At 60.1% G+C, this 56,468-nt stretch carries 55 protein-coding genes and 1 tRNA gene (2 of these 56 only partly in view); 35 read left to right on the top strand and 21 right to left on the bottom strand.

From position 1 onward, the window contains the following. The 8 genes from dmpE to BLV11_RS09395 all read left to right on the top strand — a co-directional run. Positions 1-406, top strand: the 3' portion of a protein-coding gene (gene dmpE / locus BLV11_RS09430) for a 2-oxopent-4-enoate hydratase (RefSeq protein WP_091812912.1). 380 nt of this gene lie to the left of the window's left edge; the window shows 406 of its 786 coding nt (coding positions 381-786); the start codon falls outside the window, past its left edge; the stop codon is at positions 404-406. A 37-nt stretch (positions 407-443) separates the two neighbouring features. Beyond that, positions 444-1,379 carry an acetaldehyde dehydrogenase (acetylating) gene (locus BLV11_RS09425; protein WP_091812910.1) on the top strand — a complete coding sequence of 312 codons (936 nt, stop codon included), beginning with the start codon at positions 444-446 and terminating at the stop codon, positions 1,377-1,379. Between the two features lie 13 nt (positions 1,380-1,392). Beyond that, positions 1,393-2,430, top strand: coding sequence for a 4-hydroxy-2-oxovalerate aldolase (gene dmpG, locus BLV11_RS09420; RefSeq protein ID WP_091812907.1), 1,038 nt, complete (start codon positions 1,393-1,395; stop codon positions 2,428-2,430). Next, entirely contained in the window at positions 2,427-3,221 is a 795-nt protein-coding gene (gene dmpH, locus BLV11_RS09415) for a 2-oxo-3-hexenedioate decarboxylase (RefSeq protein ID WP_091812905.1), read from the top strand. Before dmpG ends, dmpH begins: the two co-directional genes overlap by 4 nt. 9 nt (positions 3,222-3,230) lie before the next feature. Then, positions 3,231-3,422, top strand: a complete 192-nt coding sequence (locus BLV11_RS09410) for a 2-hydroxymuconate tautomerase (RefSeq protein ID WP_091812903.1) — start codon at positions 3,231-3,233, stop codon at positions 3,420-3,422. Between the two features lie 40 nt (positions 3,423-3,462). Continuing rightward, positions 3,463-4,149: a class III extradiol ring-cleavage dioxygenase family protein gene (locus BLV11_RS09405; protein ID WP_091812901.1), complete on the top strand. Its 687-nt coding sequence runs from the start codon at positions 3,463-3,465 to the stop codon at positions 4,147-4,149. A gap of 54 nt (positions 4,150-4,203) precedes the next feature. After that, entirely contained in the window at positions 4,204-5,166 is a 963-nt protein-coding gene (locus tag BLV11_RS09400; RefSeq protein WP_245725976.1) for a ketopantoate reductase family protein, read from the top strand. A gap of 176 nt (positions 5,167-5,342) precedes the next feature. Next, entirely contained in the window at positions 5,343-5,882 is a 540-nt protein-coding gene (locus BLV11_RS09395; RefSeq protein WP_091812897.1) for a hypothetical protein, read from the top strand. 61 nt (positions 5,883-5,943) lie between these two features. On the opposite strand, the gene BLV11_RS09390 is transcribed toward BLV11_RS09395, so the two are convergent. Further along, on the bottom strand, positions 5,944-6,957 hold the full coding sequence (locus BLV11_RS09390) for an AraC family transcriptional regulator (protein WP_091812895.1): 1,014 nt from the start codon (positions 6,955-6,957) through the stop codon (positions 5,944-5,946). Positions 6,958-7,135: 178 nt separating this feature from the next. Between BLV11_RS09390 and BLV11_RS09385 the strand changes: the two genes are divergently transcribed. From BLV11_RS09385 to BLV11_RS09375, 3 genes are all read left to right on the top strand, one after another. Beyond that, entirely contained in the window at positions 7,136-8,638 is a 1,503-nt protein-coding gene (locus BLV11_RS09385; RefSeq protein WP_091812894.1) for a flavin-containing monooxygenase, read from the top strand. Positions 8,639-8,665: 27 nt separating this feature from the next. Continuing rightward, complete coding sequence (locus BLV11_RS09380; RefSeq protein ID WP_091812892.1) at positions 8,666-9,487, top strand: alpha/beta hydrolase; 822 nt, start codon at positions 8,666-8,668, stop codon at positions 9,485-9,487. A 205-nt stretch (positions 9,488-9,692) separates the two neighbouring features. Then, a complete protein-coding gene (locus BLV11_RS09375; protein ID WP_091812889.1) occupies positions 9,693-10,169 on the top strand; it encodes a hypothetical protein in 477 nt (158 codons plus the stop codon). 201 nt (positions 10,170-10,370) lie between these two features. On the opposite strand, the gene BLV11_RS09370 is transcribed toward BLV11_RS09375, so the two are convergent. Both BLV11_RS09370 and BLV11_RS09365 read right to left on the bottom strand, forming a co-directional pair. Next, positions 10,371-10,447 (bottom strand) — tRNA-Arg (locus BLV11_RS09370). 83 nt (positions 10,448-10,530) lie between these two features. Continuing rightward, entirely contained in the window at positions 10,531-11,073 is a 543-nt protein-coding gene (locus BLV11_RS09365; protein WP_091812887.1) for a YaeQ family protein, read from the bottom strand. A 96-nt stretch (positions 11,074-11,169) separates the two neighbouring features. On the opposite strand from BLV11_RS09365, the gene pepQ reads away from it, so the two are divergent. The 4 genes from pepQ (at position 11,170) to BLV11_RS09345 (ending at position 14,853) form a co-directional block, all read left to right on the top strand. After that, positions 11,170-12,465, top strand: coding sequence for a Xaa-Pro dipeptidase (gene pepQ / locus BLV11_RS09360; protein ID WP_091812885.1), 1,296 nt, complete (start codon positions 11,170-11,172; stop codon positions 12,463-12,465). Positions 12,466-12,583: 118 nt separating this feature from the next. After that, positions 12,584-12,790 (top strand): bacterioferritin-associated ferredoxin, encoded by a 207-nt coding sequence (locus BLV11_RS09355; protein ID WP_091812883.1) that lies wholly within the window; start codon positions 12,584-12,586, stop codon positions 12,788-12,790. Positions 12,791-12,872: 82 nt separating this feature from the next. Then, entirely contained in the window at positions 12,873-13,349 is a 477-nt protein-coding gene (bfr, locus tag BLV11_RS09350; protein ID WP_091812881.1) for a bacterioferritin, read from the top strand. Positions 13,350-13,500: 151 nt separating this feature from the next. Then, a complete protein-coding gene (locus BLV11_RS09345; RefSeq protein WP_091812878.1) occupies positions 13,501-14,853 on the top strand; it encodes a phosphohexomutase domain-containing protein in 1,353 nt (450 codons plus the stop codon). A gap of 15 nt (positions 14,854-14,868) precedes the next feature. Here the strand turns inward: BLV11_RS09345 and BLV11_RS09340 are convergent, their stop codons facing one another. Beyond that, positions 14,869-15,213: a hypothetical protein gene (locus BLV11_RS09340; protein WP_091812876.1), complete on the bottom strand. Its 345-nt coding sequence runs from the start codon at positions 15,211-15,213 to the stop codon at positions 14,869-14,871. 100 nt (positions 15,214-15,313) lie between these two features. Here BLV11_RS09340 and BLV11_RS09335 point away from each other — a divergent pair, with 100 nt between their 5' ends. Next, positions 15,314-15,730: a c-type cytochrome gene (locus BLV11_RS09335; RefSeq protein WP_091812874.1), complete on the top strand. Its 417-nt coding sequence runs from the start codon at positions 15,314-15,316 to the stop codon at positions 15,728-15,730. An 89-nt stretch (positions 15,731-15,819) separates the two neighbouring features. Here BLV11_RS09335 and rep read toward each other — a convergent pair whose 3' ends face one another. Continuing rightward, positions 15,820-17,838 carry a DNA helicase Rep gene (gene rep, locus BLV11_RS09330; RefSeq protein WP_091812872.1) on the bottom strand — a complete coding sequence of 673 codons (2,019 nt, stop codon included), beginning with the start codon at positions 17,836-17,838 and terminating at the stop codon, positions 15,820-15,822. Positions 17,839-17,967: 129 nt separating this feature from the next. On the opposite strand from rep, the gene BLV11_RS09325 reads away from it, so the two are divergent. The 4 genes from BLV11_RS09325 (at position 17,968) to rmf (ending at position 24,144) form a co-directional block, all read left to right on the top strand. Beyond that, on the top strand, positions 17,968-19,701 hold the full coding sequence (locus BLV11_RS09325) for an EAL domain-containing protein (protein WP_091812870.1): 1,734 nt from the start codon (positions 17,968-17,970) through the stop codon (positions 19,699-19,701). 107 nt (positions 19,702-19,808) lie between these two features. Beyond that, positions 19,809-22,139: a Tex family protein gene (locus BLV11_RS09320; RefSeq protein WP_091812868.1), complete on the top strand. Its 2,331-nt coding sequence runs from the start codon at positions 19,809-19,811 to the stop codon at positions 22,137-22,139. Positions 22,140-22,208: 69 nt separating this feature from the next. After that, positions 22,209-23,762 carry a glutamate--cysteine ligase gene (gene gshA, locus BLV11_RS09315; protein ID WP_091812866.1) on the top strand — a complete coding sequence of 518 codons (1,554 nt, stop codon included), beginning with the start codon at positions 22,209-22,211 and terminating at the stop codon, positions 23,760-23,762. Positions 23,763-23,934: 172 nt separating this feature from the next. Continuing rightward, the gene (gene rmf / locus BLV11_RS09310; RefSeq protein ID WP_091812864.1) at positions 23,935-24,144 is read left to right on the top strand and encodes a ribosome modulation factor; all 210 of its coding nucleotides are present in this window, start codon (positions 23,935-23,937) and stop codon (positions 24,142-24,144) included. 57 nt (positions 24,145-24,201) lie between these two features. Here the strand turns inward: rmf and BLV11_RS09305 are convergent, their stop codons facing one another. Continuing rightward, entirely contained in the window at positions 24,202-24,639 is a 438-nt protein-coding gene (locus BLV11_RS09305) for a flagellar basal body-associated FliL family protein (RefSeq protein ID WP_245725975.1), read from the bottom strand. A 142-nt stretch (positions 24,640-24,781) separates the two neighbouring features. On the opposite strand from BLV11_RS09305, the gene BLV11_RS09300 reads away from it, so the two are divergent. Then, positions 24,782-25,279, top strand: coding sequence for a disulfide bond formation protein B (locus tag BLV11_RS09300; protein WP_425433825.1), 498 nt, complete (start codon positions 24,782-24,784; stop codon positions 25,277-25,279). 112 nt (positions 25,280-25,391) lie between these two features. Then, the gene (gene rsd / locus BLV11_RS09295) at positions 25,392-25,877 is read left to right on the top strand and encodes a sigma D regulator (RefSeq protein ID WP_091812860.1); all 486 of its coding nucleotides are present in this window, start codon (positions 25,392-25,394) and stop codon (positions 25,875-25,877) included. A gap of 63 nt (positions 25,878-25,940) precedes the next feature. On the opposite strand, the gene bamJ is transcribed toward rsd, so the two are convergent. From bamJ to BLV11_RS09280, 3 genes are all read right to left on the bottom strand, one after another. Then, on the bottom strand, positions 25,941-26,648 hold the full coding sequence (bamJ, locus tag BLV11_RS09290; RefSeq protein ID WP_091812858.1) for a BamJ family beta-barrel-assembly machinery protein: 708 nt from the start codon (positions 26,646-26,648) through the stop codon (positions 25,941-25,943). 150 nt (positions 26,649-26,798) lie between these two features. After that, positions 26,799-27,173: a DUF4124 domain-containing protein gene (locus BLV11_RS09285; protein ID WP_091812856.1), complete on the bottom strand. Its 375-nt coding sequence runs from the start codon at positions 27,171-27,173 to the stop codon at positions 26,799-26,801. Continuing rightward, entirely contained in the window at positions 27,170-27,697 is a 528-nt protein-coding gene (locus BLV11_RS09280; RefSeq protein WP_091812854.1) for a TIGR02444 family protein, read from the bottom strand. The genes BLV11_RS09285 and BLV11_RS09280 overlap by 4 nt, the downstream gene beginning before the upstream one ends. Positions 27,698-27,807: 110 nt before the next feature. Here BLV11_RS09280 and BLV11_RS09275 point away from each other — a divergent pair, with 110 nt between their 5' ends. Further along, positions 27,808-29,757 (top strand): ATP-binding cassette domain-containing protein, encoded by a 1,950-nt coding sequence (locus BLV11_RS09275; RefSeq protein WP_091812852.1) that lies wholly within the window; start codon positions 27,808-27,810, stop codon positions 29,755-29,757. Positions 29,758-29,776: 19 nt separating this feature from the next. On the opposite strand, the gene ppx is transcribed toward BLV11_RS09275, so the two are convergent. Continuing rightward, on the bottom strand, positions 29,777-31,285 hold the full coding sequence (gene ppx / locus BLV11_RS09270; RefSeq protein ID WP_281242764.1) for an exopolyphosphatase: 1,509 nt from the start codon (positions 31,283-31,285) through the stop codon (positions 29,777-29,779). Positions 31,286-31,651: 366 nt separating this feature from the next. Between ppx and trxA the strand changes: the two genes are divergently transcribed. Further along, positions 31,652-31,978 (top strand): thioredoxin TrxA, encoded by a 327-nt coding sequence (gene trxA / locus BLV11_RS09265; protein ID WP_091812847.1) that lies wholly within the window; start codon positions 31,652-31,654, stop codon positions 31,976-31,978. 74 nt (positions 31,979-32,052) lie between these two features. Then, entirely contained in the window at positions 32,053-32,625 is a 573-nt protein-coding gene (gene mobA / locus BLV11_RS09260) for a molybdenum cofactor guanylyltransferase (protein WP_091812844.1), read from the top strand. A gap of 4 nt (positions 32,626-32,629) precedes the next feature. Here the strand turns inward: mobA and moaE are convergent, their stop codons facing one another. Genes moaE through moaB form a run of 4 tightly spaced genes read right to left on the bottom strand, consistent with a single transcriptional unit; the run spans position 32,630 to position 35,153 of the window. Beyond that, entirely contained in the window at positions 32,630-33,088 is a 459-nt protein-coding gene (gene moaE, locus BLV11_RS09255; protein ID WP_091812842.1) for a molybdopterin synthase catalytic subunit MoaE, read from the bottom strand. Between the two features lies 1 nt (position 33,089). Then, positions 33,090-33,359: a molybdopterin converting factor subunit 1 gene (gene moaD / locus BLV11_RS09250; RefSeq protein WP_091812839.1), complete on the bottom strand. Its 270-nt coding sequence runs from the start codon at positions 33,357-33,359 to the stop codon at positions 33,090-33,092. Positions 33,360-33,363: 4 nt separating this feature from the next. Beyond that, the gene (locus BLV11_RS09245; protein WP_091812836.1) at positions 33,364-34,581 is read right to left on the bottom strand and encodes a molybdopterin molybdotransferase MoeA; all 1,218 of its coding nucleotides are present in this window, start codon (positions 34,579-34,581) and stop codon (positions 33,364-33,366) included. After that, positions 34,581-35,153: a molybdenum cofactor biosynthesis protein B gene (gene moaB / locus BLV11_RS09240; protein WP_091812833.1), complete on the bottom strand. Its 573-nt coding sequence runs from the start codon at positions 35,151-35,153 to the stop codon at positions 34,581-34,583. The genes BLV11_RS09245 and moaB overlap by 1 nt, the downstream gene beginning before the upstream one ends. 376 nt (positions 35,154-35,529) lie before the next feature. Between moaB and rho the strand changes: the two genes are divergently transcribed. From rho to BLV11_RS09225, 3 genes are all read left to right on the top strand, one after another. Beyond that, a complete protein-coding gene (rho, locus tag BLV11_RS09235) occupies positions 35,530-36,792 on the top strand; it encodes a transcription termination factor Rho (RefSeq protein WP_091812831.1) in 1,263 nt (420 codons plus the stop codon). Between the two features lie 234 nt (positions 36,793-37,026). Continuing rightward, a complete protein-coding gene (gene ubiD / locus BLV11_RS09230) occupies positions 37,027-38,553 on the top strand; it encodes a 4-hydroxy-3-polyprenylbenzoate decarboxylase (protein WP_091812829.1) in 1,527 nt (508 codons plus the stop codon). Position 38,554: 1 nt separating this feature from the next. After that, positions 38,555-39,559, top strand: a complete 1,005-nt coding sequence (locus BLV11_RS09225; protein WP_091812827.1) for a 2Fe-2S iron-sulfur cluster-binding protein — start codon at positions 38,555-38,557, stop codon at positions 39,557-39,559. A 21-nt stretch (positions 39,560-39,580) separates the two neighbouring features. Here the strand turns inward: BLV11_RS09225 and BLV11_RS09220 are convergent, their stop codons facing one another. From BLV11_RS09220 to BLV11_RS09195, 6 genes are all read right to left on the bottom strand, one after another. Continuing rightward, positions 39,581-40,819, bottom strand: coding sequence for a heme biosynthesis HemY N-terminal domain-containing protein (locus BLV11_RS09220; protein WP_091812824.1), 1,239 nt, complete (start codon positions 40,817-40,819; stop codon positions 39,581-39,583). Beyond that, positions 40,816-41,925, bottom strand: coding sequence for a uroporphyrinogen-III C-methyltransferase (locus tag BLV11_RS09215; protein ID WP_091812822.1), 1,110 nt, complete (start codon positions 41,923-41,925; stop codon positions 40,816-40,818). The genes BLV11_RS09220 and BLV11_RS09215 overlap by 4 nt, the downstream gene beginning before the upstream one ends. 8 nt (positions 41,926-41,933) lie before the next feature. After that, entirely contained in the window at positions 41,934-42,761 is an 828-nt protein-coding gene (locus BLV11_RS09210) for a uroporphyrinogen-III synthase (RefSeq protein ID WP_091812820.1), read from the bottom strand. Next, entirely contained in the window at positions 42,742-43,695 is a 954-nt protein-coding gene (gene hemC / locus BLV11_RS09205; protein ID WP_091812818.1) for a hydroxymethylbilane synthase, read from the bottom strand. Before hemC ends, BLV11_RS09210 begins: the two co-directional genes overlap by 20 nt. Positions 43,696-43,781: 86 nt before the next feature. Then, a complete protein-coding gene (locus BLV11_RS09200) occupies positions 43,782-44,534 on the bottom strand; it encodes a LytR/AlgR family response regulator transcription factor (protein ID WP_091812815.1) in 753 nt (250 codons plus the stop codon). A 23-nt stretch (positions 44,535-44,557) separates the two neighbouring features. After that, positions 44,558-45,637, bottom strand: a complete 1,080-nt coding sequence (locus BLV11_RS09195; protein WP_091812813.1) for a sensor histidine kinase — start codon at positions 45,635-45,637, stop codon at positions 44,558-44,560. A gap of 166 nt (positions 45,638-45,803) precedes the next feature. On the opposite strand from BLV11_RS09195, the gene argH reads away from it, so the two are divergent. Further along, the gene (gene argH, locus BLV11_RS09190; RefSeq protein WP_091812811.1) at positions 45,804-47,201 is read left to right on the top strand and encodes an argininosuccinate lyase; all 1,398 of its coding nucleotides are present in this window, start codon (positions 45,804-45,806) and stop codon (positions 47,199-47,201) included. Here argH and BLV11_RS09185 read toward each other — a convergent pair. Continuing rightward, on the bottom strand, positions 47,198-49,624 hold the full coding sequence (locus BLV11_RS09185; protein ID WP_091812809.1) for an EAL domain-containing protein: 2,427 nt from the start codon (positions 49,622-49,624) through the stop codon (positions 47,198-47,200). The two genes, argH and BLV11_RS09185, sit on opposite strands and share 4 nt — an antisense overlap. Positions 49,625-49,812: 188 nt before the next feature. On the opposite strand from BLV11_RS09185, the gene BLV11_RS09180 reads away from it, so the two are divergent. From BLV11_RS09180 to xerC, 6 genes are all read left to right on the top strand, one after another. Beyond that, positions 49,813-52,674 (top strand): class I adenylate cyclase, encoded by a 2,862-nt coding sequence (locus tag BLV11_RS09180; protein WP_245725974.1) that lies wholly within the window; start codon positions 49,813-49,815, stop codon positions 52,672-52,674. Positions 52,675-52,738: 64 nt separating this feature from the next. Continuing rightward, positions 52,739-52,912, top strand: coding sequence for an LPS translocon maturation chaperone LptM (lptM, locus tag BLV11_RS09175; RefSeq protein WP_091812805.1), 174 nt, complete (start codon positions 52,739-52,741; stop codon positions 52,910-52,912). A gap of 44 nt (positions 52,913-52,956) precedes the next feature. Continuing rightward, positions 52,957-54,207 carry a diaminopimelate decarboxylase gene (gene lysA, locus BLV11_RS09170; protein ID WP_091812802.1) on the top strand — a complete coding sequence of 417 codons (1,251 nt, stop codon included), beginning with the start codon at positions 52,957-52,959 and terminating at the stop codon, positions 54,205-54,207. 8 nt (positions 54,208-54,215) lie between these two features. Beyond that, positions 54,216-55,133 carry a diaminopimelate epimerase gene (gene dapF, locus BLV11_RS09165; RefSeq protein WP_091812799.1) on the top strand — a complete coding sequence of 306 codons (918 nt, stop codon included), beginning with the start codon at positions 54,216-54,218 and terminating at the stop codon, positions 55,131-55,133. 101 nt (positions 55,134-55,234) lie between these two features. Next, positions 55,235-55,981: a DUF484 family protein gene (locus BLV11_RS09160; RefSeq protein ID WP_091812796.1), complete on the top strand. Its 747-nt coding sequence runs from the start codon at positions 55,235-55,237 to the stop codon at positions 55,979-55,981. A 38-nt stretch (positions 55,982-56,019) separates the two neighbouring features. Continuing rightward, positions 56,020-56,468, top strand: the 5' end (the start) of a protein-coding gene (gene xerC / locus BLV11_RS09155) for a tyrosine recombinase XerC (protein ID WP_281242768.1). 523 nt of this gene lie beyond the right edge of the window; only the first 449 of its 972 coding nucleotides appear in the window; its start codon is at positions 56,020-56,022; the stop codon falls past the right edge of the window.

Raw genomic sequence — 56,468 nt, 5'->3', positions numbered from 1 at the left:
ACTGGCGGCCACCGAATGCGTGATGCCCTGTTTCGAGATTGTCGATTCGCGCATTCAGGATTGGAAGATCGCCATTCAGGACACCATCGCCGACAACGCCTCCTGCGGTCTGTTCGTGCTGGGTGACCAGGCGGTGTCGCCCCGCAAGGTCGATCTGGTCAGCTGCGGCATGGTGGTTGAAAAGAACGGTTCGGTGATCAGTACCGGTGCGGGTGCCGCGGCGCTGGGATCACCGGTGAATTGCGTCACCTGGCTGGCCAACACCCTGGGTGAATTCGGTATTTCCCTGAAGGCGGGCGAGGTCATTCTGTCCGGCTCGCTGGTGCCGCTGGAACCGGTGAAGGCCGGCGACACCATGCGGGTTGATATCGGTGGTATCGGCAGCGCGTCTGTTCGTTTTTCCTGACCGCCCAGTCGCCAAGAACAATGATGAGGAACAGGTTATGAGCAAGAAACTGAAAGCCGCCATTATCGGCTCGGGCAACATCGGCACCGATCTGATGATCAAGATCCTTCGTAATGGCAAGCACATCGAAATGGGGGCGATGGTAGGCATTGATCCGGAATCCGATGGTCTCGCCCGAGCCCGTCGCATGGGGGTGGCCACCACTCACGAAGGCGTCGACGGGCTGGTGAACATGCCCGAATTTGCCGACATCGACATTGTGTTCGATGCCACCTCCGCCAAGGCCCACATGCACAACGAAGTATTCCTGCGTGGCCACAAGGAGGGCATCAAGATTGTCGACCTGACCCCGGCGGCCATTGGTCCCTACTGCGTACCGGTGGTGAACCTGGAGCAGAACCTCCATGAAGGCAACGTCAACATGGTGACCTGCGGCGGCCAGGCCACCATTCCCATGGTGGCGGCGGTATCCCGGGTGGCGAAGGTGCATTACGCCGAGATCGTCGCGTCGATCTCCAGCAAGTCGGCCGGCCCCGGCACCCGCGCCAACATTGACGAGTTCACGGAGACTACCTCCAAAGCCATCGAGGTGGTGGGCGGTGCCCAGAAGGGTAAGGCCATCATCATCCTCAACCCGGCCGAGCCCCCGTTGCTGATGCGCGACACGGTGTATGTGTTGTCCGATGCGGCCGACCAGGCTGAGGTGGAAGCCTCGGTGGAAGAAATGGTCAAGGCCGTCAACAGCTACGTGCCCGGCTACCGTCTGAAACAGAAGGTGCAGTTTGATGACATCCCGGCGGATCAACCGCTGAATGTCCCGGGCCTGGGCCGCTTCAGTGGCCTCAAGACGTCTGTTTTCCTGGAGGTCGAAGGCGCCGCCCACTATCTCCCGGCCTACGCCGGCAATCTCGACATCATGACTTCCGCTGCCCTGGGCACTGCCGAGCGCATCGCCGAGTCGCTGGTCAACTGAGGAGAACCCATCCATGACCTTCAATCCCGGTAAGAAACTGTATATCTCCGACGTGACCCTGCGGGATGGCAGCCATGCCATCCGCCACCAGTACTCCATCAAGAACGTGCAGGACATCGCCCGGGCGCTGGACCAGGCCAAGGTGGATTCCATCGAGGTGGCCCACGGCGATGGCCTGCAGGGGTCGAGCTTCAACTACGGCTTTGGTGCCCACACCGATCTGGAGTGGATCGAAGCCGTGGCCGAAGTGGTCAGCCATGCCCGAATCGCCACCTTGCTGCTGCCTGGCATTGGTACCGTCCACGACCTGGATAATGCTTATAACGCAGGTGCCCGTATCGTCCGCGTTGCCACTCATTGCACCGAAGCCGACGTGTCACGGCAACACATCGAACACGCCCGCAAGCTGGGTATGGATACGGTCGGTTTCCTGATGATGAGCCACATGCAGACCCCGCAGGGACTCGCTGAGCAGGCCAAGCTGATGGAAGACTACGGCGCCACGTGCCTCTACGTGGTCGATTCCGGTGGAGCGATGAACATGAATGATATCCGTGACCGCTTCCGTGCCCTCAAGGATGTGCTCAAACCGGAAACCCAGACCGGTATCCATGCCCATCATAACCTCGCCCTCGGGGTGGCCAACTCCATCGTCGCGGTGGAAGAAGGTTGCGACCGCATTGATGCCTCCCTGGCAGGCATGGGCGCAGGCGCTGGCAACGCACCGCTGGAAGTGTGTATTGCCGCCTTCGACAAGATGGGCTGGGAACATGGTACCGACGTGTACGCGCTGATGGACGCTGCCGATGACATCGTCCGCCCACTGCAGGACCGCCCGGTACGGGTAGACCGGGAAACCCTGGCCCTGGGTTACGCCGGTGTCTATTCCAGCTTCCTGCGTCACTCCGAAGTGGCCGCACAGAAATACGGCCTGAAGGCTGTGGACATTCTGGTAGAGCTGGGTCAGCGCCGTATGGTGGGTGGCCAGGAAGACATGATTGTGGATGTGGCGCTGGATCTCCTCGCTGCACAGAAGGAGCAAAACGCATGAGCAAGACATTAACGCAGGAACAGGTGCTGGCACTGGCGGAGCATGTGGAAAACGCTGAGCTGCAGGCTCATGACATTACCAAGGTCACCAATGATTACCCGGACATGACCTTTGAGGATGCCTACGACGTGCAGTGGGAAATTCGCCGTCGAAAGGAAGCTCGCGGTAACAAGATCGTGGGTATGAAAATGGGGCTTACCTCCTGGGCCAAGATGGCCCAGATGGGGGTTGAGACCCCCATCTATGGCTTCCTGGCTGATTATTTCAGCGTGCCGGATGGCGGCGTTGTGAATACGAAGGAATTGATTCACCCGAAAATCGAAGCCGAGATTGCCTTTGTCACCAAGGCCCCCCTGCAGGGCCCTGGGTGTCATATTGGCCAGGTTCTGGCTGCCACCGACTTCGTGATTCCTGCGGTGGAAGTTATTGATTCCCGTTACGAAAATTTCAGGTTCGATCTGGTGAGCGTTGTCGCGGATAACGCCTCCTCGACCCGCTTCATCACCGGGGGGCAGATGGCCAATGTGGCAGACCTTGACCTGAAAACCCTTGGCGTCGTGGTGGAAAAGAACGGTGAGGTCGTGGACGTGGGCGCCGGTGCGGCCGTGCTGGGGCATCCGGCTTCCAGCGTGGCCATGCTGGCCAACTTGCTGGCGGAACGGGGTGAGCACATTCCCGCCGGCACGTTCATCATGACCGGCGGTATTACCGCCGCCATCACGGTGGAGGCGGGCGACAATATCACTGTGCGGTATCAGGGACTGGGTACGGTGTCGGCCCGCTTTGAATAAGGAGGCGTTATGCCTGTTGCGCAGATCAATATCCTGGAAGGTCGCAGTGATGAGCAGAAAGAGACGCTGATCCGCGAGGTCAGTGAAGCGATTTCCCGCTCCCTGGGCGCACCGCTGGAAAGTGTCCGCATCATCCTTAACGAAATGCCCCGGCAGCACTTTGGCATTGGTGGGCAATCGGCGAAAAAGCTGGGGCGTTGAGCCCCGGTCTTCAAGCCGGGATGGCCTCTGGAGGGAAAACGTGAACAAGCTTCCTGTGTTGTTTGTTTCCTGCAACGTTGAACGCCTGCCATTTCAGGCGCAGGCCAGTTCCGGCCTGACCCGATTGCTCCGGGGAATGCACTACGACAGTGTGTTACTGATCTCCAGCGATCCGGGCATGCCCGGTCCGGAAGTTCGGTGCACAACGGGGGATGGGGGGACCGCGGAGAAAATCCGCAGGCTGCTGAACCTTGGTGACGTCTCGTCGAGAACGCCGCCCGAACGGGCAAGTCATCGTGAGAAACTGCTTCGGGTGCTGCTTGCCGACGAACCGCAAGACGTATCAGAGCTGAACCTGAATACCGGTATGAGCGAGTTGGAGTACCGGCGCCTGGGACAGTGTCTCAGGGGCTTGAGGGAGCGCGGTGTCCTGATGATCTGTCTGGATGACATTGAGGGACAGGATGAGGGCAGGGGGGTGGCGCTGCATGACCGCCAGCTTCGGGACATGATCGGGGGATGGGTTCTGGATCAGCAGTGGGGGGCTGCGCTGTCATTCAAGGGCGACATGCCCCGGGCGGTGTCTGTATCTGTGCTGGATGATCCAACCGTGTGCCTGCTGAATGCGGCCTTCTCTCTGGGCGACTCCAAGTTTCCTCAGCGGATGTTCAGCTCCAGAATGAGTGAGGCGAACCAGAGTCTCTCGGGGTTTGGGTGGATGCGTTAATCCCTGGCGTCTCTGCTATCATCAACCGCGACTTGCCCCAGGGTCTGGACCGTGATGACAACACGAACACTCAAGCTCCTCATGATCGGTGCCGGCGGCATCGGAGGCTACTATGCGGCCCGCCTGGCCTCGGCCGGTCACCAGCTGGTTGTTACCGCCCGCGGCCCGCACCTTGAGGCCCTCCAGGCACGGGGGCTGACGGTAGACTACGAAGGCCGACGCTTCGATTGCCGTTTGCCCGCCTTCGACCATGCCTCGCTGATCAACGCCTACCACCCGGATGCGTTCGATCTGGTTCTCATTGCCCTTAAATCCACCGCTACCGAACCGGTCATGGCTGAGCTGGGTGACTGGCTGAGAACCGGTTCCGTGCCGGTCCTGTCGCTGCAAAACGGAGTCGACAACGAGCCAGTGATTGCTGCAGTGGTCGGTGAGCAGCGCGTACTGGGTGGTTTGGCCGTTCGGATCGGTGGGCATATCACCGCGCCTGGGCAGGTGTTCGCTGAGGGTGTGGCGCAGGTGGTGATGGGGGCGTGGCCACTTGGCCGAGACCCGCTGGATCCGCGACGGACACTGCTGGCAGCGCTGGAAACGGCGTTCAACGACGCCGGGATTCCTACCACCATTACGGACAATATTCGCTACGAACTCTGGCGCAAGCTGGTGATCAACAATGGCGTCAATCCGCTGTCCGCGCTCACCGGGCTTGATACCCGCCGCCTGACTCACCACCCGGAATTCAGCAAGATTGTCTACGGTATGATGGCGGAGACGGTGGCGGCCTCAAAAGCGGACGGGGTTAACCTCGGCCAGAACGATCTGGACGACATGTTTGAGCTTATCAGCACCTTCAATGCCATCAAGACGTCGATGCTGGTGGACAAGGAAAAGGGCCGGCCGCTGGAGCTCGACAGTATCGCCGGCGCGGTGCTTCGTCGCTGTGAGGCGCAGCAGGTTGCTGCGCCGTATACGTTTACGGTGAACGCACTGTTGAAAGCGGACACCCCGGTCTCATAATATTCATCCATAGTTCACATTCGGCACCTCCCCTGAATCAGAGATCTGGGGTAAGGTGCCCTCAGGTGCGCACGGTTACCTTGGTGACGCCCGGGTAACACGCCAGGAAGGCAGTCTTGAACGAACAGGGACGCAGCTCACCCCGCTTTAATCCCTGACGAATTGAGACGCCTGGCATGATGCAACCGAGTATCGGAGACCCGCCCCAGGTGCGGGCACAGCACACGGAAAAGGCAAAGTCTGCCATCACGGCGCTGCTGAACCTGATCCACGAAGGACAGCGGCCGTTTGTGTTGCTGGAAATAGAAAAAGACCTGAAAGAATCCCGCCCACCTGCGCAGGCCGTGTCGGCCGCTATTGATCCGACGGTCAGAGGCCTCGCTGACCCTCGTCGGCTAGCACGGCGCCGACGGCTGGTTAGCCGCTGCATCACGTTGCTGATCGTGTTCAGTTTCCTTGCCCTGAACCGGGCCCCCCAAGTTGATCTGGCGCTGGAGGTGTCCCGGGAGATTGCTGTTTTTCTCCTCCTCCTTGGCTGGACCGGATGGCTGGTGTCGGCCGCGTTGTGCCTCTGGGAATTCGTTCTCCGCCCGTTACGGGGCCGATGCGTTCAACGAAAAATTGCGGTGCTGCAGAGTGAAATCTCCAGTTGTTACCACCGTGAGGCGGTGCTGGTGGCCTGTGAGGAATTGCGTTGGGATATGAGTCAGCGTTGATTTCTCACCGGCCCGCGTGCCTGGCGGTTGCTGTAGGGGCAGGTATCAGCGTGGGGCTGAGCTAACGCAACCAATGCTTGCGATAGGCTTTGGGTGTCAGTTGGAACCAGTCCCGGCAGGCTCGGGTAAACGTGGATTGTTCGGAATAGCCCAGTAACCCGGTGATCTGGGCAAATCCGAGATTAGGTTCCTGCAGATACTGCCGGGCCAGTCTGCATCGTTCGTCGCTGAGCAGCTGTTCGTAGGTGGTCCCTTCCCGCGCCAGTCGTCGTTGCAGGGTACGTTTGTGCATGGAAAGGTGGGCGGCAATGGCTTCACTGCTGCAGTGGCCCGTTGGCAGCAGAGAGTTGATCAGCCGGCTGACGTCTTCTGAGAGGCTATTGGCATTGGGTGCCTGCTGGGAATCGAGATAGCGTTTCGCCATTTGCCAGGTCTGGTGGTCGGCACTGGACAAGGGCATGGCAAATGCTGTCAGCGGCAGGTAAAACCCGGACCAGTCCTGTCCGAAGTGTGGCTCACAGCGGTAGACCTTGCGGTAGATCGACTCGTCGGCGGTGCGGTTGTGCATGAAGTGCACCGACAGCGGCTGAAAGTCATTACCGCACAGCAGCTTCATGACCTGTACCGCATTGGCGAGGCTCAGCTCATGGGCCTGGATCCGGTAGGCTTCACCCTCACCATCAATCATGAACCTGAAACGGATCATGGGGTCACCATCCACCGTCTCCTGCGTGGTGGTGAGCGCCAACGCCGGGCAATGGAGATGCAGGTAGCCGGCGATACTGTTAATGGCCTCGCCCACGGTCTTGGAGCTGCGTGCAATCACCGAGATGGGCCCGAGAATATCCATGCCCTGATACTCCGCGAGCATCATTCCGAAGGTCGGGTCGGCCAGTTCGGCGGCCGTGTCTTCCAATAGCTCGGTGAGGTGCTTGAACACCAGAAAGGAGGCATCGTCCCGCTGTCCGGACGGCGGGATATGATACCGGGACAGCAGTGGCAAAGGGTCGCCCCCTTTGCGTCTGACCTGCTCGTCATACCCCCAAAGGTTGGTGGCCCTGATGAGACTGGACACAAGTCCTCCGGATACTGCGCCAGGTTGAGCACAGGCGTCCTACGCAATTCTCGCGTGCAACTGCGCACGACACCTGTCGCGATTCGACAAAAATATGTCCGGAACCGGCAATAATGTCAAGCCAGGGATTTGTCATAGTTGAAACAGAAACCGCGAAACCTATAACAAGGACAACAACATGACGACGCAGCATTTCGACCTGATCATCATTGGTGCAGGCCTGTCCGGAATCGGCAGTGCCTGCCGCATTGCCCAGGAATATCCTGACAAGAGCCTGGCCATTATTGAGCGCCGCGAAAAAATGGGCGGCACGTGGGATCTGTTCCGTTACCCCGGTATTCGCTCCGATTCCGATATGGCCAGCTTCGGTTACAACTTCAAGCCCTGGCATTCCGATAAAGTCCTGGCGAAGGGTGGCGACATTCGCGACTACGTGGCGGAAACCGCGCGGGAGTTCAATCTTCAGGACAAGGTGCATTTTGGCCTGCATATCACCAGCGCTGACTGGTCCAGCGAAGACCAGCGCTGGACGGTAACCGCAACCCACGAGAAGAGTGGCGAACCCCGTCAGTTCACCTGCAGTTTCATGCTCAACTGCGCGGGTTACTACAACTTCGATCAGGGCTACCGTCCGACATTCAAGGGCGAGGAAAACTTCAGAGGCGACATCGTCCACCCCCAATTCTGGCCGGAGAGCCTGGATTACAGTGGCAAGAAAGTGGTTGTAATCGGCAGTGGCGCCACCGCGATCACGGTTGTGCCGGCCATGGCGGAGAAGGCTGCCAGCGTCACCATGCTCCAGCGTTCGCCGAGCTACATCATGGCGATGCCGGATACCGACAAGATATCCATGGCGCTGAACAAGGTCCTGCCGAAAGATCTGGTCTTCAGGATGGCGCGCAAACGCAACATTCTCTTCCAGCGTGGCCTTTACCTGGCCTGTGAGCGATGGCCGAATGCCATGCGTAAGGTGATGCTTGGCCACATGCGCCGCCGGGTAGGGCCTGATGTTGATATGCGCCACTTCACCCCGAAGTACAATCCCTGGGAGCAGCGACTGTGTGCGGCCCCGGATGGTGACTTCTTCACAAGTCTGCGCTCCGGCAAGGCCGGTATCGTGACCGATCATATCGATCACTTCACCGAAAACGGCATCGTGCTGAAGTCCGGGCAAACGCTCGACGCCGACCTCGTTGTGACCGCGACGGGCCTGGATGTTCAGCTGATGGGGGGACTGCAACTGCTGCTGGATGGCACGGCGGTCGATATGCCCAGCAAGATGACCTACAAGGGCATCATGCTGCAGGACGTGCCGAATTATGGCTGGATCTTCGGTTACACCAACGCGCCCTGGACCCTCAAGTGTGACATCGGAGGCCAGTACATCTGTCGCCTGTTTGATGAGATGGGCAAGCGTGGTGCCGCCGTGGTTCGGCCGGTCGATACCACCGGCAATGAAACCGGGGTCGGCATGCTGGATGAGTTTGCGCCGGGTTACATCGTTCGCGCCAAGGACCGCATGCCCCGACAAGGCCGCTCAGGTCCCTGGAAAGTCACCATGCACTATGGCAAAGACAAGAAAATGCTGGTTGAAGACCCGGTCGCTGATGGCCAGCTGCAGTTTGAGAAACCCGTGGCAGCCAACTCTGGTAATATCCGCACCCTCAAGGCCACGGCCTGATTAAGGCGGATATCAGGAGGAATGAACATGTTGGATAACCGTAAAGCGCCGGTGCTGCTGATCCACGGTATGTGGAGCGATGCTGAAACGCTCAGTGACGTGCGTGACGCCTACCAGGCGCAGGGCTATGACGTGGAAGCGCTGACGCTGCCGTTCCACCGCCCCAGAGCGAGCCACACAAAGGAAAGCCGGGCCAGCCTGGCGCAGACCCGGCTGCAGGACTACGTCGAGTTTGTGGTTGATCGCGTCAAGCGTTTGGACCGCCCCCCGATTCTGGTGGGGCACTCTATGGGGGGGCTGCTGGCTCAGCTGACCGCTGCCAGGGTGCCCTGTGAGCGACTGATACTGCTGTCTTCTGCTGCGCCGGCAGGCATCAATGGCCTGGGGCTGTCGGTGTTCCGAACCCTGGGTAGCAACCTGCTGCGTTTCCCCTTGTGGAAACAGACCACCGAGCTGAAGCTTGCCAATGTGCAGTACGGCATTGCCAACGCTCAGAGCGAAGCGAAACAGCGTGAAGTCTATGAGCACTGTGGCTACGAATCCGGCATGGTGACCTTCCAGATGAGCGTGGCGGCCTTTACCAAAAGCGTGTTTGCCCATGTTGAACCGGAGAGGATTACCTGTCCGGTGCTGATTATCGGTGGCACTGAAGACCGCATCACCCCGATCCGTACCCAGCGGCGTATCGCCCAGCGTTACGCCGGACATTGCCAGCTGGTGGAAATTCCGGGCTGTTGTCACTGGACGATAGGCGGTCGTTTCTTTGGTGAGATACGTGCTGCCATGTTCAACTGGCTGGAACAGGGGCAGCCTGTTGAGATCAACGAGGGCGAGCTGGTGCCTGGCTGAGTTTTTCAACCAAACGGTGCTGTTATCCTGAGCACCAATGAAAAAGCCCACTTTATGTGGGCTTTTTTTATTTCGGTGTGACCGTGGTTCAGCACCAGGCTCGCTTTAAGTCAGGCGTGCATAAAGCCTGTGTTGTTGTCCGGAAGCAGGGGGCTGCTATACATGGTGTGTACAGGTTTCATTTTTGAGGTAGGAGGAAGACTCAATGAAACGCTGGATCGCGGTCCTTCTGATCGCCCTATCTTCAGGAACGGCTTCTGCGTCCCCGTTGCCGGAATGGAATAATGGCGGGGTACGAATGGACTTATCGGATGATCCTGATTGGGCGTATGCATTGGCTGAAATCAAATACCTGCATGACGGCTCCAAGGCGGTGGTGTTTGTCCTCATGCCTTCCGCAGCGCAGCAGGAATGCAGGCTGGGCTATTCCAGCTATTATCGCCGTGTGACGTTCTCCGTGAATGGTGAGGCAATACGGGGCGGGGTCAGATGCTCGTCGTCCAATGGCAGCAAGGAGACCCATTATGTGTTCTGGGCGCTTTCGAGGCAGGGCGTTGCGTTTATTGTCAGTGCGTTGAAAGCGAGCATGAGCATCACGGTTAATCACCCCCTTCTCACGTTTGAGTTGTCTGCTATGGGTTTTACCAATGCGTGGGACCGCTTGGGGGGTGATGATTTCTGAGGTGAGAGCTGCAGCCAAGGGGACGGGAAGGATTGACTCCAGATCGCCTTGGGGCGATCTTCGGGGCTTCGCCCCGTCGTCGCAGGCTCCGACGTCCAAATTGCTGGCGCAATTTGTCGAACCGGAGGTTCTCATCAAAGCCCTCCGGCAAACCAAAATTCCACAAAAAAGCCCACGCGAGGTGGGCTTTTTTGTGGAATATGGCCCGCCCGAGAGGATTCGAACCTCTGACCTCTGCCTCCGGAGGGCAGCGCTCTATCCAGCTGAGCTACGGGCGGAATGAAAAGTAACGCGATACGTTAATTTTCGAGGCCGCAATGTTACGTGCGAAGCCATGTTATGTCTAGCCCCTGTTGTGGTTTTAACGCAGGGGCATGGGCTCTGGAGTGATCTCAAGGTGGTGTTCGCCATCGCTGATGCCAACGCTGCCGTCCTGGATAGTAATCTGCAGGTGCATGGAGCGGTTGGCGAGCTTCGTCAGTTCGGTGCTGTCGTCCTGGGGCAGGTTGATCACGGTGAGGTTGTCGAAGCGGGTGAACTTGTTGCGGTGCTTGTCCCACCAGATCGGCACGGCACGTCCTCCGTAGGTGTAAAGGATGGCTTGTTGGGCCCGGTTGCAGGCTTTGCGTACGCGGCTTTCGTCGGGCAGGCCGAGGTCAATCCACAATTCGATCTCGTCGCTGAGGCTTTTCTGCCACAGGTCAGGTTCGTCGTCGGTGCTGATGCCCTTGGTGAATTCCAGGGTGTCGCTGGCGTTCAGGGCGAAGGCGACCAGTCGCAGCATCATGCGTTCCTCGGTTTCTGACGGATGCAAGGCCAGAGTGAGATGGTGATCCGCGTAATAGGAACGGTCCATATCGGCGATGCTGAGGACGGCTTTGTAGATGGTGGACTTGAGCGCCATTGGGGTTTCCGTGTGGGTTGCTGTGGTACTTGTGATGAGGCTTCTTAAGTTTACACTGATTGTTCAGTCTGTTGCGGGAAATATGGAGTGGTAGTCATGGTCAACGATGACCTTCTGGATCAATTGCAGTGTGGCCACCTGGCGGAATTGCAGGCGCGTTATGAATCGGTGCTGGCGTCGCACGGCTATGACGCGGTGCTGATCAGTTCCGGCGCGGCGCCCCTGCGGTTTGCCGACGATCAGGGTTATCACTTCCAGGGTTATGGTCCGTTTGTACACTGGACCGGTCTGGTGGGTGCCGAGCATGCCTGGTTGTTGATCCGGCCGGAGCGCAAACCGTTGTTGCAGCTCCATACCCCGGTGGATTTCTGGCATGCCACGGCGGAGTTGCCGCAGGCGGCATGGGTGACGGCGGTGGAGCTCGCGGGTTCAGCTGATGGGGTGCCTCCACTGACCGCCGGGTGCGGGCGGCTGGCGGTGTTGGGGGATCCGGCCCTGTTGCAGGCGGTTGCGGGGGATCATAACCCTCCGGCCCTGGTGGCAGACATCGAGGCGACCCGGGTGCACAAGACCGATTACGAAATTGCTTGCCTGGCTGAAGCCAACGCCCGGGCAGCACCGGGGCACCGGGCGGCACGTCAGGTCTTCCTGGCCGGGGGCAGTGAGTTTGCGATCGGTCTGGCCTATCAGCAGGCCACCGGCCAGCGCGAGGTTGAGGCGCCTTATCACAGTATCATCGGGCTCAACGATCATGCCGGCATTCTTCACTATCAATTCTATGACCAGGTATCACCGGAGTTGCCCCGCAGTCTTCTGATTGATGCCGGTTACCGCTTTCGTGGTTACTGTTCCGATATCACCCGTACCTGGGCGGGTCCCCAGCAGGGGCCGTTCCAGGCCCTGATCGTGGCGCTGGAGGCCTTGCAGAAACGGTTGTGCCAGGCGGTCGCGCCCGGGGTGGATTTTGTGGCGCTGCATCGCAAGACGCATCTGGGGCTGGCGGCGCTGCTGGACTCGGCGGGACTGGTGCAGGGACTGGATGACGAGGCTATGGTTGCGGCAGGCATCACCCGGGCCTTTTTCCCTCACGGCCTTGGTCACCTGTTGGGCGTTCAGGTCCACGATGTGGGGGGGAAACCGGTACCGCCGCCAGTGGACGCACCCTTCCTGCGTATGACGCGAACTCTGGAAGCCGGCATGGTGGTGACGATTGAGCCGGGGTTGTACTTTATTCCGTCACTGCTGGCACCGCTGTTGACCGGTCCGCTGTCGGCGCATATGAACCGGAGGCTGCTGGATGCGTTGATGCCCTGCGGCGGTATTCGTATCGAAGACAACGTGTTGGTGACCGCCGATGGCCCCCGCAATCTCACCCGGGAACAGCTGCCTTAGGCGGTTCTCCCGGTCCGGGTGGCAGGCTTGAATGATTTTTGTCCCATAAAGGCCTTGATTTTCGATATGCAAATAACAATAATTATCACTAAGTTTACTGATGTAAGAGATCCGCCCTATGTACGTATGCCTTTGCCATGGTGTGACTGACCGCGATATCCGTGCCGCCGCTGAAAGTGGCATCAGTTCCATGCGCCAGCTGGGCAAGGAGCTGGGAGTAGGGCGCCAGTGCGGTCGTTGTGCTACGTATGCCCGGGAGATTCTCCGCGAAGTGAATGCCACCGACTATCTGACCCTGGCCAATCTGCTGGCCCAGCCCGCCTGATAAAAATCCTGCCTGCGCTTTTTCCCCGTCACCGTTTCGGTCTATCCTTAATTCTCAACGCCCTGAGAGAGGAGACCCCGAAATGAAAGGTGATAAGAAGGTCATCCAGTACCTGAACAAAGTCCTGACCAACGAGTTGACGGCCATCAACCAGTACTACCTCCACGCGAAGATGTACAAGGACTGGGGCATCAGCAAGCTGGCGGCGAAGGAATACGAAGAATCCATCGATGAAATGAAGCACGCAGACGTGCTGATTGAGCGGATTCTGTTTCTCGAAGGCATTCCCAACCTGCAGGATCTCAACAAACTGCTGGTCGGCGAAAATGTGGAAGAAATGATCTCCTGCGATCTCAAGCTGGAGATGATGGCCCACCAGGATCTCCAGGAAGCCATCATGTATTGCGAAGAAGTAAAGGATTACACCAGTCGCCAGTTGTTCCGCAGCATCCTCGACAGTGAGGAAGAGCATATTGATTGGCTGGAAACCCAGATGGAGCTGATCAACCAGATGGGCATCCAGAACTACGTCCAGTTGCAGTCTGGCGCCGCCGACTGATCCTGTCTCCGGGGAGGGGGCCGGCCGGCTCTCCCTCCTTTCCCGCGCTGCTACCTGAAGTTGTCACCATTTATCGCTAGAATGGGACCCCATACTTTTCTTCTTGGCTCATTGCCTACCGGATTCTGATCAGACTGGAGATTCTCCCGATATGGATTTGTCCTGTTTTAAAGCCTATGACCTGCGTGGCCGCGTGCCGGAACAGCTCAACCCTGAATTGGCCGAGCGGATTGGCCGGGCCTATGTCGCTGTCACCGGCGCCCGCAAGGTGGTGGTTGGTTACGACATTCGTCTGTCGAGCCCGGAAATTTCTGAAGCCCTGAGCGCCGGGCTGATGGCGGCGGGCGCGGACGTCTTCGATATCGGCTTGTGCGGGACGGAACAGGTTTATTTCGCCACCAGTCATTTCGCGATGGACGGTGGCATCATGGTGACGGCCAGTCATAACCCGAAAGATCACAACGGCATGAAGATGGTGGGGCCGGAATCCCGTCCGATCAGCTCCGACAATGGCCTGAACGACATCCGTGACCGCGTGCTGGAGCCGTTCGAGGATGCTGCTACGCCCGGTCAGAGGGAGACACTGGCCACCCTGGATGCCTATATCGAGCATCTGCTGGGTTACGTTGACCGTCAGACGCTCACGCCGCTGAAGCTGGTCGTGAACGCCGGCAATGGCGGTGCCGGGCTGGTGGTCGATGCGCTGGAGCCGCAGTTGCCGTTCGAGTTCATCAAGATTCATCACACTCCCGATGGCAGCTTCCCCAACGGGGTGCCCAATCCGATCCTCGAAGAGAATCGTGCAGCTACTGCGGATGCCGTCATCAAGCATGGCGCCGCCATGGGCATTGCCTGGGACGGCGATTACGACCGCTGTTTCTTCTTTGATGAAAAGGGCCGCTTTATCGAAGGCTATTATGTGGTGGGGCTGCTGGCGGATCAGTTCCTGCGCAAGGCCGGTGGCGGCAAGGTCATTCACGACCCCCGCCTGACCTGGAATACCCATGATCTGGTCGCGGCCGCCGGTGGCGAGGCTGTTGAGAGCAAGACCGGGCATGCCTTCATCAAGCAGCGGATGCGCGACGAGGATGCCATCTACGGTGGCGAGATGAGTGCGCACCATTATTTTCGTGATTTTGCCTACTGCGACAGCGGCATGATTCCGTGGCTGCTGGTGGCCGAGCGTCTGTGCCAGTCTGGCCACAGCCTGTCGTCGCTGATTGATGCCCGTATCGAGGCGTACCCGGCCAGTGGCGAAATCAACCGGACCATTGCCAATCCCCCGCAAGTGATTGCCGCAATCGAGGAACAGTACGGTGCCAGTGCCAAGGCGGTCAGTCATGTCGATGGGCTCAGTGTTGAGTTTGACGACTGGCGCTTCAACCTGCGCATGTCGAACACCGAGCCGGTCGTGCGGCTGAATGTCGAATCCCGCGGTGACCGCGGGCTGATGGAGGCCCGGACCGCTGAGCTGCTGGCGGCGATGGAGCAGCTCAACGGCTGAACATCGGAGGCGCCGTCAGCTCCCCAGGCCGCTCCAGGTATTGACGATGCCATAACCCCAGACCCCGAGCAGGGTCAGTGCCAGCAGGGCGAAGATCACCCGGTGGCGCCCCTGGCGTTCGGGGCTGGCGGCGGCTACCCAGCGCAGGTACATCAACCCGATAAAACTGATGAACACGGCCAGACTGGCCAGGGCCGGGATCACCAGCCAGGCCGGATTCAGTGGCTCGGCATCGGTATTGCTGCGGCCCAGCAGGGCCATGGAACCCACCAGGATTGCCAGGGCAATGAACTCTGTGGCCAGCAGTGGCTTTCGCCACGGGTGGCTGTTTTGAGTGGGTTGGGGTGGGGTAAATGACATCGGAGACTCCCTGTTTTGATTTGGGTTGGTTTTTTTGGTCGGCTGCAGCCGCTATAATGCGCGCAGATTATAAAATGCTCTAATGCGAGGTGCATTGAAGATGAAGAGAGTCCTGGCTGTTGTACTGGTCGGTTTCGGCATGTTCGCCGGTTCTGCGCTGGCCAATGTTGAAGATGAAATTCGTGCTCGGATTGCGCCGGTCGGCGAAGTCTGCCTGCAGGGTGATGATTCCTGCGGCGCAGCTGCAGCACCTGCTGCGGCAGCCAGCTCCGGTCCCCGTTCTGGTGAGGACGTCTACAACGGCGTTTGTGCCGCCTGTCACGGCATGGGTATCGCCGGCGCGCCGAAAGTAGGCGATGCCGCTGCCTGGGCGCCGCGTATCGATCAGGGTATGGAAACTCTGCTCAGCCACGCGCTGGGCGGCTTCAATGCCATGCCGGCCAAGGGTGGCTGTGCCAGCTGCCCGGACGAGGAAATCGAGTCCGCGGTAGAGTACATGGTTGAGCAGAGCAAGTAACGCCTGCCATCTGAGTACTGCACAAACCTACAAAAAGGGGTCAGAACGAATGTTCTGACCCCTTTTTGTTTTGGCTCCCAGCTCTGTTTTCAGACTCCCAGATCCCCAAGCAGAGCGCTGAGGGTGGCCTTGCCTTTCTTCTGGTTGGCTTCAACATCCAGGTCGCCCTGGCCCACCCAGATGAGGTCGTCCTCCGGCAGTTCGTCGAGGAAACGGCTGGGGATGGTTTCGATTTTTTCGCCGTACTGTTTACGCTGGGCGGCGTAGGTCAGGCTCAGGGTTTCCCGGGCGCGGGTGATGCCGACGTACATCAACCGCCGCTCTTCCTCGATATTGCCTTCCTCGATGCTGGTGCGGTGGGGCAGAATTTCCTCTTCCAGGCCCATGATGAACACATGGGGGAATTCCAGTCCCTTGGAGGCGTGGAGGGTCAGCAACTGGACCTTGTCGCTGTCGTCCTCCTCTTCCCGCTGCTCCATCATGTCCCGCAGAATCAGCTTGCTGATGGCATCCTCAATGCCGATTTCGTCGGCAGTGCCCTTGCCATCGTCGAGCATGCGCTGGATCGAATCCACCAGGTACCAGATGTTCTCCATCCGCCGTTCCGCCTGCTTCGGCGTGCCGGAATGCTGGTGCAGCCATTCTTCGTACTCGATATCGGTGAACAGCTGCTTGATCACCGGAATCGGGTCTTCCTCGTGCAGACGGCGACAGGTGCCGTCAACCCAGTGGGCAAAGCGCCGGAGCCGGTCCAGGCCTTTTTCGGTGACATGGGACTCCGCGCCCAGATCGCTCACCGCTCGGAACATGCTGGCGTTGCGGGCACGGGCATAATGGCCGAGCTGTTCCAGGGTGCGCGGGCCGATTTCCCTGCGGGGCACATTGACCACCCGCAGGAAGGCGGCGTCGTCATTCGGGTTGATCAGCAGGCGCAGGTAGGACATGGCGTCCTTGATCTCGTTCTTCGAGAAGAACGACTGACCGCCGGAGAGGCGGTAGGGAATCTGGTAGGCCTGCAGCTTCATTTCCAGCAGACGGGCCTGGTGGTTACCGCGGTAAAGTACGGCAAAGTCGCGGAACTCCAGCCCCTGCTTGAGCTTCTGGTCGATGATCTCGGTGGCCACCCGCTCACATTCGGCGTCTTCGTTGCGGCAGCGGATGACCCGGATTTCGTCGCCAATGGTATGCTCACTCCACAGGGCTTTCTCGAATACGTGGGGATTGTTGGCGATCACCGTGTTGGCGCAACGAAGAATGCGGCTGGTTGAACGGTAGTTCTGCTCCAGCTTGGTGATTTTCAGGCTGGGAAAATCTTCCTTCAGCTGGGCCAGGTTTTCCGGTCGCGCGCCTCGCCAGGCATAGATGGACTGATCGTCGTCGCCGACCACGGTAAACGCGGCCCGCTCGGCCACCAGCAGTTTAACCAGTTCGTACTGACACACGTTGGTGTCCTGGTACTCGTCCACCAACAGGTAGCGGATTTTCCGCCGCCACTTGGTGAGGATGTCCGGGTGGTCACGGAACAGTTGCACCGGTAGCAGGATCAGATCGTCAAAGTCGACCGCATTGTAGGCCTTGAGGTACTCGTTGTACTTGCCATAGATAATGGCGATGCGCTGTTCCCGTTCATCGGCGGCACGGCTCAATGCTTCGCCGGGACTGCGCATGGCGTTCTTCCAGTTGGAAATGGTCATCTGGATATCAGACAGTTCGTCGCCGGCATCGGCGCCCGCGTCGGACAGCATCAGATCCTGAAGCAGGGCCTTGGCATCTTCGGCGTCGAACAGGGAAAAACCGGGGTGGTAGCCGAGGTGGGCATGCTCTTCCCGGATCATGTTCAGACCGAGGTTGTGGAAGGTGGACACGGTCAGTCCACGGGCCAGTTTGCGGTCCACCAGGCGGGAAACCCGTTCCTTCATCTCGCGCGCGGCCTTGTTGGTGAACGTCAGAGCCGCTATGTTCCGACCCGGAATGCCCACCTGTTCAATCAGATAGGCCATCTTGCGAGTAATGACACTGGTTTTGCCACTACCGGCACCGGCGAGTACCAGCAAGGGGCCATCGACGTAATGAACGGCTTCGCGTTGACGGGGATTGAGGTTGGACACGGATAACCTGCCAGGGAGAATCGGGAGTCGGCTATTTTACACTACCCGAAGGCGCTGTACCTTGTTGTGCAATCGACTATCCTAGTTGGAGTGGAGAGGAGAAATGCCCTTCGGAATGGAAAATCCATTATGAATCCAGCGTCTGCGTCCGCTGCAGAAAAAATTCGTGTTTTGGTGCTGAGTCCCGAGTATGCCGACTTTCTGTGGTATTGCGGGATTCTGGGTGCCGATCAGGGAATGAACGTCGATGCCACCTGGTGCCCTGATCTGGTCGATTGCGACGATCTGCTCAGCAACGCCCATTTTGATCTGCTGCTTTGGGACTGTGTCTTCCACGGTGGGTCGGAGTCAGATTTCCTGCGTTATCTGGCGGTGTCCGGTCGTGACTGCCCGGTGCTGGCAGTCAGCTCGGAGCCTGCCGACTGCCGCGCCCCGGCGTTGATGGAACTGGGCGCAGCGGATTATCTCTGCAAGGCCCAGCTGGATCGCTGGTCGTTATGCCGGGCGGTGCGCTGTCTGTGGTATCGCCAGCAACTGGGCGAGGTGGAACAGGTGCACCTGCGACGCGAGGTAGCCAGTGGGTTCATCAACCGCGATCTGTTTTTCGACCGTCTGCAGCAGGCTCTGTTACGGGCGGAACGGGGTAAGCACCGGCTGGCGCTGTTGCACGTCAATCTCGATGATTTCCGGACCATCAACGAATCGGTCGGTTACCAGAAAGGGGATCAACTGATCCTCAAGCTGGCAGAACGGCTTCGGGAACGGCTGCGGCGGGTCGATTCGCTGATGCGCATCGGTGGCGACGAGTTCGCCATCATCGTTGAGAAGGTTGAGGACTCCCTCGACGTCACCCAGATCATCCGCAAGGTCGTCAGCGCTCTGGATGAGCCGGTCACTGTCTCTGGCGAGCGGGTGGCGATCAGTGCCAGTGTCGGTGTGGCCACTTACCCGGAAGCCGGCGATACTCCGGAGAACCTGCTGCGCCGTGCCAACCGGGCGATGTTTGAGGCCAAACGCGACCCTGGCACCAGCTACCGCTTCTACGACCAGCACCTGCACATCAGTGCCGGCTACCAGTTGCGTCTTGAAGCCGACCTTCGCAATGCGTTGCGGGGGCAGGAGCTGGAACTGTACTACCAGCCCCGTATTGATCTGGCCACGGGTGAAGTGAGGGGGGTTGAGTGTCTTATTCGCTGGAATCACCCGGAGCGTGGTCTGGTCAATCCCGATGATTTCATTCCAGCCGCCGAGCGCAGCGGGCTGATCGTGCCGATTGGTTACTGGGTTATTGAGCAGGCCTGTAAACGGTTGCAGGAAGCCGCCGAGCTGGGCTATCCGGGGTTGGTGTTCGCGGTCAACCTGTCGTTCCGCCAGTTCCACGACCGCAAAATGACCGAAACCATCTTCCGCATCATTTATAACGCCAATGTCGATACCAGCCTGCTGGAGCTTGAACTGACCGAAAGTGCGATGATGCACGACCTCAATTACGCCCGTCGCTGCCTGCGGGAGCTGAATCAGTTGGGGGTAAGCTTCGCGCTGGATGACTTCGGCACGGGCTTCTCGTCGCTGAGCAACCTGCAGAACCTGCCCATCTCCCTGCTCAAAATCGACAAGTCCTTCGTTCAGGAACTCGGCGAGAGTGGCGATGCCGAGCACATCATCCGTGCGATTATCAGCCTTGCCCATAGCCTGCAGATCAGCGTCGTTGCCGAAGGTGTGGAAACCGAAGGTCAACTGGAGTTCCTGCGTCAGGAACACTGCGACGAGATTCAAGGCTACTATTTTGCCCGCCCCATGTGCTGGACTGACCTGCTCAGTTTCCTTGAAAACCAGAGCCAGGCGGCTTGCCTGGAACAATAACGCACTGTACCTTTTGCGCTTTGGTTTCTATCAACCCGTATCGGAACGCCGCTGAATTGCCTTAACCGGCCCTGCGGCGTTCAGTGCGCAAGAGCAGCAGAGGTGGCATGAACAGTATTTCCAGGCGCATCGCCGATGAACTCGGAGTCCGTGAGCAACAGGTCGACGCAACGGTCGCATTGTTGGATGAAGGTGCAACCGTTCCCTTTATCGCCCGCTACCGGAAGGAAGTGACCGGCTCGCTGGATGATGGCCAGCTGCGAACCCTGGAAGAACGGCTGCGCTACCTGCGTGAGCTTGAAGAGCGTCGTACGGCGATCCTCAAGAGTATTGATGAGCAGGGTAAACTCAGCGACGAGCTGAAGGCTGCCATTGACGGTGCCGATACCAAAAACCGCCTTGAAGATCTCTACCTGCCCTACAAGCCAAAGCGCCGGACCAAGGCCCAGATTGCCCGCGAAGCGGGGCTCGAGCCACTCGCCGATGCGCTCTACGATGATCCGACCCAGGATCCGGAAAGCCTCGCTGCCGGCTACCTGAATGCCGAGGCCGGCGTGGCGGATACCAAGGCGGCACTCGATGGCGCCCGCTACATCCTGATGGAGCGTTTTGCCGAGGATGCCGAATTGCTGGGCCAGCTGCGAGAATTTATCTGGCGCGAAGGCAAACTCAAGGTGTCGGTGGTCGAAGGCAAGGAAAACGAAGGTGCCAAGTTCCGCGACTACTTCGATCACATTGAGCCGCTGAACAAAGTACCGTCTCACCGTGCGCTGGCCATTCTTCGCGGCCGTAATGAAGGGATCCTGACCTACAGCCTTGTGGTCGGTGACGGCGAAGACGATCGTCGCCAGCCCCATCCCGCCGAGCAGCGCATTGCCGCGCGCTGGAATATCCGTGATCAGGAACGTGCCGCTGACAAGTGGCTGTCTGATGTGGTGCGCTGGACCTGGCGGGTAAAACTGTCAACACAGATCGAAACCGATCTCATGGCGCAGGTGCGTGAAGCTGCAGAGTCTGAGGCCATCAATGTGTTTGCCGCCAACCTCAAGGATCTGCTGTTGTTGGCACCGGCCGGCCCCCGCGCGACTCTGGGTCTTGACCCCGGCCTGCGTACCGGTGTCAAGGTGGCGGTTATTGACGGCACAGGTGGCGTGCTTGGCCACGGAGCAATCTTTCCCCATGCGCCGAAGAACCAGTGGGATCGTTCCATTGAACAGCTGGCGGCCTGGTGCCGGGAGTACCGGATCGAGCTGGTGGCCATCGGCAACGGCACCGCTTCACGGGAAACCGAGAAGCTGGTGGTGGATCTGATCAAGCGCTACCCCGAACTCAATCTGGCGCGGATTGTGGTCAATGAATCCGGCGCCTCGATCTACTCAGCGTCCGAATTTGCGGCCCGCGAATTGCCGGATCTGGACGTCACCATCCGGGGTGCGGTGTCTATTGCCCGCCGCCTCCAGGACCCGCTGGCGGAGCTGGTGAAAATTGAACCCAAATCCATTGGCGTCGGCCAGTATCAGCACGACGTGTCCCAGGTGCAGCTGGCCCGCAGTCTGGATGCGGTGGTGGAAGACTGTGTAAACGGCGTGGGGGTGGACCTCAACACAGCTTCGGTGCCGCTGCTGGCACGGGTCTCCGGCCTCAGCCAGTCGATTGCCCAGAATATCGTGGATTTCCGTAGCCGGAATGGCGTCTTCCGCAACCGCAAACAGTTGCTGGAAGTGTCCCGTCTGGGGGGGCGGACCTTTGAGCAGGCCGCGGGCTTCCTGCGGATTGCCAGCGGCGACAACCCGCTGGATCGCTCATCCGTGCATCCGGAAGCTTACGGTGTGGTGGAGGCCATTGCCGCCAAGAGCGGTCGTGATGTTGCCGGCATCGTTGGTGATGCGTCTTTCCTGCGCAGTCTCAACCCGCAGGACTATGTCACCGAGCAGTTCGGCCTGCCTACGGTGAAGGACATCATCGCAGAACTTGAAAAGCCCGGCCGGGATCCACGTCCGGAATTTCGCTTCGCTACCTTTGAGGAAGGGGTGGAAACCCTCAACGACCTCAAAGATGGCATGGTGCTGGAAGGCACGGTGACCAACGTGACCAATTTCGGCGCGTTTGTGGATATCGGTGTGCATCAGGACGGCTTGGTGCACATTTCTGCGTTGTCCCACGAATTCGTCAAGGATCCGCGGGAAGTGGTGAAGGCCGGCGACATCGTCAAGGTCAAGGTGATGGAAGTCGACATTCCCCGTAAGCGCATTGCCCTGTCCATGAGAATGGATGACCAGCCCGGGGAAAAGGCCAAGGCCGACAATCGCGGTGGTGGACGTGCTGCTCCGCGCAGTAATCAGCGCCAGGGCCGGTCGGGCCAGCAGCCGGCGCCGCAGGGAGCCATGGCGGGGGCGTTGGCTCAGGCTCTGGCCTCGGCTCGCAAGGGCGGCCGCTAACCGGCTATTAACCAATCTCAGCCGAGGAGCCGGTGTCATCCGGCGCCTCTGGCGCAGCAGGAGTGGCTCATGGGAGATTCCCGGCACCAGCTTTTCCAACAGTTTGCCCGTGACCAGTGGGGCGGCTTCAGTAAAGGCATCGAGAAGGAAGGCTTGCGGGTCGATCGTAACGGCTTCATCGCCCAGACCCCACATCCGCGGGCTCTGGGGTCGGCGCTAACGCACCCCCGCATTACCACGGATTATTCCGAGTCGTTGCTGGAGCTGATTACGCCGGTGTGCAACAGCACGGAGGAAGCTCTGGCGGCCTTGTGGGATACCCATCATTTTGTGCACCAGCACCTCGGTGACGAGGTGTTCTGGGCGGCCAGCATGCCTTGCCAGCTCGACGGTGACGACAGTATTCCCATCGCCGAGTATGGCAGCTCCAACATTGGTCAGCTCAAGCACGTTTACCGTCAGGGGCTGGCGGTGCGTTACGGTCGCATGATGCAGAGCATTGCCGGTGCTCATTACAACCTGTCGCTGCCGGACAGCTTCTGGGTCCAGTGGCAGACGGCGCTGGAAGACAAGCAGCGGTTGCAGGACTTCAAGTCCCAGCAGTACTTCTGGCTGGTGCGTAACTTCCGTCGTCGCAGTTGGTTGCTGATGTTGTTGTTCGGCGCTTCACCCGCGCTGGACCAGAGCTTCGTCGCCAATGTACGCCATTCCCTCAGCCGCCTGGGCAACGACAGCTGGTACGGCCCCGAGGCAACGTCCCTGCGCATGGGAGATCTGGGTTACCACAACAATGCCCAGGCATCTCTGAACATCTGTTTCAACGAATTGCCGACCTACACGGCCACACTGGCCAAGGCGATCCACACTCCGTGGCCGGAGTATGAACGCATTGGCACCCGTCGGGGGGATGCGTTTATCCAGATCAATACCAGCATCCTCCAGATCGAGAACGAGTACTACAGCGCCATTCGCCCCAAGCGGACCACCGAGCGGGGAGAAAAGCCCATCCAGGCACTGGATGCCCGTGGGGTAGAGTACGTCGAGGTGCGCTGCCTGGATCTGGATCCGTTCTCGCCGGTGGGAATGTCTGCCCCCCAGATTGATTTCCTTGACCTGTTCCTGCTTGATTGCCTGCTGTCGGACAGCCCGATAATTGAAGCGGCAGAGTGTCAGTACCTGGATGATAATTTCTCGGATGTGGTCAGTCATGGGCGCCAGCCAGCGGCGACGCTGGAAACGCAGGACGGTGCCCTGGCTGTCAGTGATGCGGGCCGCCAGGTGCTTGATGGTCTTGAAAGTCTGGCCGCCAAGCTTGATGACCTGAGCGGCGGTGAACGCTATCGGCAGGCCCTGTCGCAGCAGCGGCAGAAGCTGGAAGACCCCGCATTGCTGCCGTCGGCCTGCGTACTCCAGGCCATGGAGCGTGCTGGTCAGGGGCATCGTGAGTGGGTGCTGGCGAAGTCCATCGAGCATCAACAGGCCTTCCGGGACCGTCGTCTGTCAGCGGAAACCCAGGCCCGCTTTGAGTCATTGAGTGAGCAGTCGCTGGCCGAGCAGGACGCCATGGAGGCCGAAGATACCCAGCCGTTTGCGACGTTCCTTGAGGCCTATCTGGCAGATTAATGAATCGCAGGTTGCTGGATCCTGCCGAATGCGGTGCGAAAACGGACTTTTCGCACAAAAAATAAACAGTTTGTTTGTCACCATCCGCGGGCACTGTTAGTTTTTGTAACACGGTGTCCGGGTGTTTAGTGGTGTAGTGGCAACACAGTGGTGGTGCCACCAGGGAGGGGGTATGGCTAAGGATGTAAAACTGGGATGGGACGTAGAGTCCCTTAACAAGGCTTATCGGCAGGGCTACATGGCTGCGGAGATGGGCATGGCCCGGGAACGCTGCCCTTACCGTGGTGACGTGGTGATTGCCGCTTGGGAGGCCGGCTGGGAAGACGCCAGAGTGGTCTGTGAAGACCGTGGTGGCGATGACCTGTTTTCCCGTATTGCCTGAGCGCAGTGGCTGGCGGCCGGCCAGTCCGGAGGCGAGCGCCGGACTGCTCCCCCGCGCCTAGCGCTGCACCACAAAGGTGGTGAACACCACATCGTCGATCTGCTCGCCTGTCTGTTGCTGTTCCAGCACGGCATTGATTCGCTGAATGGCCGCTTCCTTCAGGGCCTGTTTCCCCTCATTGCTGGTCAGCAGGTCCAGATCAGTCTGTTCCCCGAACAGCATCACCAGTTCATGGCGCAATCGCGGCATGTGGCTTTCGACCGCAGCCCGGGTCGTTGTCTGAGACGCTCGCAGAGTTACCGCTGCCTTGAGGTACTTCATCTGCTGGTCCGGTGCCCCCACATTGGTGACAAAATCCGGTTCGAGTTCAATGTAATCGGTGATCCGTGCCTCCTCAGCAGGGCTTTCTTCCTCGTCGTTATCCGACGCAGCCATGGCCGGAGTGGTGGCCAGGGGGAGCAGGCAGGTGAGAACAAGCAGGCGGAAAAGTGACATAAAGTTCATAGGCTTGATGTTCGGGAACGTTTAGGGTTAAGTGCCAGTCAATGCTGGCGGACGCCCTCAGGATAGCAGGCTGGGAACGGCCTTGCAGCAGCCACAAGGGCAGTATCACGAACACGTGAATAAGGGGAATGAGTTGCTGAATCGACGAGGTGTATTTGGAATCGTTCTGGGTGTGTGTGTGGCGCTTCTGGCCACAGCCTTTTATATGGAACATGTGAAAGGTCTGGAGCCATGTCCGCTGTGCTGGTTGCAGCGCTACGCCTTCATGGTAGTTGGCGCAGTCAGCCTGTTGGCGGTGGTGCATAACCCGGGTGGGCTGGGCGCGCGGGTATACGGTTCACTGCTGGCGCTGTTTTCCGGACTGGGCCTCGCACTGGCGGGGCGCCAGTTGTGGCTGCAAAGTCTGCCGGCTGACCAGGTGCCTGCCTGTGGCCCTTCGGTGGAGTATATGCTCGATGTGCTGCCGTTGAGCGAGGTGCTGGCGACCGCCATCCGTGGCACCGGTGACTGCGCCGAAGTGGTGTGGCGTTTCCTTGGGCTGAGTATCCCCGGCTGGACGGCCGTGTTCTTCACGTTGCTGGTGATTACCGGTCTGGTGATGTTGCTTCGTGCGCCGGGCTCGGCGAAATAACTCGGCGTTTCCGGTTGCGGGCCGACGTCGCCTTGGGGTAATTTTGAGGCAACGATAACAAGGGAGTTGTTGTGCAACTCCCAAAACTGGATTGCACCAGTCAGGAGGCGTCATGCTTGAGAATTGCCAGAATGCCAGGGAACGCTGGGGTGGGGTCAGTGATCTGATCGACCGCTGGCTCAAGGAACGCCAGGAATTGCTCGTTCACTATTGTGATCTCAGCGGCTCTGATAGCGCGGCCAACGTCGAAGTGCTGGTCGGGAAGTTCGTACGCCTGTGCGAGATTCTGGTGGATTATGTCTCGGCGGGACATTTTGAGGTTTACGAGCAGCTGATTCGCGAGGCCAAGGAGTTCGATGATGGTGGCCTTGAGTTGGCCGCCAAGGTGTATCCCAAGCTTGCGGAAACCACGGAAGTTGCTCTCAACTTCAATGATCGTCTGGACGGAGGTCAGCTCTCGGAAATGCAAGTCCAGGAACTGTTCGGTGAGTTGTCAAAGTTGGGGGAGACACTGGAAAGCCGCTTCGAAATCGAAGACTTTCTGATCGAGCAACTGCACACTGTTCATGCCGACAAGGTCATGTCCTCTCCGGTCTGACGGAGTCTGGACTGTCTCCCGGCGCGCAGCAGAGGGCATCGCACCGGGAGCAGGGTGTCGGCGTTACTCTGGATTGATTTCCAGCAGTTCCACGTCAAATACCAGGGTTTCGTTAGGGCCGATACCGCGGTTACCGCCCGGGCCGTAGGCCAGATCAGACGGAATGTAGAGTTTGTAGCGGCTGCCTACGTTCATGAGCTGCAGGCCTTCGGTCCAGCCGGCAATAACCTGAGTCAGGCCAAAGGTAACCGGCTCGCCACGATCGCGGGAGCTGTCGAAGACCTCGCCAGACAGCAGTTCACCTGTGTAGTGTACTTTGACCATGTCGGCATCTGTCGGCTTGTCGCCTTCGCCTTCTTCCAGTACTTCATATTGCAGTCCGGAATCGGTGGTCACGACACCATCGCGCTGGCCGTTTTCTGCCAGGAAGGTTTCTCCGGCGGATTTGTTCTCTTCAGCCAGCTGCTCCATTTGGGCAACCTGTTCTTGCTGCAGCTTCTGCTGGTATTCCATCAGGGCCGTCTGGATTTCTTCACGGGTCATGCGCTTGGCTTCTTCGTCACCCGCGTGACCGTGCTCGATGCCCTGCAGGAACTGATCCATCTGCAGGTCAGGCAGATCGTTGCGCATCCGCTCGCCCAGTACCAGGCCCATGCCATAGCTCACTTTCTGGTTGTTCTCAGTCAGTTCCGGCTCCGGCGCGGCCTGGTTGGTCGAAGTGCATCCGCCAATGATGCCGGCGGTTGCCAGGGCGATCAGTGTCTTTTTCATTGAATCATCCTTAGTCTTGTTAAGCGGGTGATGGATAATGGTCAACAAAAGGTAACCGGTTCAGCAGCGAGATGCTACTGAACATGCGTTAATTGTTTGATCCGTTTAAGATCTGGGATTGCCCGCGGGCCGGAGTGAGCCAGAGGCTCGCTAGCTGTCCTTTGATGGCGAAAGCTCGAACGGGGCATGGTAGGGCGAGCGCCAGTCCGGCGCGGTGCCGTTGCCTCCGGTCACAGGCGAGGGGCGGGTAGGCTCGATGGCGAGGGCATTCCAGGAGCCCTGAGCGGGTGGTCGGTCGGCATAGTGCCAGCCGCCGTCATTGTCCTGCCATTTGAAGACGATCTCGGGGCCGTCGTTGGGCACGGGGTTGGGAACCATGCCTTCAAATGCCGGTATGTTGCTGGCTGTGCCCGGGGCATCGGTTTCGATGGCCACGTGCTCCGGTTCCCGGATGCCGAAGAAAATCAGCAGTAAAAGCACACCCAGTGCCGGAAAGGCGAGTCTGATCAGCCATCGTGTCATCATGGCGTGTCTGCTCCGTTAAAGGAATCCTGCGGCAGGTGGCGCACCAGTGCATCAACCAGCCGTTCGGTATCCAGATCAAAATTGGGGGTAGGGGATGCTGTCAGCAGGTTGTTGCGGGTCAGATCAGGTTGCGCTGGCCCGTTGCTGTCAGTCTTGCCTGGCCGCTTCAGCGATTCATACGCCAAGGCAAGTTCTACCCGTTCAGCTTCCAGTTCGGCGCTGGCCAGTTGCTTCCGAAATGGAGACAGCGCTGACTGTTGCCGGGGTATCTGTTTTCTGGCTGCCCGCAGGATGCCGGTGATCTGCTCCCGCCACTGTCGAACCGACTCGGCTTCACCTTCGTAGTGACGGTCCTGGGTGCCCAGCCAGGCGGCAATCAGAATGTGGCTGACGCACCAGTGCCTTGCCTGCAACTCAAGGCAGGCGTGTTCAACTTCCGGGCTGCGCCATGCTGCCAGCGCATAGCGCCAGAGCGGGTTATCCAGTGCCAGCGAAGCCGGCAGGTTGTCCCAGTTGTACGTCATGGTGACCCCGATACGGCCCCGTTTGTGAATTGGCCGGGACAACAAAAAAGTCTGCAGTGACGGTACAGGGACGCTCACTGTCGCGAAAGGTTCCCTGATAGAATGCCGCCATGCTTACGATATCAGATCTCAGTTTACAACGTGGTGGCGTCTGGTTGCTAGAAAACGCCGATCTCACCGTACAAAGTGGCGAACGGGTCGCGATTGTTGGCGCCAATGGTGCTGGTAAATCCAGTCTGTTCAAGCTGTTGTTGGGTGAGCTCGGGCAGGAGCAGGGTGAGGTCAGCCTGCCGGGCGGCTGTCGGGTTGCTCACATGGCCCAGGAGGTGGGCGCCTCGCAACGATCCGCGCGGGACTTCGTGCTTGATGGCGACAAAGTCCTGAGGCGTCTGGAAACCAAACTGGCCGAGGCTGAAGCGGCGGGTGACGATCTCGCCCAGGCGCGGATTCATGGCGAGCTGGACCTTCACGAAGCCTGGTCGGCACCGCGCCGGGCGGAAGCCCTGATCCGTGGTCTGGGTTTTGCTGATGGCGACGTCGAACGACCGGTATCCGCCTTCAGTGGTGGCTGGCGGATTCGCCTGAACCTGGCGCAGGCGCTGATGCAGCCGTCGGATCTGCTGTTGCTGGATGAACCGACCAACCACCTGGATCTTGATGCCTGCCTGTGGCTGGAGAACTGGTTACGACGTTATCCTGGCACGTTGCTGTTTATCTCTCACGACCGTGACTTCATGGACCGGGTGGCCAGCCACGTGGTGCATTTCTACGGCAAGAAGCTGGAGTGTTACACCGGCAACTACTCAGCATTCGAACGCCAGCGCAGTGAGCGCCTTGCCCAGCAGCAGGCGGGCTACGAACGCCAGCAGGCGAGGGTTGCCGAGATCCAGCGCTTTATCAGCCGATTCAAGGCCAAGGCCACCAAGGCCCGCCAGGCCCAGAGCCGGGTCAAGGCCCTTGAACGGATGGAAATGATTGCCCCTGCGCATATCGATTCGCCGTTCAGTTTTCGGTTCCCGGTGGCTGACAAGGTCTCCAGCCCTCTGCTGTCGATTCGTCATGGGGTTGTCGGTTATGGCGACAAGGCCGTGCTCAGTGAACTGAACCTGGGCCTGTTGCCCGGCAGTCGAATCGGACTTTTGGGGCCAAACGGTGCCGGTAAATCGACCCTGATGGATGCCCTGCGTGGCGCATCGCAGTTGTTGGCCGGGGAGCGGGTGGCCGGTGAGAATCTGGCGGTGGGCTACTTCGCCCAGCATCAGCTTGAGGCGCTGGACCTGGATGCCAGTCCGTTCCTTCACCTGCAACGCCTTGACCCCAAAGCATCAGAGCAGAGCATCCGCAATTTTCTCGGTGGTTTTGATTTCCACGGTGATGCGGCACTGGCGCCGGTGCGGTCCTTTTCAGGTGGTGAAAAGGCACGGGTGGCACTGGCCACGATTGCCTGGCAACGGCCCAACCTGCTGCTGCTGGATGAGCCGACCAACCACCTGGACCTGGAAATGCGCCAGGCCCTGACCATGGCGCTGCAGGATTTTGAAGGCGCAATCGTGGTGGTGTCCCACGATCGCCATCTGCTGCGCAATACCGTGGACGATTTCTGGCTGGTCCATGGCGGTGTGGTCGATGTCTATGACGGCGACCTGGAAGACTACGAGCGCTGGTTAGCAGACCGGCGCCGTGATGAGGCAGAGGCTCCCCAGCGGATCGACGCCTCCTCCGCAGCTAACCCGGCAGTTCCGAATGGAGCGCAGGGGGGCGGACAAAGCGCCGAGGACCGCAAGGCGCGCAAGCGGGCAGAGGCCGCCTTGCGTCAGAAGATCAGCCCGTTCCGCAAGCGTCAGGCAGCTCTTGAGCAGCGCATGGAGCAGTTACAGCAGTCGCTGAAGGCGCTCGAGCAGGCGCTGGCGGAGCCTGGCCTGTATGAGGCCGCCCAGAAGGAGCAGCTAAGGGAATTGCTGGGCACCCAGGCGCAGCAGCGTGGCGAGCTGGATTCGCTGGAAGCGGAGTGGCTGGAGGTCAGCGAGACCGTCGAGAGTATGGAAGCAGAGCTGGGCTGAGCGGGCTCAGCCTGGCCGCTCACTCGATCGTTAGGGTTATGCCCTGCTTGATCAGATAGTCCTGCTCGTTGTGGAGGTCGGCCAGTGTCAGCGGCCGGCTGTCGAGCCAGTGCTCGGGGAATGTCAGCGTCAGGGTGTCTGACTCGGCCACCAGCCGGAACTCTGGTGGTGGTTCCTGATTGCGTGAGTGCTGCAGCAGAACCGCAAGCCGTACCAGTACGCACAGATTGCGCAGCCGCTGGTAATCCTCCGGGTCACTGTCTTCAAAGACTGCCGACGAGAACTTGCGACGATGTCCGCGAACCAGGGTGGCCAGATCGCGTTGGAATTGCTGGCTGAACCCCGGCAGATCGGAATAGCGCAACAGGTAGGCACCGTGCTTGTGGTACTGACTGTGTGAGATGGTCAGCCCGATCTCGTGCAGGCGGCAGGCCCAGCGCAAAATGTCTTCGTCGTTGGCGGAGGCGATGCCCCAGGCGTCGGCGACCTGGCGCCAGGCAGCAATCGCGGTTTCCTCAACCGCACGGCCCTGGTTCTGGTCGACATGGTAGCGTTCCTGGAGGGCATGAATGGTGCGGTCACGCACATCCTCGTGCTGGATGCGACCGACAATGTCGTAGAGCAGTCCTTCCCGCAAAGCACCATCGGCGTAATGCATCTCGTCAATTTCCAGGGACTCGAAGGCGCCCATCAGGATGGCAAAGCCGGCCGGGAAAATGCTGTGCCGTTCGGTACGTACACCAAGCTCTGACAAGCGGTCGATGTGGCCCATGTCCACCAGGCGCTGGCGCAGTTCCTTCATGCCGGAGTAGGTCAGGGAGCCGTCGGTGATCTTGAGTGCAGCCAGAACATTGGATATGGCCTTGATCGATCCGGAGGAGCCTACAGCGTTGCTCCAGCCGAGCCGGCGGTACCGGTTGCGGATGTGCAGCAGTTCCTGGTTGGCATGGGTGATGGCCCGTTCCATCTGGCGGCGGGTAATGCGGCCATCCGCAAAATAGCGCTTACGGAACGAGACGCAGCCCATGTGCAGGCTTTCCAGTTCCTGGGCTTCGAAGCGTTCGCCAATGATGAATTCGGTGCTGCCACCGCCGATATCGATCACGAGTCGGCGGCCCTGATCGTCAGATTGGGTGTGGGAAACGCCCAGATAGATCAGGCGGGCTTCCTCGCGGCCGGCGATAATCTCGACCGGGTGCCCAAGTACCTGCTCGGCCCGGTGGATGAACTCTCCGGTGTTGCGGGCGACCCTGAGGGCGTTGGTGCCCACAACCTGGACCGCCGACTGGGGCATTTCGCCGAGGCGCTGCGCAAAACGGCTGAGGCAGTCCAGGCCCCGTTGCTGGGCTTCTTCGGTCAGGTTGTTGTTGGCATCGAGGCCAGCGCCAAGCTGAACCTTCTCGCCCATTTTCTCCAGCGTACGGATTTCACCATGGACCAGTCTTGCGACCACCATGTGGAAACTGTTGGAGCCCATGTCGATGGCTGCAAGTACATCGGGTTGGGTGGCGGTGTCTCGGGCCGTCACGTGTCTTGAATTCCTCTTGCCTGGCCTTATATCAACTCTATAGTCCGGGGCGGGGCGAGTCTGGGCCTGTCCATTGGTGAGCGCCGGGCGGGCTAGCACAGTCGCGCCTGTCGTCATGGGCTAACTATAAGCGAAATTTTGCCGGAGTGTCAGCCATGGTGTGGTTTCTGCGCATCGGGCAGGGGGTGTTGCGGGCAATCCTCATTAGCAACCTCTTCACATTCGCCGGAGCAATCGCGTAAAGTATCGCGTAATGTGATGTCGCTGGCCCGCTTGCGGGTCTGGCGTCTGCAGAGTCAATTGCACATCAGGCAACGGGTTATGGGTGATCCGTGACGGCCGGTGTGCCGGAATCAGGAAAGGGCAATGAGCGGAAATATCGTAAACGTAACCGACGCATCGTTCGAGCAGGACGTGTTGCAGGCAGACACCCCCGTGCTGGTTGATTACTGGGCAGAGTGGTGCGGTCCGTGCAAGATGATCGCGCCAGTGCTGGAAGAAATCGCCGAGGAGTACGAGGGCAAGCTGAAGGTCTGCAAGCTCAACATCGACGAGAACGAGCAGACTCCGCCGAAGTTCAATATCCGTGGTATTCCGACGCTGATGCTGTTCAAGAACGGCAACGTTGATGCTACCAAGGTTGGCGCCCTGTCCAAGTCTCAGTTGGCGGCATTCCTCGATAGCAATCTCTGATCGAGCCAACCGGCTGATCCCAGACCGCCCCTGAAGTAATTCACGGGCGGTCTGTTTGTTTTTGTGGAGGTGTTATGGTGGTGACCGGCGTGTTGTTGGCTGGCGGTGAAGCCCGGCGCATGGGTGGCGTTGATAAGGGGCGACAGCTCTGGCAGGGCGTTCCTATGGCGGATTCGATCGCGGCGACGTTTCGTGCGGTGGTGCCGAAGTTGATCATCAGTACCGCGGAGCCGGACGACTATTACCGAGAGCTGGCTGATTGCCTGGTGGCTGACGCGCCGGCCTATCGCGGCCGCGGCCCGTTGGCGGGGTTGCTGGCGAGCATGCGGCAGGCGGCCGCGATGGGCCACGATACGATTCTGGTCTGTCCCTGTGACACGCCGGCGGTGAGTGAGGGCTTGCTGCGTCGCCTGCTGGCGGGTTATGCCCGCGCCGGTGGCGTTCCGGTTATTGCTGACTGTGGCGGCCGGGTACACCCTCTGCATGGCGTCTACCCGGTCACCCTGGCGGACGCGCTCGAAGACCAGCTCAAGGCCGGTAACCGACGGGTCTATCAGTTTGCCCTGGCCTCCGGAGCGATCGTGCTGGACTGTTCTGGTTACAGCGATGATTTCATCAACTGCAACCGCCTCGACGATCTCCGCTAGCCGTTTATTCCTGGCGCTTGTGCCACTGTTCGGACTGTGTCCGGTCCGAGTCCTTCTGTTCTACCCAGTGGTCGCCGCTGCGGCTCAATTCTTTTTTCCAGAACGGTGCGCTGGTTTTGAGGGCATCCATGATGAACTGACAGGCGGCAAACGCATCGCCACGATGGGCGCTGCAAACGCCGACAAATACAATCTGGTCACCCAGTGCCAGTGACCCGATCCGGTGGATCACGCGTGCAGCGCGGACATCCCAGCGCTTTCCGGCCTCAGTGATCAGACCTTCAATGACCTGCTCGGTCATGCCTGGGTAGTGTTCCAGAAACAGTCCGGTAACGTCGTCCAGGTCGCCATGATCCCGGACCAGACCGGTGAACGTGGCGATGGCGCCAGTGCCGTTGCCACTGTTGCGAAGCTTCTGATATTCCTCGGCCAGATCAAAATCCGCGGCTTGGATAATGACCATGTCAACCTCCGGTCACCGGTGGGAAAAAGGCCACTTCGTCCCGCGGCTTGAGCGGTGTAGTGGTCTTTGCCATGGCCTGGTTTACCGCGATCATCACCCGGCTATCCGCGCATAGCTCCGCCCAGACGCTACCCCGGTCGGCCAGTGTCTTGAGCACGTCGGCGACGGTGGCTGGCTCGCTGATTGGGACGGCGACGCTGTCGGTGTCCAGCTGCTCACGCAGACGGGCAAAAAAACGGACCGTCACGGTGGCGTGGCTCTGATCGTTCATGGTGTTACTCCATCAGATCGCTAAAGGAATAATAACTAATGGTATCACCCGGGCTGACCACCGTATGCTCGGGAATCATGGCGAGCCCATCGGCCCAGCAGGCCGAACTGAGGACGCCGGAACTCTGGTTGGGGTAGGCTGTCACCTGTGCGGCGCCATCGAGCCATTCCTTGCGCGCGCGGATGAATTCCCGGCGTATGGACGGTTTTTCGATGCTGAAGGCTGCGGGCAGCTGTTCGGCCGGACGCCGGGGAGTGGTTCGCCCCTGGCAGTGCCTGATGAACGGTGTGGCGACCACCAGAAAGGTCACCAGCACGGCTGCCGGATTACCGGGCAGGCCGAGTATGGGAGTTCCGGCGAGGCCGCCAAACGCGAGCGGTTTGCCGGGCTTGATGGCCAGCCGCCACAGCGACAAATCGCCCTGGCTTTCCAGTACCGCACGGACGTGATCTTCCTCGCCAACCGACACCCCACCGCTGGTGATGACCAGGTCGGCTGCCTGGGCCGCAGCCAGCAAGGCCTGTCCTGTTGCTTCCCGCTCATCGCGGAGGGTTTCGCAGAGCACGACGTCGCAGTCTGCCTGTTCCAGCAGCCCGAGCAGGGTGAACCGGTTGGAGTTGTATATCTGTCCCGGCGCCAGTGGCATGCCTGGCTCGACCAGTTCATCGCCGGTGGTGAGTACGGCGACGCGGTAACGCCGGATGACTTGCACTTCTGCAATACCAAGGGATGCCAGCAGGCCCAGTTCCTGGGGGCGCAGCAGGGTGCCGCGGCTGAGGGCCCGTTCACCCTGACGCAGATCCTGGCCGCAGCGGCGAATGTTCTGGCCGCGGCGTTGCTCTCCACCGATACGGATGCCATCGCTGACCACCTCGACCTGTTCCTGCATGACAACGGTGTCGGCCCCGGGCGGGACCTCCGAACCGGTGAAAATGCGGGCGGCGCTGCCTGGCGCTAGAGGGGCTGCGGCGTGACCCGCAGGGATGCGTCCGGAAACGGCCATGGTCCGTTCCGGGTCGATGTCGTCATAGCGCAGGGCGTAGCCGTCGACAGCGCTGTTGTCCGCCGGAGGAACATTCAGTGGCACCGTAATGTCTTCGCCGAGCACCCGGCCCAGAGCGGCTGTCAGCGCGACCGGCTCGGTTCCGGTCAGTGGTCTGGCCTGGCTGAGCAGGTGCGCCAGGGCATCATCGACGGAGGTGAGGTTGGCGTTACGGCTCATCAGCGTTCAGCCTTCGTGCCGATGCGCTGCTGCAACCGCTGTACCTGGCGCTCCGGTTTGCGGAGCAACAGGGCGCTGAAGTTGCAGGGCTTGCAGACGCTGTTGAGCTGGTCGGCGAGGATGCCTTCCCAGCCGGTACGGCAGGCGCCGGTCGAGCCGGGCAGGCAAAAAATTGCGGTGTGGTTGGCGAGGCCGCCGAACGCCCGGGACTGGACGGTGGAGCTGCCGATCTCGGCCTGGGACAGGCGGCGGAATTCTTCGCCAAAGCCATCAATGGTCTTGTCCAGCAGGGGCATCACCGCTTCCGGGGTGCTGTCGCGTTCGTGAAATCCGGTGCCACCGGTGATGATGATGGCGTGAACATCCGGTGCGGCGATCCATTCAGACATCAGTGCCCGTACCAGATAAACGTCGTCGGGCAGGATGCGGCGGGCGACCAGCCGGTGGCCGGCCTCCAGGATCCGGTCCTCTAGGTATTGGCCAGAGGTGTCCTGATCTTCGCCGCGGCTGTCCGAAACGGTCAGCAGGGCCAGGTTGAGTGGGCGGGATTCAGGCTGACTGTGGGTGCTCATCCGATGTCGTGCTCCAAAGATTGGGTAACCAGGGTTTGTTCAGGTATGGGGCCGGCACTGGCCTGGGTGCTGTGGGTTGATCAGCATGGTTTCCAAGTATTCCTGTCTCGGCCCGTGATTGGAAGGGCTGGTATTGTCACCCCTTGTTGTTATAATAATCGGCGAAATCCAGTCACCGGTACTTGACATTGCGCAATGAACTGGTGAAAGATCAGTCTGTCTGACGGGCTGATGATTCTTTTCAGCCTCTGGTCTTTGCTTCACTTTACTTTCTGTTCGTTAAAGTGGCCCCTGATTTTATGGCCGGGTTGGCCTGTCAGGTCTCCCCTGTCCCATCTAACCCTGATTACTTCCATTCTTGAATGCCAAACAACTTATGAATCTTACTGAACTCAAGCAGAAATCCGTGCCCGAACTGCTCGAAATTGCGCAGGAAATGGGGCTCGACAACCTGGCCCGTTCCCGCAAGCAGGATGTTATTTTCTCGATCCTGAAAAAACATGCCAAGAGCGGTGAAGACATCTACGGCGACGGCGTGCTGGAAATCCTGCAGGACGGCTTCGGTTTTCTCCGTTCAGCGGACGCCTCCTACCTGGCCGGCCCAGATGACATCTACGTCTCACCCAGCCAGATCCGCAGGTTCAACCTGCGTACCGGTGACACCATTGCGGGCAAGATTCGTCCGCCTAAGGATGGTGAGCGCTACTTTGCCTTGTTGAAGGTTAACGAGATTAACTTCGACAAGCCGGACAACGCCCGCAACAAGATTCTGTTTGAGAACCTTACGCCGTTGTTTCCGGATGAGCGTCTGGGGCTGGAAGCCGGTAACGGCAGTACCGAGGATCTGTCTTCCCGGGTACTCGACCTGGTGGCACCGATCGGCAAGGGCCAGCGTGGCCTGATCGTTTCTCCGCCCAAGGCCGGTAAAACCCTGTTGATGCAGACCATCGCCCAGTCGATTACCCGCAACAACCCTGAGTGCTATGTCATCGTTCTGTTGATCGACGAGCGCCCGGAAGAAGTGACCGAAATGCAGCGCACGGTGCGCGGCGAAGTCATCGCTTCGACCTTCGACGAGCCGCCTGCCCGTCACGTTCAGGTGGCGGAGATGGTCATCGAGAAGGCCAAACGTCTGGTTGAACACAAAAAAGACGTGGTGATCCTGCTGGATTCCATTACTCGTCTGGCCCGCGCCTACAACACCGTGATCCCGTCCTCGGGCAAGGTGCTGACAGGTGGTGTGGATGCCCATGCCCTTGAGAAGCCAAAGCGTTTCTTCGGTGCGGCGCGTAATGTCGAGGAAGGTGGCAGTCTGACTATCCTGGCGACGGCTCTGGTGGATACCGGTTCCAAGATGGACGAGGTTATCTACGAGGAATTCAAGGGTACCGGTAACATGGAAGTCCACCTGGACCGCCGTATTGCCGAGAAGCGTATCTATCCGGCGATCAACATCCGTCGCTCCGGCACCCGTCGTGAAGACCTGCTGATGGCTGAGGCCGATATCCAGCGGGTGTGGATCTTGCGCAAGCTGCTCCACTCCATGGACGACGACACCGCGGCACTGGAATTCCTGCTCGACAAACTGCGGGAAACCAAGACCAACGACGAGTTCTTCCTGTCGATGAAACGACGGTAAAAACCGTGTTTGGCCAGCCTCACGGGTTTGCGAACTTCGAGGCTGGCACTGTCTTTGGCCTTTCTCTGGCCCGCTAGAGAGTCACTCCCAGGTATGGGAGCGGGTTGGAGAGCGGCTTTCCCAAACCGCCATTCTCGGTGTGTCTGGGAAAGCCGCTCCCCGGCCCGGTCATCTGCAATATCGAAAAGCCTACACCCGACAGCACCTTTGACAGCAACAGGGCCCAAATCCCACATGAAATACCGCGACCTGCGTGACTTTATCGAGCAACTCGAGAACCAGGGCGAGCTGAAGCGCATCAGCGTGGAAGTTGATCCCCATCTTGAAATGACCGAGATTTGTGACCGCACGCTGCGGGCCGGCGGCCCGGCGTTGCTGTTCGAGAACCCGAAAGGTCACTCCATGCCAGTGTTGGCCAACCTGTTTGGCACCCCCAAACGGGTGGCGATGGGGATGGGGCAGGACAACGTTACCGCCCTGCGCGAAGTGGGTAAGCTGCTGGCGTTCCTCAAGGAACCGGATCCCCCCAAGGGCTTCCGTGATGCGCTTGAGAAGCTGCCGGTGTTCCGGCAAGTGCTGAAAATGAGCCCCAAGGTTCTGCGCTCGGCGCCCTGTCAGGACGTGGTCATCGAGAAGGACCAGGTGGATCTGTACCAGATCCCCATTCAGCATTGCTGGCCGGGAGATGCAGCGCCACTGGTTACCTGGCCGCTGGTGATCACCCGTGGCCCTCACAAGGAACGCCAGAACCTGGGTATCTACCGTCAGCAGCTGATCGGTCGCAACCGCCTGATCATGCGCTGGCTCAGCCACCGTGGTGGAGCTCTGGATTTCCAGGAATGGCAACAGAGCCATCCCGGTGAACCGTTTCCGGTTGCTGTTGCGCTCGGCGCTGACCCGGCCACGATTCTGGGGGCTGTTACACCGGTGCCGGATAGCCTGTCTGAGTATGCCTTTGCCGGTCTGCTACGGGGTGGTCGTACTGAGGTGGTCAAGGCGGGGCTGAGTGACCTGCAGGTGCCGGCCAGTGCTGAAATCGTGCTGGAAGGGTTTATCTACCCGGATGACATGGCGCCGGAAGGCCCCTTTGGCGATCACACCGGTTACTACAACGAGGTGGAGCAATTTCCGGTCTTTACCGTGGAGCGCATCACCCATCGCAAGAACCCCATTTACCACAGCACGTACACCGGTCGTCCACCCGATGAGCCGGCGATTCTCGGTGTTGCCCTGAATGAAGTGTTCATCCCCATCCTGCAGAAGCAGTTTCCGGAGATCGTGGATTTCTACCTGCCCCCGGAAGGCTGTTCCTACCGGCTGGCGGTGGTGACCATGAAGAAGCAGTACCCAGGCCATGCCAAGCGGGTGATGATGGGGGTATGGTCGTTCCTGCGACAGTTCATGTACACCAAGTTTGTGATCGTGACTGACGATGACGTCAATGCGCGTGACTGGAATGATGTTATCTGGGCGATCACCACCCGGATGGATCCGGCGCGGGATACCATGATGGTTGAGAATACGCCTATCGATTATCTGGACTTTGCCTCGCCAGTCGCGGGGCTTGGCTCCAAGATGGGGCTGGATGCGACCAACAAGTGGCCGGGAGAAACCAGCCGCGAATGGGGGACGCCGATCACCATGACCGATGCCGTCAAAACCCGGGTTGATGAACTTTGGGGTCAGCTGGGAATAGAGGCTCCGGCACCTGAGCGTAGAGCTGACGGCACCGGCGGTTCCGGCAGCGATCGCGAAGACTGAGATGGGTTCCAGGCGCTATCTGGTCACCCTGCAGCCGGCTGGACTGTCGTTCCAGGCCGGCCCCGATGAAGATCTGCTCTCTGCGGCTGCCGCCGCAGGTATTACCGTTCCGGTCGCCTGCCGCAACGGAGTCTGTGAAATTTGTGAGGCCCGGCTGGAGGTTGGCCAGGCCCTGAACACCCGAAATCAACAGAAGGTTAGCCCGGGCGCGCGGTTGATGATGTGCCGAAGCCTGGCGTGTGATGACCTCGAACTGGAGATTCCAGCCGTTATGTCCTCAGGACAGATTCCACCGAAGACGTTTGAAGCCAAGGTGGTCGCTATTGAGGCGATCAGCCATGATGTGTACCGGGTGGAGCTCAGCCTGCCAAGGCGGCGGGACCTGAAATTTCATGCCGGCCAGTACCTGGCGGTTCTGTTACCGGATAATGAGCCCAGCTATTTCTCTATCGCCAGCAGTCCCCAGGCCGGGCATATCGAGCTGCATGTTCAGGCCTCTCCGGAGTGGGAATCGGCGCAGCGGGTTATCGATCATCTGAGATCACAAACCTCGGTCAGGCTGGAGCTGCCGCATGGTAAGGCGTGTCTGGCGACGGCTCCGCGACGGCCGGTGCTGATGGTGGCGGCAGGCACCGGTTTTGCCCAGATGAAATCCCTGGTCGATTATCTCCGCGAGACCCGTTTTGACCAATCGGTCACGTTGTTCTGGGGTGTCCGGTGCGAGGGCGACATGTACCTGCGTCCACTGGCTGAACAATGGCAGCAGGAATGGTCAGGATTCCGCTTTGTACCCGTGGTGGGTGACGATGAGGATAACGACTGGGGTGGGCATCACGAACAGCTGGTCCGCGCCGTTCTTAACTCAGGTGCCGACTGGCAGCGTGTGGAAGTGCATGCCAGCGGATCGCCCACCATGGTTTATACCCTGATGGACGAATTGCTGGCGGTCGGTCTGCCAGCGTCCGCGTTCTTTTCTGATGTGCTGGAATACGCTCCGCGTCACTGACGGCGGTCAGAATGGCCAGATTCAGGCTTTCGGCATGGGCAGGTCGGGCAGGCGATTGTCCTGCACCAGGCCTTGCATCAGCAGCGTCACGCTGGACTGATCTTCCCCCATGTGTGCATTGAGGCGGCTCAGCTCGGCCAGGGTTTCCTGACTGCGGCGCAGCTTCAGGCTGGTTTCAAAGTATTCCCGGGCCTTGCCCCACAGTTCGTTGCGCAGGCTCAGACGCCCCAGTGCCAGCAGCAGTTCCGGGTTGTTAGGGCGATCCTGCAACCAGCGCTCCGCGGCCAGCAGTTGCTCATCGGGCTGATGGCCCTTGATGCGTCCATACAGGTTCACCAGCTCATCACTCCAGTGGTTCCGCAATACCTTGCGTAGCAGGGTTTCCGCCTGAGCTTCGTCGCCCAGTTCCGCCAACAGTTGGGTGTATTCGCGGATGCTGTGTTCATCACGGCGAATCACCCCGGGCAGTTCGTCCCACAACCGGGTCAGCGGCTCCAGGCTGGAGCCTTGGGCGTCGGACTGGCGCCGGCATTCGGCGGCGGCTTTCTGCATCAGGTTATGCCATATCGCGCGTTCCAGTTCGGTCCGCTCCTGATCATCCAGCAGGCCCCGCTTGCGCAGTTCCGGCAGCAGTCGGGAAAGTTCCCGCCAGTCCTCCAGTCGTTCGTAGGTGTTTTTCAGCAGCTTCAGTACGAACGGATGTTGAGGTGCCTGTTTGCGCAGGCGGATCAACGTCGCCAAGGCCTGTTCCAGCCGATTGCCGGCAAGCTGTAGCTGAGCCTGGGTAATGCCTACGGCCATGTCAGACCCCGGGGTGCTTTCGAAGGCCTTCCGCAGCAATTCATCGACCTGCTCGTGTTCGCCACACTCAAAAGCCGCCTGGGCCGCTGCAAGGTAGTTGATGAGGGGGGTGTCGGCGTTACCGGCGGAGGCTTCCAGCAGCCTGTGGGCTCGCGGCCAGTTGCCCTCGGCCAGCGCCAGCAAGCCTTGGGTGGTACGGCGGCGGGCGCGGCGAAGATTGCCCTGGGCCAGCCAGCCTGTAAGCATGCCGCTACGGTGAGTCAGGCGACGGACGACGCCAATAACTAGAAGAATGCCCGCCACCAGCATGGCGAGAAGGGCGGCGCCAACCCAAAAATTCGTTTCGATCAGATAATGGCCGAGGCTGATTCTGATATAGCCGAGGTCATATTGCACCCCCATGGCCAGCGCGGTTCCTAGCGAGAGCGCAACAAGGACAATCAGCAGAAGGCGGATCATGCGTCGGGACCCTCGCTGCTGTATTCAGAGGGGGCGGTTTCAGTGTTCAGCCGACCGTTAACCCGCGCCTTAAGCAGAGTCAGCGACCCGCTGATATCCGGCAGCTCAGGGTCGATCTGGCGCTGTGCCAGTTCGTCAAGTGTGCTGATCAGTGCTCCTACCCGCTGGTCACTGCCGTCGTACCACTGGGCCAGCGCGCGATGAGCCTTGGCGATAGCCCGATCGAACAGGGTTTGGTTACCCCGGAGCACCGCCATTTCCGCTTCTTCCAGCATGAGCTGCATGTTGAGCCGGGCGTAGGCGCTCTGTTCCGGGGACATCAATGGCTGGACTGGCTGGTCCAGTTTGCGAACCACGATGACCTTTTCCAGGGTACTCAGTGCTTTATCCCAGGCAACCCTGAACATGCTGGGCTCCCCTTCGCGGGCCAGCGCCACTGAGGTTGAGGCGGTGTCTGCGGGTGGCGGCGGGGTCTGGTTCAGACTGTCGTCAGTTAACTGCTGGATTCGCTCTATCGTCGCTTCCAGCGTGAGGTAAAGTCCGGTCCGGTCAACACCTTCAACAGCTTTCAGGCTGAGAATTTCCCGGGCCAGTTGCTGTCGCACCGGGTAAACCCCGATGTCGTCGGAGTCTTTCAGCACTTCATCCGCAGCCATCAGGGCCGACAGTGCGCCAACGATGTCTTTCTCGATCTGCAGGCGCTGGTTGGAAATGCGCATCAGGTATTCGGCTTCAGCCAGCAGCCAGTCCGTCCGGGTGCGATTGCCGGTTGCCAGCAACTCCCGGGCATTATGGTCGATCTGGCGTTGCTGGGTTGCCATCCGTTCCTGCTGCGCGGACAAGGATTGTTCCAGGCTGCGGAGACGTTCGGTGCGTTCACTGACGGTTTGGTTGGTAGAGGCCTGCAGGCTCTGGCTGGCGTCCTGCAGGTGGGTCAGGGCCTGTTCGAGTCGTTGCTGGTATTGCCACTGTTGCCAGCTCCACAGGCCGATGCCTGCGGCCAGAATCAGGGAAAGAATGACCAGCAGCCAGAGCGGCCAGAGCCGGGGACGGGGTGCGGGCGTTGATATCACCGGGGCAGGCAGTTGGGCGTTTGATTCTGTCACAGGCTTCCTTACTTGCTTGGCTTGTCAGCGTATCCGGGCGGGATGGCCCCGGCGGTAACCGCAAAATACTCGGCGACGGCGGTAATGATCCCCTGATCGGTCAGATTCCGGGGAATACAGGTGTGCCGAAACCCCAGTTCGCGGGCCTGATTCGCCACCCGAGCTACCGGGACCACCAGCAACCGTTGGTAAAGAGTATGGTCACTATTCTGGCCCAGTGCGATGAAATTGTTCAATGTTTCCCCTGAGAGTAGCACCACTGCCTCGGGATCAAAACTGCTCAGTACAGAGGGCAGTTGCTGTTCTGCCCGGGCAGGGCACTGCCGTCGGTACAGCTCCAGGGTGGAGACGTCGGCGCCACGCTGACGCAAGGTGTCCTGGAGCAGCTCGCGGCCTTCCTCTCCACGCACCAGCAGGACCCGTTCTCCGTCGACCTGGTTCAGTGCAGGCATCGCCAGCAGGGCTTCGCTGTCAACGCCGTGGGCTGGCCATGAAGGCGAGAGGCCGCCGGTTTCCAGTGCCCGGGCGGTTCCGGCACCGACGCCATACCAGCGGATACCAACCGGAGGCTGTGGCCACCAGGTGTCGATCACCTCGAGCAGGCGGCGGGCGGCGTAAGGGCTGACAGCAATGACATGGTGAAACTGATCGAGGTTCTGCACCAGAGTACGCTGTTGTGGCGTCTCCTCCAGCGCTACCCGCTCCAGCAGGGGCAGTGCCCGGGCTGCGGCACCAGCAGCCACCAGACTCTCCGTCAGGCGGCTGGCTTCGGGCTCCGGGCGGCAGACCAGGATGCGGTGGCCGCTCAGTGGGAGATTACTTTGGGGTGTGGCCATAGATGTCGGCCAGAATGCGGCCGGCTCCGAGGGCCAGCAGGTCTTCGGCCAGCTCCTTGCCAAGGCGCTCACCCTCGGCACGGGGCGCACGGCCTTCGACCCGGTAGATTTCCTTGCCATCGACGGAACCAACCAGTCCACGCAGCCACAGGGTGTCGTCTTCAAGGAGGGCGTAGGCCGCAATGGGCACCTGGCAGCCACCTTCGAGGCGACGGTTCAGGGCACGCTCGGCGCGAACCCGGTCGGCGGAATCCGGATGATTGAGCGGTGCCAGCAGGTCCATCAGTTCCTGATCGTCAAGGCGGCATTCAATGCCCAGCGCACCCTGGCCGACTGCGGGAAGAGACAGTGCGTCCGACAGCTGGGTGCGGATGCGGGCGCTGAAGCCGAGTCGTTTCAGACCTGAGCTGGCCAGGATGATGGCATCGTATTCGCCCGCGTCCAGCTTGGCCAGCCGGGTGTTGACGTTGCCACGCAGGGTGCGGATCTGCAGGTCCGGACGGGCGGCCCGTAACTGGGCTTCCCGGCGCATGCTGGCGGTTCCGACGACTGCGCCCTGAGGCAGTTCATCAAGGCTGCTGTACTGGTTGCTGACAAAGGCGTCGGTGGGGTCTTCCCGTTCACAGATGGCAACCAGCCCCAGCCCTTGGGGAAACTCCATCGGTACATCTTTCATGGAGTGCACCGCGAGGTCGGCGCGGCCGTCCAGCATGGCTTCCTCGAGCTCTTTTACAAACAGACCCTTACCGCCGATCTTGGCCAGCGGCACATCGAGGATTTTGTCGCCCTGAGTCTTGAAGCCAATGAGCTCAACCTTAATGTGGCTGTGCAGACGCTCCAGTTCGGCCTTGATGAATTCTGCCTGCCACAGGGCGAGGGCACTGTTACGGGTGGCGATGCGAAGGGTGCGTGGGCTAGGGCTTTGTTGTGACATGCTGTTCTGGTCGATCCGGTTGATAGCTGAAGTTGCACAAGGTTAACGCGTTGGCGCTGAAATGTCCCGCCGGGGCAGACCGACTTTCAGCCAGATTCGGGGCGGTGTTCTTCGAGCCATTCCCTGACTGAAGCCGTGTGTCGACGGCTGACCGGCAAGGGGGTGCTGTGGTCTCTCAGATGGACAAACCAGTGGCCTTCGCCGTTGCGGGTCAGGCTCTGGATGTGGCGAACGCCGACCAGGGTATGGCGGTGGATACGAAGCAAGTCACCGCCAAAGCGGTTTTCCAGTTCCTTGAGGGTGTGGTCGGTTACGCTCTCACCGCGGTTATGGTGGATGGTGACGTATTTCTGGTCGGCCTCGCAGTAAAACACCTGGGCGAGGTCGATGAGTTCGGTGCCACGGTGACTGCGGATGGCCAGTTGCCCGGCCTGTTCCTGTTCTTGTGCCTGGATCGACTGCAGTTGCAGGCGGTTGACCCGGCTGGCCCGGGTCAGGGCGTCAGCGAGCGCCTCCCGGCGCACGGGTTTAAGGAGATAGGCCACGGCCTGAACTTCAAACGCGGTGATGGCGTAATGATCATAGGCGGTACAGAAGATGATGGCGGGGGGGTTCTCGAGCGTGCCCAGCCGTTCAGCGGCCTCGATGCCGTCCGTTCCCGGCATGCGGATGTCGAGCAGCACCACGTCCGGAGACGTCGCGGCAGTGAGCGCCAGTACCTCGTCGCCATCCGCGGCTTCGGCACAGACGCTGAAATCCGGCAGCTCGTCTATGAGCCGGCGGATTCGCTCCCGGGCCAGCGGTTCGTCATCGGCAATGAGCACTTTCCTTGGGGTCATGGGGGGTCTGTCCTTGTCAGAAGTCAACGGGTGCGGGCCCGGGACGGAGCCGGCACGGTTTGTCTGGGTAGCCGCAAGGTGACGGTGTAAATGCCGTCATGATGGCTCTGCTTCAGCACCGCCGTCTCCCCGAACAGAGCCAGCAGGCGAGACTGGATGTTGTCCATTGCCATGCGGTTTCCGCTGTGCCGGCGCTGGTCTTCGCCTGGCTTCGGGTTCTGCACCAGAATGTACACCGAGGCGCCGCGGCGATAGCCTTCGATGCGCACGGTGCCGCCCTGTGGGTTGGGCTGGATGCCGTGGTAGATGGCATTCTCCAGCAACGGTTGCAGGGTCAGCGGTGGAATGGCCTGACGCTCCAGGCCTGGGGCGATCTGCCAGTCGAGCTGTAGCCGGTCGCCAAGGCGCAGGCTCTCGATCATCAGATAACGGCGGCACAAGGCCAGTTCTTCCTCCAGGCTGATCAGCCGGTCCTGGGTTCGCAGGCTGGCGCGGAACAGTTCCGACAGATCCAGCACGGCGTCTTCCGCTTGGTCCGGCCGAGTGCTGATCAGGCTGGCAATGGTGTTCATGCTGTTGAACAGAAAGTGGGGCTGAATGCGGGCCTGCAGGGCGGTCAGGCGGGCCTGCATTTCGGCCTGGCGTTGTTGTTGCCACTGGGACTGCAGGTAGAAATAACGCAGCACCATCAGAGTGATGATTGCCGCAGCCAGCAATTTTTTGCCGATGGCCTGCCAGCCGGTAATGCCGGGGTCCGGGTTCAGCACGTTGTCGGCGAACAGACTGAAGGCAAACACGTCGAGCAGCACCAGTACGGTGATCACCGAGCTGGCTCGAGCGGTGGTCAGCTGGCTGAGCCACGGCCGCAGGGTGCAGATGAGGGCGGCGCTGGTGAGCACTGTCCACTGCACGAACAGGGACAGCAGACCGAAGTAGTTCCAGTCGATCCACTGGTTGGCTGATTGCATTACCGCCAGAAGAAGGACCATCAGTTCGCTGGTGACCAGCAGCATAAAGACCGCGCGTACCCGGCACAGGTCAGGAACGAAGAACTCTGTGCGGTCAGTCAGGGGTTGCCCGGGGGCCGGCGGTCGGTTTGGCATGTGGTGATGGTTGTCCTGTAATCGTGTCCTGTGGCGATGGCTGGCCGAGGCCACCCCTGAGGGTGCTATAATCCCCCGATTTCATCCATATCCGCAAACCATGTCCGCAAATAGGGAGCCGTGAATATCTCCTGGATGCCGGGCTGTCAGCAGGAAAGAGTAGACCATGACGGATTCAAACAAGACCTCCGAAAAACCCTGGGGCGGTCGCTTCAGCGAACCGACGGACGCTTTTGTCGAGCGCTTTACCGCCTCTGTGGGCTTTGACCAGCGTCTGTACCACCACGATATTACCGGCTCCATTGCCCACGCCACCATGCTGGCGGAAGTGGGGGTGCTGACTGCTGAGGAAAAGCAGCAGATCATCGACGGCCTGGAAGCGGTCAAGGCTGATATCGAGGCTGGCGAATTCCAGTGGTCTGTCAGTCTCGAAGACGTGCACATGAACATTGAGGCGCGCCTGACCGATCGTATCGGCATCACCGGTAAAAAACTCCATACCGGACGTAGCCGCAATGATCAGGTTGCGACTGACATCCGTCTTTACCTGCGCGATGAGATCGACGTTATTGCCGAAGAACTGGGTCGTCTGCGCAACGGTCTCCTGGATCTGGCCGAGCGCGAAGCCGATACCATCATGCCCGGTTTTACCCACCTGCAAACCGCCCAGCCGGTTACCTTCGGTCACCACCTGCTGGCCTGGTACGAAATGCTGGTGCGTGACGCCGAGCGTCTCCAGGACTGTCGCAAGCGGGTCAACGTGATGCCGCTGGGTGCCGCAGCCCTGGCGGGAACCACATACCCGATTGACCGAACCATCACCGCGCGCCTGCTGGGCTTTGACCGGGCCAGCGAGAATTCCCTGGATTCTGTCAGCGACCGGGATTTCGCCATCGAGTTCTGCAGTTTTGCGGCCTTGCTGATGACCCACCTGTCGCGGTTCAGCGAGGAACTGGTGCTGTGGACGTCTTCCCAGTTTGATTTCATCGATTTGCCGGACCGTTTCTGTACCGGTTCGTCCATCATGCCGCAGAAGAAAAATCCGGATGTCCCGGAACTGGTCAGAGGCAAGACCGGGCGCGTCAATGGCCACCTGATCAGTCTGCTGACCCTGATGAAGAGCCAGCCGCTGGCCTATAACAAGGACAATCAGGAAGACAAGGAACCGTTGTTTGACACCATCGATACCGTCAAGGGTTGCCTGAAGGCCTACGCCGATATGGTGCCGGCCATCACCGCCAAGGTCGACAACATGCGCGAGGCCGCCAAGCGTGGGTTCTCCACGGCGACCGATCTGGCGGATTACCTGGTCAAGAAAGGGGTGCCGTTCCGCGATGCCCACGAAATCGTCGGCAAGGCGGTGGCTTTCGGTGTCGCCGAACAGCGTGACCTGTCGGAAATGACCCTGGCGGAACTGCAACAGTTCTCTGACATCATCACGGACGATGTGTTTGAGGTACTGACCCTGGAAGGTTCAGTTCAGGCCCGTAACCACCTGGGGGGCACCGCGCCAGATCAGGTGCGTGCAGCCGTCGGCCGCGCGCGGGCGCAGTTGGCAGGTTAAACGCCGGGCTGACTGACATCCCACTGCACCGGCGCCAGAGCTTCCAGCGGCTGGGGCTTGTGCAGGCGGTAGCCCTGGCCGAAGTGCAGGCCCAGGGCGCGAGCCTTACGCAAGGAATCGTCGTGCTCGATACCGGTGGCGATGGTCAGCTTGCCGGCACTGCTGGCGATCTTATGCATCGCTTCCGCCATTACCAGCTGTATCGGGTCCTGGTGTAACTGTCCGGTCAGGGCCTGATCCAGCTTGATGATGTCCACCGGCAAGCGGGCGGCCAGGGTGTAGCTGCTCACTGAGGCACCATCAAGGGCAACGCGGCAGCCCAGAGCATGCAGGGTGTCGCAAAGTACGGCCACTTCATCCGGATACTGGATGGCATGGGCCTCGCGGATTTCCATACAGAAACAGTCTCGGTTGAAACGGCTGCTGGCGAGTGCATCCTGCAGGAAATCGCCAAAGCTGTCGTCCAGCACGGTGGCCAGTGACAGGTTGAAGCCGCAGTATTTCAGGCGTGGCTCCAGCAGTATGTGGTCACTGAGCCAGGCCAGGGTCTGGCGTATCACCTGACGGTCGAGGCGTTTGGCAAGGTCAAAACGCTCCGCAATCGGCAGGAAGGTCGCCGGGAGTATCCAGTCGTCGCTCTCCTCAATGCCGTTTAATCGTGCCAGGATTTCGATGTGGTCGCCCCAGGTGGCGCTGGCCACAGGGCGAAGCATCTGGTAAGCCAGCTGTATCTGGTTGTTGTCGAGGCTGTGCTGCAGGTGCGCCAGCAGTTTGCGGGCCTCGCCTTCGCGCAGCGCTTTGGAATCGGCGCTGGCCGCATGCAGCCGGTTACGGCCGGCCACCTTGGCGGTATGGCACAAGTCAGCGGCCTGCGCCAACAGCTGCTCCGGATCTTCCGGAAGCCGCTCCCCGAGTATCAGCAGGCCGGCACTGGCGGTCGTGCTCAGGTTTTCGCCTTTCCATTCAAAATCAAATCCCTGGATCAGCTCAAGCAGGTGCCTGGAGACCTTGCGGGCTTCGCTGTCGGAGCAGTTTTCCAGCAACAGGACGAAGGTGTCGCCAGCGAGGCGGGCCAAGGCATCCCGTTGCCGGACCTTGAGCCCGAGGGCGTTGGCGAGTTCGCGCAGGTAGCGGTCACAGATACCATTGCCGAGGCTGTCGTTAAACTTGGCGAAATGGTCTAAATCGATATAGAGCAGCGCGCTGGACGGCAGCTCGGTCTGCTCCAGCAGGCGACTCATCCGTTTGACCAGTTCGCGCCGGTTGAGCAGGCCGGTGATGGGGTCGTGGGTATTGAGATAGTTGCGGCTACCACTGGTGCGAATCCGCTCGGTGATATCCCGCGCCACGTGCACGGCGCCGATGGACTCACCGTCCGGGCTGTTCAGCTTCTGGTAGTGGACTTCATAGACCTGGGCGTTGTCCCGTTGACTGGTCAGCGGCATTTCAACGGCAAAACCATCCCGTTCAAAGGCCCGGTGCCAGAGCCGCTCCATCAGCCTGCGTTCATTGGGGAATGCCTGCAGCTGGGTGCTCAGGCATTGGCCGACAACCGGCAGGCGGCCGAAAGCCTTCTGGAAATGACGGCTGTAGGCCTCGTTGCAGCACAGCAGTTTCAGTTCTGTATCGACAGCGGCCACCAGGTCCGGGGTGGCACCCACAATGGCGGCGAGCAGCGTGCGGGCCTGGTGTGCCGCCTGCTCCTGCTCCATTTCCCGGCTCTGGTCCACCAGCGTGCCACCGAGCTTGACGATCTGATCGCCGGACCTGATCGCACGACCGGTCAGTCGCACCCGGCGAATACGCTGGCGGCTGGTGATCAGTTCAAAGGTGATGGCAAACGGTTGGCCCCGGGAGATGCAGCGGCGGATCAGCGCGCGCACCCTGGTTTGTCGGGTCTGGCAGTAAAACAGCGCCTGCTCCGGGGTGATGTCGGCGTTACTGCGGAGCTCCATAAGGTTGTAAATCCCTTCGCTCCAGCTGACCCGGTTGGTGTGCAGGTCCAGCTCCCAGATACCGAGCTCGCCGCTGGCTTCGACCAGCTGCAGCAGGCGGGGGTCAAGGGACTGGCTTTCGCGCATGACAATCTGGGCGCTGGCGGGCTGGTCCGAGTCTTTCTCTTCCAGACGCAGAGCAACCTCGGCGGTGAAGAAAAAACCGTCCTTGTGGCGCAGGGTGATGATGACAGGCTGGCCGCTGCTGAAGCGATGGCGCTGGCTGCTGGAAAACGGATCGTCCTGGCGGGCGGCGACAATGCGGGTGATGGGCTGGTCAATCAACTGCCGGGCATCGTGGCCGAGCACCGCCTCGGCGTTACTGTCGGCGTGAGTGATCACGCCCCGGTCATCTACCCGTATCAGAGTGCGGCGGCCTTCGCCCTGGCCCGATTCGGAGCGATAGCGCCGGATGAAGAACTCTTTCACGTATTATTGCCCCTGCTGGGTTGGACAGCCTGTCCAGTGTTACAGTGCTATCCTTGTTGTTCCAGGTCTGTCATGCACGGGCGCGAGATGAGACAGCGGTCTTTACGACGATCACTGTATTTACCCCATCGCTCCCCGGACATCATACTGATATTCAATCGAGAATGAACCTTTCCCACGGAGCCCCTGTGCGTCGCCATTCGCCCGCCATTGCCTTTGATTTCGATGAAGGTATCGACCGTAAAACCCTGCGCCGGCTGCGGGATCGCTTCGTCGCTCTCAACCGCCAGCGCTGGGAACGGGCACGCTCGGCACTGGCCTATCGTCAGCAGGTTGTACTGGAAATCCTGCCGCTAGTCTTTCACCTCAACCATCCTGCCCTGCCGGGGTACTCCGAGAAGGGATGCCCCTTCGGACTCGGTGAATACCAGCCATCTGACGAAGCCCTGGCGGCAGCGCGACGGTTAGCCTGGACTTTCAAGTACCGTGACAACGGCAAGCGCAAGCCGGACCTGTCGGCGGTGTTCCTGATGGGCAGCCCGGGTTCGCTCGGTCACTCGGTCGCCAGTGATCTGGATGTCTGGCTGTGTCACCGGCCGGACTTGCCGGAGACGGCGGTTCGCCTGCTGGAAGAAAAAGCGGCCAAGGTATCGGCATGGGCGGCTTCACTGGCCGTTGAGCTCAATGTCTTTGTGTTTTCAGCTGATGACTGGCGTCAGGGCCGGCAGCAGGCTGAAGTGACCGGCGAGAACTGTGGCAGCGCCCAGCATTACCTGCTGCTGGACGAGTTCTACCGGACCGGTATTCACCTGGGTGGCTGTTACCCCATGTGGTGGCTGGTGCCGGTGGCGGATGAACACCGCTATAACCACTGTGTTCGGCAACTGGTGGACTGCCGCTTCATTCGCGCCAGTGAGTACATCGATTTCGGCGCCGTGCCGCGGATTCCGCGGGAGGAGTTTCTCGGCGCCGGGGTCTGGCAACTGTACAAGGGCATTGATTCGCCCTGGAAATCCATCCTCAAGCTGCTGCTGATCGAATGTTACGCCATACATCCGGACCAGGAGCCGCTGGCGCTGACCTTCAAGGCGGCGGTTTATCGTGGTGAAACTGACCCTGACACGCTGGATCCCTACATTCAGCTCTATCGCCGCTTGGAACAGTGGTTTGTCCAGGCGGATTCTGCGGATCGACTGGAGCTGGTGCGGCGCAGTCTTTACCTGAAAGCGGGGTTTCCGTTGAGCCGGAGCGGGGCCAGCGGCGATCAGTGGCGAGCCCGTCTGCTGCGGGAACTGGTCGTTGGTTGGGGTTGGGATCAGGCGACCCTTGGGTTTCTGGACAATCGTCAGGCCTGGCGGGTTGAAGATGTCATGGGGCTGCGGCGCAGTGTGGTCAGTGAGCTGACTCACAGTTACCGGTTGTTGTCCCGGCTTGCCCGCAGCCAAGGCAATGACAGTGCCATCAGTCATCGTGACCTGAACCTGCTGGGGCGAAAGCTGTACGCGGTGTTTCAGCGTAAGGCGGGCAAACTCGAGCTGATCAACCCCAATCTGGCGCCGTCGCTGGCAGAGGAAAACCTGTCGTTCTATCACCAGTCTGAACAGGGGGGCAGCGGGGAAGGGTGGTTGTTATACCGGGATCTGGAAAATCCGTCAGATGCCTATTGGCAGCCGGTTATTCGTCGTTCCGGCAGCCTGGCGGAGCTGGTGTTGTGGTGTCAGTGTAATGGTCTGCTCAACCGGTCGACCCGGCTGAATGTCCGCGCTGGCACAACCTCCGCCAGTGTCGCGGAAACCCGGGAGCTGCTGGAGGCGCTGGAGGACAACCTGCCGTCACCGATTGGACCTCCGGGACGGGAGGCGCTGGAGCAGCCTGTCCGACCGTTGAAGATCCTGCTGCTGGTGAATGTCGGCCTTGATCCCCAGGCGCGGCTGACCGAACGTGGTCTGCACAAACTCAGTGCCCGTAACGATTCCCTGGGATTCAGTGGCGGGCGCGAGAACCTGGTGCACACCATTGATCAGGTCACTTTCAACTCCTGGTGTGAAATCAGCCTGCAGCATTATGCGGCCGGGGATACCCTGATCCAGAGCCTGAAAAATGTACTGGCGGCCGTGGCTGAGGACCCTCGCTATCCGCCGCAAGTGGTGGTGCACAGTCACAGCTCCGGGCATGGGCACGGCATCGCCCGGCGCTTGCAGGAGCTGTTTGCCGACGTGGTCCGCCAGTTCTTTGCCGGAGGCCGCGGGCCTCACCCCTTACGTTATGTGATTGAGGTCGATCGCCGTTACTTCATTCTCCAGTTCAATAGTAAGGAGCCCGGCTTTACGGTGGTTGACGGGCTGACTGGATTGCTGGAACACCTGCGCCGGCCCCAGAGTGAATATACCCCGGTAGTCGTGGATCGTTATGCCCTGGCAAACGAGGGGGCGTTACGATGTGTCTTTGCCAGCAACGAGCCTGGGTGTGTGCAGGTGTTCTACCTGATCGTGGGAAAACATGCGCAGCTGTGGCTGCTGGACGAGACCGGGTCGCTGTACCACTGGCAACGGGATTGCAGCAGTCGCCGTCACCTGCTGACACCGTTACTGCGTTTTCTGGAAAACCTGCTGGAGCGGCGCCAGTTGCGCCAGAACCTCAACAGCCCATTGGCCACCACCGATATCCGCTGTTACGAGCTGGTGGCCAGTCAGGGGCGCTGGCAAGCAGAACGCAGGGACTTTAATACCGACAATATTCCGCTCCATGGCTTGCAGGTACAGGCCGTCGGGATGGCCGACGGTGAGGGCCAGATTCGCTTTGATATCTATTGCGATGAACAGGAATTCCGGGCCGAGGACTATGGCGTACGGCTGATTCCAGCGGTGGCCCATTACATCCACTCGCGGCGGAAATCCGGTGAGATCTATCCGGTGTATCTCACGGATCTGAATCTGCCCCATGACCTGGATCCCCAGTCCTATCACCCTGATTTACCGACCACCCAGTATCTCCACCACCGGGAAGAGCTGGAACGTGCGCTGAACCTTGCCCTCAGCCGGCAAGGCTGATCTCGCCCCCTACCGCTGCTGTCAGGTATACTCGTCGGTTATTGCAACCAGAGGGTAGTTGTCCATGGGACATCGCGTGTTTTTTATGGCTGTACTGATGGCCGCCCAGTTGCTGGCAGGGTGCGGTCAGAAGGGACCGCTCTACCGGGACTCAGGGCTCGCAACGGCCGCGACCACCGAGGTTTCGGGCACCCCGGCCGAGCGCGACGATGAGCAAACGCCCGCAGACGACAACTGATCGTCGGACGTGACAGCACCCCTTACCTATTGTCAGGATTACGAATGGATTACTTCAATTACCGCAGCGGCGAACTGTACGCAGAAGGCGTACCCGTTGCCGACATTGCTGCCCGTTTTGGCACCCCGGCCTATGTGTATTCACGGGCCACTCTCGAACGTCACTATCGTGCCTACGATGAGGCCCTGGCTGGCCGTGAGCGGCTGATCTGCTATGCCGTCAAGGCCAATAGCAACCTGGCGGTACTGAACGTGCTGGCTCGCCTCGGGGCGGGCTTTGATATTGTCTCAGCGGGCGAGCTGGAGCGGGTTATCCGCGCCGGTGGTGATCCGGCGCGAGTGGTGTTCTCCGGCGTGGGCAAGCAGCCCTGGGAAATGCGCAAGGCGCTGGAAGCCGGGGTTCACTGCTTCAATGTGGAATCCGATACCGAACTCGACCGCCTCAATGAGGTTGCCGGTGAACTGGGTGTCCGCGCGCCGGTGTCACTGCGGGTAAACCCGGATGTTGATGCGGGTACTCACCCTTACATCTCCACCGGTCTGAAAGAGAACAAGTTTGGCGTGGATATTGTCCAGGCACCGGAGATTTATGCCCGGGCCAACGCCATGCCTCATCTTGAGGTCATCGGAGTCGACTGTCACATCGGTTCCCAGCTGACCAGTGTGGAGCCTTTCCTGGATGCCCTTGACCGGGTGCTGGCTCTGATCGATCAGCTCGCTGAGCGTGGGATTCGCATTCGCCATCTGGATATGGGCGGCGGACTGGGAGTCCGCTACGACCAGGAACAGCCCCCGGAACCGGCGGAATATGCGGCCCGGCTGCTCGAGCGCCTGGGTGATCGGGAACTCAAGCTGGTGCTTGAGCCGGGGCGCTCCATTGCGGCCAACGCCGGCATTCTGCTGACCAAGGTGGAATTTCTGAAGTGCACCGAGCAGCGTAATTTCGCGATTATCGACGCCGCCATGAATGACCTGATCCGCCCGGCCCTGTACAGCGCCTGGCAGGACATTGTGCCGGTGGTTCAGCGTGATGATATCGAAGCGAAGCCCTGGGATCTGGTGGGGCCGGTGTGTGAAACCGGCGATTTCCTCGGCAAGGATCGTAACCTGAGCCTGGCCCCCGGGGATCTGCTTGCGGTGCGCTCCGCCGGTGCCTATGGGTTCGTCATGGCCTCCAACTACAACACCCGCAACCGTCCGCCGGAACTGATGGTGGACGGCGACCAGGTGCATGTGGTGCGACGTCGGGAAACCCTCGACGACCAGTTGGCGCCAGAAAGCTGCTTGCCGGAGTGACAGGTCTCATGAATCAGAGCCGTCGCAGTCAGGGGCCCATGCTGACCTTCACCAAGATGCACGGACTGGGCAACGACTTCATGGTGATCGATGCCATCAGCCAGCCGTTTCGCCTGCAGCCGGAACTGATCCGCAAGCTCGCAGACCGGAACTTCGGTGTCGGCTTCGACCAGTTGCTGGTGGTCGAGCCTCCGGGAATGCCGGACGTGGATTTCCGCTACCGCATATTCAATGCCGACGGCTCGGAAGTTGAACAGTGCGGCAATGGTGCCCGTTGCTTTGCCCGTTTTGTCCGTGATTGCCGTCTGACCAATAAAAAGGTCATTCGGGTGCAGACCGCCAAGGGCGTGATTGAATTGCGGATTGGGCGTGACGGTCTGGTCAGTGTCAATATGGGCGTGCCGGAACTGGCCCCGGCCGCGATTCCCTTTGTCGCAGACAAGCCTGAGACCAGCTACACCCTGGAGGCCGACGGCCAGCGTTTTGACATCAGCGCTGTGTCGATGGGCAATCCCCACGGAGTCCTGGTGGTAGACAATGTCGACAGTGCACCGGTGGAAACCGTAGGGCCGATGCTGGAACGTCACCCGGCCTTTCCTGCCCGGGCCAATATCGGCTTTCTGCAAGTGGTTGACCGTGGCCATGCCCGTTTACGGGTCTTTGAACGCGGCGTTGGCGAAACCCTGGCCTGTGGCACAGGAGCCTGCGCTGCGGTGGTGGCCGGACGCCTGCGTGGGCTGCTCGACGAGCGGGTTGAGGTCGAGCTGCCTGGTGGGCGCCTGATCATAGAATGGTCCGGCGAGGGGGCCCCTGTTATGATGGAAGGCCCCGCGACGACGGTATTCGAGGGTCAGTTGCGGTTGCCCGCCGAGGGTTCGCCCCGTCCCCGTCGACAGAAGCGGAGCGGCGATCGTAAAAAGAAGTGAGTGCCCGGTTAGTTCCGGAACCGAGGGGCGAGAAGCCCACGATCCCAGACATCGATAGCGCAGTTTAGCCCGTTACAGGCGGGCCAGGTGAGGAGAAGGCGATGACCGAACAGACGGCCCGAGAGAAGGCCGAATCACTGACCCGTGAAGAGGTGGCCGAGTACCTGCGGGATCATCCCGATTTCTTCCTTGGTCAGGACGAATTGCTACGCAGTCTGACCCTGCCGCATGACAGTGGTCGGGCCATTTCCCTGGTGGAACGTCAGGTTCACCTGTTTCGTGAGCAGCGGGATACTCTGCGACGGGAACTGGTCGAACTGGTGTCGATAGCCCGCCATAACGACCGCCTGTTTGAGAAGAGCAAACGACTGCTGCTGCAGGTCATTGAAGCTGACAATCTGAACGAGATGGCCGCGGCCATTGATGACAGCATCCGTGGTGATTTCGGGCTTGATGCATCGTCAGTGATCCTGTTTACCGACCAGCCCCTGGCGGAGAGTCCGGAAGGAGCCCTGCAGGTGGTCAGTCCGGCGGTGGCCGATGAGCGTCTGGGCGACCTGTTAGCCGGTGACCGTGCCGTGTGTGGCCAGTTTCGTGAAAGTGAGCGCGCTTTCCTGTTTCCAGAGCGGGAAGAACCGGTGGCTTCGGTTGCTCTGGTGCCATTACGGGACAAGGAAGTGCGGGGTGTGTTTGCCATTGGCAGCAGCCAGCCCGGCTACTTCGATGAGAACATGGGCTCGCTATTCCTGACGTACATCAGTGACACCCTCAGCCGGCTGTTGCCGTCCATGATGCAGCGTTACTGTGAACCGCCGCTGGTGATGGATGTGGTGGCGGAGAATCCCTGACAGTGGCTGTCGGAGAGGCCCCCGACCGCTCGCGGCCGGTGTCCGTGACCACGGCCCTCGACGCCGCACTCGCAGAACCGGTTGAGCAATTTGTCCAGCATCTGGCGTCGGAACGGCGCCAGGCCCGACAGACCTGCCTGAACTACCGCCGTGACCTTTTGCGTCTGGCAACTTACCTTGAATCTCTCTCTCTGCCCTGGAACCAGCTCGATTGTCATGGCCTGCGTCGGTACGTGGCGGAACTGAGCCGGTCCGGGTTGTCGGGACGCAGCATTGCGCGCCACCTGTCGTCGGTACGACGTTTTTTTGATTATCTCATCCGCGAGCGACTCGCGGCTGACAATCCGGCGCTTGACGTACGGGCGCCAAAGGCCCCCAAACGTCTGCCCAGGGTTGTTGATGTCGACCAGATCAACGGATTGCTGGACAGCACCCCGGACGACCCGCTGGAGGTCCGTGACCGTGCCATGTTCGAGTTGCTGTATTC

Origin of the sequence: Marinobacter mobilis (assembly GCF_900106945.1) — a bacterium.
Lineage (GTDB): Bacteria > Pseudomonadota > Gammaproteobacteria > Pseudomonadales > Oleiphilaceae > Marinobacter > Marinobacter mobilis.
This window is presented reverse-complemented; position numbering and strand designations above follow the sequence as displayed.

Coding starts and splice junctions, on each gene's coding strand:
- BLV11_RS09425 (WP_091812910.1), top strand. CDS start 444: ATGAGCAAGAAACTGAAAGCCGCCATTATCGGCTCGGGCAACATCGGC.
- dmpG (WP_091812907.1), top strand. CDS start 1,393: ATGACCTTCAATCCCGGTAAGAAACTGTATATCTCCGACGTGACCCTG.
- dmpH (WP_091812905.1), top strand. CDS start 2,427: ATGAGCAAGACATTAACGCAGGAACAGGTGCTGGCACTGGCGGAGCAT.
- BLV11_RS09410 (WP_091812903.1), top strand. CDS start 3,231: ATGCCTGTTGCGCAGATCAATATCCTGGAAGGTCGCAGTGATGAGCAG.
- BLV11_RS09400 (WP_245725976.1), top strand. CDS start 4,204: ATGACAACACGAACACTCAAGCTCCTCATGATCGGTGCCGGCGGCATC.
- BLV11_RS09395 (WP_091812897.1), top strand. CDS start 5,343: ATGATGCAACCGAGTATCGGAGACCCGCCCCAGGTGCGGGCACAGCAC.
- BLV11_RS09385 (WP_091812894.1), top strand. CDS start 7,136: ATGACGACGCAGCATTTCGACCTGATCATCATTGGTGCAGGCCTGTCC.
- BLV11_RS09380 (WP_091812892.1), top strand. CDS start 8,666: ATGTTGGATAACCGTAAAGCGCCGGTGCTGCTGATCCACGGTATGTGG.
- BLV11_RS09375 (WP_091812889.1), top strand. CDS start 9,693: ATGAAACGCTGGATCGCGGTCCTTCTGATCGCCCTATCTTCAGGAACG.
- BLV11_RS09365 (WP_091812887.1), bottom strand. CDS start 11,073: ATGGCGCTCAAGTCCACCATCTACAAAGCCGTCCTCAGCATCGCCGAT.
- pepQ (WP_091812885.1), top strand. CDS start 11,170: ATGGTCAACGATGACCTTCTGGATCAATTGCAGTGTGGCCACCTGGCG.
- BLV11_RS09355 (WP_091812883.1), top strand. CDS start 12,584: ATGTACGTATGCCTTTGCCATGGTGTGACTGACCGCGATATCCGTGCC.
- bfr (WP_091812881.1), top strand. CDS start 12,873: ATGAAAGGTGATAAGAAGGTCATCCAGTACCTGAACAAAGTCCTGACC.
- BLV11_RS09345 (WP_091812878.1), top strand. CDS start 13,501: ATGGATTTGTCCTGTTTTAAAGCCTATGACCTGCGTGGCCGCGTGCCG.
- BLV11_RS09340 (WP_091812876.1), bottom strand. CDS start 15,213: ATGTCATTTACCCCACCCCAACCCACTCAAAACAGCCACCCGTGGCGA.
- BLV11_RS09335 (WP_091812874.1), top strand. CDS start 15,314: ATGAAGAGAGTCCTGGCTGTTGTACTGGTCGGTTTCGGCATGTTCGCC.
- BLV11_RS09325 (WP_091812870.1), top strand. CDS start 17,968: ATGAATCCAGCGTCTGCGTCCGCTGCAGAAAAAATTCGTGTTTTGGTG.
- BLV11_RS09320 (WP_091812868.1), top strand. CDS start 19,809: ATGAACAGTATTTCCAGGCGCATCGCCGATGAACTCGGAGTCCGTGAG.
- gshA (WP_091812866.1), top strand. CDS start 22,209: ATGGGAGATTCCCGGCACCAGCTTTTCCAACAGTTTGCCCGTGACCAG.
- rmf (WP_091812864.1), top strand. CDS start 23,935: ATGGCTAAGGATGTAAAACTGGGATGGGACGTAGAGTCCCTTAACAAG.
- BLV11_RS09305 (WP_245725975.1), bottom strand. CDS start 24,639: ATGTCACTTTTCCGCCTGCTTGTTCTCACCTGCCTGCTCCCCCTGGCC.
- rsd (WP_091812860.1), top strand. CDS start 25,392: ATGCTTGAGAATTGCCAGAATGCCAGGGAACGCTGGGGTGGGGTCAGT.
- bamJ (WP_091812858.1), bottom strand. CDS start 26,648: ATGAAAAAGACACTGATCGCCCTGGCAACCGCCGGCATCATTGGCGGA.
- BLV11_RS09285 (WP_091812856.1), bottom strand. CDS start 27,173: ATGATGACACGATGGCTGATCAGACTCGCCTTTCCGGCACTGGGTGTG.
- BLV11_RS09280 (WP_091812854.1), bottom strand. CDS start 27,697: ATGACGTACAACTGGGACAACCTGCCGGCTTCGCTGGCACTGGATAAC.
- BLV11_RS09275 (WP_091812852.1), top strand. CDS start 27,808: ATGCTTACGATATCAGATCTCAGTTTACAACGTGGTGGCGTCTGGTTG.
- trxA (WP_091812847.1), top strand. CDS start 31,652: ATGAGCGGAAATATCGTAAACGTAACCGACGCATCGTTCGAGCAGGAC.
- mobA (WP_091812844.1), top strand. CDS start 32,053: ATGGTGGTGACCGGCGTGTTGTTGGCTGGCGGTGAAGCCCGGCGCATG.
- moaE (WP_091812842.1), bottom strand. CDS start 33,088: ATGGTCATTATCCAAGCCGCGGATTTTGATCTGGCCGAGGAATATCAG.
- moaD (WP_091812839.1), bottom strand. CDS start 33,359: ATGAACGATCAGAGCCACGCCACCGTGACGGTCCGTTTTTTTGCCCGT.
- BLV11_RS09245 (WP_091812836.1), bottom strand. CDS start 34,581: ATGAGCCGTAACGCCAACCTCACCTCCGTCGATGATGCCCTGGCGCAC.
- moaB (WP_091812833.1), bottom strand. CDS start 35,153: ATGAGCACCCACAGTCAGCCTGAATCCCGCCCACTCAACCTGGCCCTG.
- rho (WP_091812831.1), top strand. CDS start 35,530: ATGAATCTTACTGAACTCAAGCAGAAATCCGTGCCCGAACTGCTCGAA.
- ubiD (WP_091812829.1), top strand. CDS start 37,027: ATGAAATACCGCGACCTGCGTGACTTTATCGAGCAACTCGAGAACCAG.
- BLV11_RS09225 (WP_091812827.1), top strand. CDS start 38,555: ATGGGTTCCAGGCGCTATCTGGTCACCCTGCAGCCGGCTGGACTGTCG.
- BLV11_RS09220 (WP_091812824.1), bottom strand. CDS start 40,819: ATGATCCGCCTTCTGCTGATTGTCCTTGTTGCGCTCTCGCTAGGAACC.
- BLV11_RS09210 (WP_091812820.1), bottom strand. CDS start 42,761: ATGGCCACACCCCAAAGTAATCTCCCACTGAGCGGCCACCGCATCCTG.
- hemC (WP_091812818.1), bottom strand. CDS start 43,695: ATGTCACAACAAAGCCCTAGCCCACGCACCCTTCGCATCGCCACCCGT.
- BLV11_RS09200 (WP_091812815.1), bottom strand. CDS start 44,534: ATGACCCCAAGGAAAGTGCTCATTGCCGATGACGAACCGCTGGCCCGG.
- BLV11_RS09195 (WP_091812813.1), bottom strand. CDS start 45,637: ATGCCAAACCGACCGCCGGCCCCCGGGCAACCCCTGACTGACCGCACA.
- argH (WP_091812811.1), top strand. CDS start 45,804: ATGACGGATTCAAACAAGACCTCCGAAAAACCCTGGGGCGGTCGCTTC.
- lptM (WP_091812805.1), top strand. CDS start 52,739: ATGGGACATCGCGTGTTTTTTATGGCTGTACTGATGGCCGCCCAGTTG.
- lysA (WP_091812802.1), top strand. CDS start 52,957: ATGGATTACTTCAATTACCGCAGCGGCGAACTGTACGCAGAAGGCGTA.
- dapF (WP_091812799.1), top strand. CDS start 54,216: ATGAATCAGAGCCGTCGCAGTCAGGGGCCCATGCTGACCTTCACCAAG.
- BLV11_RS09160 (WP_091812796.1), top strand. CDS start 55,235: ATGACCGAACAGACGGCCCGAGAGAAGGCCGAATCACTGACCCGTGAA.